Origin of the sequence: Tepidimonas sp. HKU77 (genome assembly GCF_049728535.1) — a bacterium.
Lineage (GTDB): Bacteria > Pseudomonadota > Gammaproteobacteria > Burkholderiales > Burkholderiaceae_C > Tepidimonas.
On record NZ_CP187300.1, the window covers coordinates 1,899,253 to 1,953,621 of the forward strand.

Consider the following 54,369-nt stretch of genomic DNA (forward strand, 5'->3'; position numbering starts at 1 on the left):
AGCACAGGGCCGGGACTGCTGCAAGCGGTTCTGGCGAGAGAGAACCTGCGGCGAGCATGGAAGAGAGTCAAAGCCAACAAAGGCGCAGCCGGCGTGGATGGGCTGGACATTGACCAGACCGCCCGCCATCTGGTGACGGCGTGGCCATTGATTCGGGAACAACTGCTGCAGGGGAGGTACCGGCCCAGTCCGGTACGACGGGTAACGATCCCGAAGCCGGACGGTGGCGAGCGCGAGCTCGGCATTCCGACGGTCACGGATCGGCTGATCCAGCAAGCACTGCTGCAAGTGCTGCAACCGCTACTTGACCCGACATTCAGCGAGTACAGCTACGGCTTCCGGCCGGGCCGACGAGCCCACGACGCGATACTGGCGGCGCAGGGCTACATCCAGTCCGGACGGAAGATCGTGGTTGATGTCGATCTGGAGAAATTCTTTGATCGAGTCAATCACGACATCCTCATCGACCGCCTACGCAAACGCATCGACGATGCTGGAATCATTCGGCTGATACGGGCGTACCTGAACAGCGGCATCATGAGCGATGGCGTAGTGTTTGAGCGGTATCAAGGCACGCCGCAAGGTGGGCCGCTGTCGCCGCTGCTGGCGAATGTGATGCTGGACGAAGTGGATAAGGTACTGGAGAAGCACGGCCACTGCTTTGCGCGCTATGCCGACGACTGCAACGTCTATGTCCGTAGTCGGAAAGCTGGCGAACGGGTCATGGCGCTGCTGCGCAAGTGTTACGGCAAGCTGAGGCTCAAGATCAATGAAGCCAAGAGTGCGGTGGCCAGCGTCAAGGGAAGGAAGTTCTTGGGCTACAGCTTCTGGTTTGGCAAGGAGGGCGTCAAGCGCAGGGTGGCCGACAAGCCGATGGCGACGTTCAAGCAGCGGGTGAGGCAACTGACCCGGCGCTCAGGCGGACGCAGCATGGCGGAGGTCATTGAGCGACTGAAACCTTATCTGTTGGGATGGAAAGCCTACTTTGGGCTGGCGCAAACACCGGGCGTCTGGCGATCGCTGGACGAATGGCTGCGCCACCGACTACGGGCGATCCACCTCAAGCACTGGAAGCGGGGTAGCACGATCTACCGGGAACTGCTCAACCTAGGCGCGTCCGAACACGTGGCAAAGCGGGTGGCAGGCAATTCCCGCTGCTGGTGGCGGAATAGCGCGGGCGAGCTCAACCGGGTGCTGACCATTGCCTACTTCGACAAACTTGGCGTTCCCCGTCTCTCATGACCTCAACTTCTCGAACCGCCCGGTGCGGACCCGCATGCCGGGTGGTGTGGGAGGGGCCCGGTCAGGTATCCTGACCGCCCCTATCTCGATTGGGGTGCTCGCGCTCGAGGGTGGCGGCGTGTCGTCAGTCGGCCGTAGCGCGGCGGCGCACCTCTGCCAGATACGCGTGTCCGTCGGGCGCTCGCCCTTTCTGTTGGCTCTCCCACAGCATGCGGCCCAGGCACTCCATCACCTCGTGGTGAGCGGCATGCAGCGAGCCGCGGCGCGCGGCCAGCAGTTCGACCGCCTGCCGGATGCCCGGCGGCTGGTCGATCGAGCATTGCTCGCTGATGCTCAGGTGCATCGACAGGTGCAAAAACGGGTTGTCGCGCGCGGGGTCGGCCTCGGCCATCGAGCGCAGGGCGCCTTCCAGGTCACCCAACTCGGCGTGGTACTCGGGGTGGCGCAGCATCCACTCGTAGGCGAGCGTCTCGATCGGCTCGAGCGGCTGGCCCGCGCGGCCTTTGGCAAAGGCACCGCAAAAAAAACGGCGCACGTCGGCTTGCGATGGCGTGAACATCCCGCGATTGTCGCTCGTCATCGGCTACCATGTGGCGTCATTCCATGGACGGCATGGAGAGGACCCGCATGCCCGTGCTTGCCATTGCCAACCCCAAAGGCGGCGTCGGAAAGACGACGCTGGCCACCCACATTGCCGGGTATTGGGCCCGTTGTGGCCACGGGGTGATGCTGGGCGACGTGGACCGCCAGCAAAGTTGCGCGCGCTGGCTCGCGCTGCGGCCGGCGGCGGCGCGCCACATTGCCGGGTGGGATGCGAGTGCGGGGGGGACGCTCAAGCCCCCGCGCGGCACGACGCACGTGGTGCTCGACACGCCTGCGGGCCTGCACGGACAACGCCTGCGCGAGGTGCTGCGCCGCGCCGACACCCTGTTGGTGCCGCTGCAGCCCGGGGTGTTCGACATGTTTGCCACGCACGATTTTTTGCAAGTGGTGCGCGAGCGTGCCCGCGATGGTTTGCGGGTGGCGGTGGTGGGCATGCGCGTGGACGAGCGCACGCGCTCGGCGCAGCAGCTGCGGGCCTATCTGGACGGGTTGGGGGTGCCGGTGGCGGGTTTCGTGCGCGAGGCGCAGGTGTATCGCCACTTGTCGGCGCAGGGCCTGACGCTGTTCGACGTGCGCCCGCCGCAGGTCGAGCGCGAGCTGGCGCAGTGGCAGCCGCTGCTGGACTGGGTGGACGCGCGTTAGGTGGTGTCGGTGCACGCGCGTGTCGCGCGTTCGTCACGGGGGCGTCGCGCGAAGCGGCTACAGTGGCGGGCATGAAAGTCTTCGAATCCCTCGACGCGCTGCAAGCGGCCGTCGGCACCGAAGTGGCGGTCACCGACTGGCTGCCCATGACCCAGGAACGCGTCAACCGATTTGCCGACGCAACGGACGATCACCAGTGGATCCACGTCGATGCCGAGCGAGCCGCAAACGGGCCATTCGGCGGCACCATCGCGCACGGCTTTTTGACGCTGTCGTTGCTGCCCCGATGGATGGCGGAGGCGGTGGACGTGCGTGGGGTGCGCCTGGTGATCAACTACGGCGTCAACCGCGTGCGCTTTCCGGCCCCGGTGCGGGTGGGGGCGCGTGTGCGCGCGCGCCTGCAGTTGCAGTCGTTCGAGCCGTTGACGTCTGGCGGGGCGCACCTGTGCTGGTTGGCCACGGTCGAGATCGAGGGGCAGCCCAAGCCCGCCTGCGTGGCCGAGCTGCTGTTGCGCTACGTCGTTTGAGCGCTGGCGGCACCGCCCGTGGGTGCAGGCGGGGCCGCGCCGGCAAACCCCAGCTGCCGCCAGGCCTCGTACGCGACCACGGCCACCGCGTTGGACAGATTCAGGCTGCGCTGCCCCGGCCGCATGGGCAGGCGCAGGCGCCGTTCGGGCGCAAAAGTCTCCAGCACCGCCGGTGGCAGCCCGCACGACTCGGCCCCGAACACCAACCAGTCACCCGCCGCGAATGCCACCTCGTGGGGCGTGCGCGTGCCGCGTGTGGTGAGGGCGAAGCAGCGCTGCGGGTCGGGACGTTCGGCGGCGACGAACGCGCCCCACGAGGCGTGACGGCGCACGTTGGCATACTCGTGATAGTCCAGCCCCGCGCGCCGCAGCAGCCGGTCGTCCATCGAAAAGCCGAGTGGCTCGATGAGGTGCAGCGCGCAGCCGGTATTTGCGCACAGGCGGATCACGTTGCCGGTGTTGGGCGGGATCTCGGGCGCGACCAAAACGATGCGAAACATGGGGCGCGCATTATTCCACGCGGGGTGGGGTGCGGGCGACGACGAGGGCGCTGACGCGGGTGGCGCCCGCGTCGAGCAGCGCGAGCGTGGCCGCGCGCAGCGTGGCGCCGGTGGTCATGACGTCATCGACCACCAACACACGCCCCCCGGCGAGGGCGGCGCGCGCGTGCGGCGCGACCGTGAACAGCCGGGAGACCTGCGCGAGCCGCTCCTGTCGGCCCAGGTGGTGCAGGATCGGGGCATCGGCCGCGCGCTCCAGCGCCGTCGGCAGCGCGCGCGGGGTGGCGGTCAGCCGGGCCAGCGCGCGCATCAACGCCCAGGCCTGGTTATAGCCCCGCTCGGCCAGCCGCTGTGGCGTCAGTGCCACGGGCAGCCAGAGGTCGGCGTCGGCCAGCAGCGTGGGCAGCGCCGGGTCGTCGAGCCACAACTGGGCCAAAGGGCGCGCCAAACCCGGGCGCGTGCCGGACTTGAGTGTCAGGATCCACGCATCCCACGGGTAGCCGTAGTCCACGCGCGCGAGCACCCGCGTCCACGGCGGGGGCGAGCGCTCGCAGTCCGCGCAGCGCGTCAGCCCTGGCGCCAGTGGCAACGCGCAGCCCGGGCAGCGGGGCAGCACGGGGGCCAGATCGTGCTGGCAGTCGGGGCACAACGGCCCGTCGGGCCAGCGGCCACAGACTTCACACACGGCCGGGCACAGCGCGTCCCAGGCGCGCCTCCAGCGGTGGTGGATCGAGTGCGGCATGACCAGCCTCCCCGTGCGGACTTCGCGTCGTCGTGCGCCCGCCACTATACTGCGGCGCCCATGGCTGCTGTTCCATCCCCCTCTGACGACGCCGAGCGCGTGCCGGGACTCGATCCGGTGGCGCTGGCGCGCTGGCACGCGCGCACGCCCGCGAACAGTCCGTGGCTGCACGAGACGGTGGGCGCGCGCATGGCGCAGCGGCTGGCGTGGATCAAGGCGCAGCCGCGCGTGTGGATCCACTGGTCGCCCCTGCTGGGTGGCGAGCAAGCGCACCAGGCGGTGGTGCAGCACTACCCGCAGGCCCCGGTGTGGCTGGCCGGTGAGGGGGCTGCGGCGGCCTGGCAGCGCTGGCAGCCTGCGCCCCCGCGTTGGTGGCAACGCTGGGGTCGGCGTGCCGACCGCGACGCAGCGGCGTCCCCCTGGGGCGCGCTGGCCGGCGTGCTGGCGCCGGGCGATTTTCCGAGCGCGCCGGTGGACATGGTGTGGGCGAATATGGCCCTGCACACCCAGGTCGCGCCGCGGGCGCGGCTGCGCCAGTGGCGCGACTGGCTGGCGGTGGATGGGTTTTTGATGGTCTCGGGGTTGGGGCCCGATACCTTGCGGGAATTGCGCGCCCTGCACGCCACCCACGGCTGGCCCGACCCGGCGCCCGCCTTCGTGGACATGCACGATTGGGGCGACCTGCTCGTCGAGACCGGCTTTGCCGAGCCGGTGATGGACATGGAGCGACTGACGCTGACCTACCCGAGCGCCGAGCGGCTGCTGGTCGATTTGCGCGCGTCGGGGCGCAACTGGCGTGTCGATCGCTTTCCCGGCCTGCGCGGCCGCGGCTGGTATGCGCGCTGGCTGCAGGCGGTGGAGCAAGGTTTGCCGCGCACCCCCGACGGTCAACTGAGCCTGACGATCGAGGTGGTCTATGGCCACGCGTGGCGACCGGCGCCGCGTGCCTTGGTCCGGGGGACGACGGCAGTCCCCCTCGAGCAGCTGCGGGCGATGCTGCAGCGCAGTGCTGGGGCTGGGCGTGACCCCGCCGGTGGCAGGGGCTGAAACCCCACTACAATTGACATAGATCAAATCGATCGGCGCAACGCGCCGGCCGATGACTCTGGTAATTGGCCTGCGGGCCTCGAGGGCGATGGTGGCACCTGAGATGGCGGATGCGTCGCGCACAGGCGTGCTGCGGCTGGCCCGGGTGGATGCCGATGGCATCCGCTGGCAGCTGGCGCGCAATTGCGCGCTCACGCCGGCGCAGTGTGGCTGGGCGTTCGCACTGGCCGCTGCAGCGGCGATGGGGGTGTCGGGTTTCTTTTGGTTGCTGGGGGCCCGGCTCGTGCTGCCATTTGCGCTGCTCGAGACGCTGGCGCTGGGAGCGGGATTCCTGTGGTACGCGCGCCATGCGACGGACCGCGAAACCCTGGTGCTCGACGCCGAGCGGCTGTTGGTCGAGATCGAGGAGGCCGGTGCCGTGCAGCGACGTGAGTTGGCGCGGCAGTGGCTGAAGGTGGAGGAAGCGCACGGTAGCGGGCTGATCGGCCTGCGCTCGGGTGGGCGACAGGTCTGGGTGGGGCGCCATGCGCGCCCGGAGCAGCGGCGGCAGTTGGCGCGCGAGCTGCGCTGGGCGCTGCGAGCCGTGACGGCCATGGGGGCACCGGGGGCGTCACCGAAACCATGAGCCGCACTCGGGTTCGGGATTGTCCGGAGTCCGCATGAGGAACAAGTTTGGTGTAATTCGTGTTGACATAAATCAACGCTTATATTCGAGGCAAACGACGTGAGCATGATGAAGCAATCCAGTCAAGTGCGGCGCGGCCATGGGGCCCGCGTCTGGACGGGCGCCAAAGACGCGGCGGGCGCGGCCCTGCTGGGTTTGTCCGTATGGGTCTCGAATGCCGCCCACGCTGCGGTCAATGACCTGCCCGGTGGCCCAGCGGTCAACCAGCTCAACTTCCATCCCCCCGTCACCCGCATCGCCGAAGAACAGCACTGGCTGCACTGGTTCATGCTGGCGATCTGTGCCACCATCTTTGTGGTGGTGTTCGGCATCATGTTCTACTCGATCGCCAAGCACCGCAAGGCGGCGGGCCACCAGGCGCAAGAGCTGCCCGAACCGTTGTGGGTCGAGCTGGGCTGGACCATCGTGCCCCTGCTCATCGTCATCGGCATGGCCTTACCGGCCACGAAGGTGCTGGTCGCGCAGAAAGACACCACCAACAGTGACTTGACGATCAAAGCCGTGGGCATGCAATGGAAGTGGGGCTACGAGTACCTCAAGGGCGAGGGCGAGGGCATTCAATTCCTGTCCACACTGGACCCTCAGCACCGCCTGTGGGCCGACTCGGGTAACCCGCCGCCGACCGACGACTACCTGCTCAAGGTAGACAACCCGCTGGTCGTGCCGGTGGGCAAGAAGGTGCGCATCATCACTACCGCCAACGATGTGATCCACGCGTGGATGGTGCCGGCGTTTGGCGTCAAGCAAGACGCGATCCCGGGCTTCGTGCGCGACACCTGGTTCCGCGCCGAAAAGACCGGCGACTTCTACGGCCAGTGCGCCGAGCTGTGTGGCAAAGAGCACGCCTTCATGCCCATTCACGTCAAGGTCGTGACGCAAGAAGAGTATGCCAAGTGGGTGGCCGAGAAAAAGCAGGCTATGGCGGCTCTCGCCGACGACCCCAACAAGGAATGGACGCTCGCCGAGTTGGTCAAGCGCGGCGAGTCGGTCTACGCCGCCAACTGTGCGGCCTGTCACCAGGCCAATGGCAAGGGTGCCGGACCCATCAAACCGCTCGACGGCTCGACCATCGTCACCGACGCGGACCACGGCAAGATGATCCGGGTCATGCTCAACGGCGCGGGCAACGGCGCCATGCCGGCCTGGAAGCAGTTGTCGGACGTCGAGCTGGCAGCGGTCATGACCTATGCCAAAAACAGCTGGTCGAACAACACCGGTCAAGTCGTGCAGCCCAAGGAAGTGGTGGCGGCGCGTCAGTGATTACTTTTAAAGCGACGAGGAAAGAGCCATGAGTGCAGTTCTGGATCATCACGGCGCGCACGCGCACGACCATGACCATGCCCATCACGCACCCTCGGGGTGGCGGCGCTGGGTATTCGCGACCAACCACAAAGACATCGGGACGATGTACCTGCTGTTCAGCTTCGCGATGTTGATGATCGGTGGGCTACTCGCGCTGGGTATTCGCGCTGAGCTGTTTCAGCCGGGGCTGCAGGTGGTCAACCCCGAGCTGTTCAACCAGCTCACGACCATGCACGGCATCATCATGGTGTTCGGGGCCATCATGCCGGCCTTCGTCGGCTTCGCGAACTGGATGATCCCGCTGCAGATCGGCGCCTCCGACATGGCGTTTGCGCGCATGAACAACTTCAGCTTTTGGCTGATGGTGCCGGCGGCAATCATTCTGGTCGGCTCGTTCTTCATGCCTGGTGGCGCGCCCGCCGCCGGCTGGACGCTGTACGCCCCGCTGACACTGCAGATGGGCCCGTCGATGGATGCGGCCATCTTCGCGATGCACATCCTGGGCGCGTCGTCCATCATGGGCTCGATCAACATCATCGTGACCATCCTGAACATGCGCGCGCCCGGCATGACGCTGATGAAGATGCCGATGTTCGCCTGGACCTGGTTGATCACGGCCTATCTGCTGATCGCCGTGATGCCGGTGCTTGCGGGCGCCATCACGATGACGCTGACTGACCGGCATTTGGGCACGAGCTTTTTCAACCCGGCGGGCGGTGGTGATCCGGTGATGTACCAGCACATCTTCTGGTTCTTCGGCCACCCCGAGGTCTACATCATGATCCTGCCGGCGTTTGGCATCATCAGCCAGGTCGTGCCCGCTTTTGCACGCAAGAAGCTGTTCGGCTATACCTCGATGGTGTACGCCACGGCGTCGATCGCCATCCTGTCGTTCATCGTGTGGGCGCACCACATGTTCACCACCGGCATGCCGGTCACGGGTCAGTTGTTCTTCATGTACGCGACCATGCTGATCGCGGTGCCCACCGGCGTGAAGATCTTCAACTGGATCGCGACCATGTGGAAGGGTTCGATGACCTTCGAGACCCCGATGCTGTGGGCCGTGGGCTTCATCTTCGTCTTCACTATGGGCGGCTTTACCGGTCTGATGCTGTCCATGGCGCCGCTGGACATCAACTTCCAGGACACCTACTACGTGGTGGCGCACTTCCACTACGTGCTGGTGGCAGGTTCGCTGTTTGCGATGTTTGCGGGCTACTACTACTGGGCGCCGAAGTGGACCGGGGTCATGTATGACGAGACGCGCGGCAAGATCCACTTCTGGTGGTCGATGATCTCGTTCAACGTGACCTTCTTCCCGATGCACTTCCTGGGTCTGGCCGGCATGCCCCGTCGGTATGCCGACTATCCGATGCAGTTCGCCGACTTCAACGCGATCGCGTCGGTCGGGGCGTTCGCTTTCGGTCTGGCACAGGTGTATTTCTTCCTGTTCGTCGTGTTGCCCATGATGCGTGGCCAGGGCCAGAAGGCTCCGCAAAAGCCGTGGGAAGGCGCGGAAGGGCTGGAGTGGGAAGTGCCGTCTCCGGCGCCGCACCACACGTTCGAAACCCCGCCCAAGCTGGACGCGACCGCGACCCGCATCGTCGGGTGAGTACCCAACCCTGGAGTGAGGTATGAGCACCCCTGAGCAGCGCCGTCAAAACGTCCGACTGGGCTGGATTCTGGCGTCGGTGGCCTTGGCGTTCGCGCTGGGCTTCGTGGCCAAGATCGTGCTGCTCGGGGGCTGAATGCCGCTGGCCTGACGTGACTCGTCGTCAACCACCATGAACCGTCACCTGGAAAACCTCCGCATGACCGGCAAGCTGGTCGTCATTGCCGTGGGCATGTTTGCCTTCGGCTATGCGCTGGTGCCGATCTACCGCGCCATTTGCGAGGTGACCGGCATCAATATCCTGGCGCTCGGGGAGAAGCAGGTGCCTGGCAAGTCGCGCGTCGATCCGGTCAATACCCAGGTCGATACCTCGCGCACCATCACGGTCGAGTTTGACACCAACGTGCGTGGGCCTTGGCACTTCAAGCCGGCGGTCCGGTCGATGGAGGTTCATCCCGGGCAGCTGGCCACGGTGATGTACGAGTTTCAAAACGTGCAAAACCGCACCATGGCGGCGCAAGCGATCCCCAGCTACGCCCCACGGCAGGCGGCCAACCACTTCAACAAGTTGGAGTGTTTTTGCTTCAACCAGTACACGCTGGCCCCGGGTGAGCGGCGAGAGTGGCCGGTGGCGTTCGTCATCGACCCCAAACTGCCCAAAGACGTCAAGACGATCACGCTTTCGTACACCTTCTTCGAAGTCGGCACACCCACCCCGGCGGCGCCCACGGCGGCACTGCCGACGGCAACGGGAGGTGCGTCGTGAAGGGCACCCCTGCGCATCGGCGACCGATCGATTGGTGGGGCACCGTCAAGGCGGTGCTGTGGAGCTTCATCGGTTTGCGCCGTCGGTCCGACTTCGAGCAGGACGTCCAGCGGCTCAACCCCATCGCGGTCATGGTGACGGCGGTGGTGCTGACGCTGGTCTTCATCATCGCGCTGATGTCGATCGTGCGCTGGGTGGTTTCGCCGTGACGCCAGACGTCGATTGTCAACGACCAACGATTCGATACCAAGAGGAGTGAGCATGTCCGCAACCACACACGGCAACACGCCGTACTACTACGTGCCGGGTTTGTCGCGGCACCCCGCCATGGCGGCCTTCGGGCTGTTTTTCGTCATCCTTGGCGCCGGTCAGTGGATCAACGGCGTCGAGTGGGGCAAATGGTCGTTGGCTTTCGGGCTGGCGTGGTGGCTGGTGGTGCTGTACCAGTGGTTCCGCGACGCCGTGGCCGAGAGCGAAGGCGGCTTGTACAGCCGTAAGATCGACATTTCGTACCGCTGGAGCATGAGCTGGTTCATCTTCAGCGAGGTGATGTTTTTCGGCGCCTTTTTCACCGCGCTGTGGTGGGCGCGTGCGCACTCGGTGCCGGCGCTGGGCAATCTGGAAAACAGCCTGATCTGGCCCGACTTCCAGGCGATTTGGCCGTCGGTGCAGGCGGGTGCCACCGCGTCGCCCGCGGGTATCGTCGAGCCGTTCCAGACCGTGGGGCCGTTTTGGCTACCCACTATCAACACGGCGCTGCTGCTCACCTCGGGCTTGACGCTGACGATCGCGCACCACGCGCTGCAAGACGGCAACCGCACCAAGACCATCGCCTTCATGTGGATTACCGTGCTGCTGGGTGCGATCTTTTTGCTGGTGCAGGGCTACGAGTACTATCACGCCTACACCGATCTGAACCTCAAGCTCAGCTCGGGCATTTTCGGTTCGACGTTCTTCATGCTCACGGGTTTCCACGGTTTTCACGTGTTCGTGGGCATGCTGATGCTGCTGGTGATCACGCTGCGGCTGCAAAAGGGCCATTTCACCAAGGATCGCCATTTCGGTTTCGAAGGCGCGGCGTGGTATTGGCACTTCGTCGACGTGGTGTGGCTGTTCCTGTACGTTTTGGTGTACTGGATGTGACCCACGGGCGCAGCAGCCATGAAGAAAGCGCCTGCGGGCGCTTTCTTCGTTTGTGTGGGGGTGCGGTGGCGCGGATGGCCCGGGAATCCGGGTGAACCGTCACGGGGTGGTGGGCAAGCCGGTGGGTTGGATCCAGCCCATCCAATGGCTAAACAAAATCAACAGAAACAGCACGATGGACAAGCCGATGCGCACCGTCAACGCCCGTGCCATGCGGCGCGAGCGTTGCGCATCCCCGCTGCTGGAGTCGCCCTTCATCATGGCCGCCAACGCGGCACCCAGCGCACCCACGATGCCCACGAAAGCGACGGCGACCAAATATTTCATGGCTGGAATTATCGAATGAAACGCGTACGGACAGGGCGTTCGCTGGGGGTGACCCTGGCAGCGGTGGTGGGCTTTGCGCTGACGGTGTCGCTGGGCGTGTGGCAGCTCGGCCGTGCCGACCAAAAGCGCACCCTGCTGGCGCAGCAGTTGGCGCAAGTCGGCCAGCCCGCCGCCGATTGGGGCGACGTGCACCGGGCGTTCGAGGCGGGGGAGCTGCCTGCCTGGCACGGGCGAGCGGTGCAGCTGCGCGGGCGTTGGGTGCCCGAGGCGACGGTGTATCTGGACAATCGGCCGATGCAAGGCCGCGCGGGCTTCATCGTCGTGACGCCGTTGATGCCCGAGGGCGGGGGGCCGGGGCTGCTGGTGCAGCGTGGCTGGGTGCCTCGCCGTGCGGACGATCGCACCGCCGTGCCACCGTTGCGCACACCCGATGGCGTGGTGACGGTCGAGGGGCGGCTCGCCCCGCCTCCCTCGCGGCTATTTCAACTGGGCCCCGATGCGGCTGGCCCGATCCGGCAGAATATCGACATCGACGCGTGGGGCGAGCAGTGGCGCTTGGTGCTGGTGCCCGCATCGGTGCAGCAGAGCGCGCCGCCCGAGTCGGCAGCGGATGGCACGCCGTTGCTGCGTGAGTGGACGGTGGTGGCGGTCGATCCCGCCAAGCACGTCGGGTACGCGGTTCAGTGGTTTGGGCTTGCCGCCCTGATTGGCGTTTTGTATGTCTGGTTCCAATTCGTCTCCCCCCGGCGCCGCGCGCGTTGACGCAGCACCCGCTGGTGCGCTCGACCAGCCCCTGACGCTGACCGTGCACAGCTTGCCGTCACCCGGGGCCGGTCTGGCCCGCGACGTGGCAGCGACGCGCCGTGGGCGCTGGAAGATGTTTTTGCTGTTTCTGGTCAGCGCGTCGCCCGTCATCGCGTCGTACTTCACGTACTATGTGATTCGCCCCGAAGGACGGCGTAACTATGGCGAACTGATCGAGCCGCAGCGGCCACTGCCCCCTATCGTGGCGGTGGACGCGCAGGGGCGCGAGGTGCCACTGACGGCGTTGATGCACCAGTGGCTGTTCATCAGCGTGGCCGACAGCGCGTGTGACGCGCAGTGCGAGCGGCACCTGTACCTGCAGCGGCAGTTGCGCGAAGGTTTGGGCAAGGACAAGGAGCGCATGGATTGGGTGTGGCTGCGCACCGGCGACCGCGCGTACCCCGAGCGGCTGCGGGCCGCCCTGCAGACGGCGACCGTGCTATGGGTCGACGAGGCGCAGCTGGCCACGTGGCTGCAGCCCGCGCCGGGGGCGCGGCTGGCCGATCACTTGTACGTGGTCGATCCGCTGGGCAACTGGATGATGCGCTTTCCGCCCAACGCGGATCCGTCGAAGATGCGGCGCGACCTGGAGCGCCTGATGCGGGCGTCGAGCTCGTGGGACCGGCCGGGGCGGCCCTGAGGTGAGTATGGAAACGTGGACCGACTGGACGCCGGTATTTCGGCTCATGATTCTGGGGCTGTTGATCGCCGCCGGGCCACTGGCGTGGGTGTGGCTGCGCGCGCGCGGGGCCAGCACGCGGCAACGACTGCGGCTGCTGAGCGCCCTGACGCTGTTTTTGACGTTCGACTTGGTGCTGTTTGGGGCATTCACCCGGCTCACCGACTCCGGCCTTGGGTGTCCAGACTGGCCGGGCTGCTACGGGGCAGTGTCGCCGATCGGCGCGCACGCGGATATTGCCGCCGCGCAGGCCGCGATGCCGACGGGGCCGGTGACGTTTTCCAAGGCGTGGATCGAGATGATCCACCGCTATCTTGCCACCTCGGTAGGGGTACTCATTCTGGTCATGGCCGTGGCCAGCCTGATCGAGCGTCGGCGCGACCCGACCGTGCCCGCGCTGTGGCCGTGGGTGTCGCTGGTGTGGGTGTGTATACAGGGCGCATTCGGGGCGCTGACGGTGACGATGAAGCTGTTCCCGGCCATCGTGACGTTGCACCTGATGGGCGGGTTGGCGCTGCTGGCCCTGCTGCGGCTGCAAACGGTGCGCTTCGGCCAGGCCGACGCGCTGACCCAGCAGGCAGGCGCGCTCGGCCCCGGCCTGCGGCTGGCGTTGTGGGGGCTGCTCGCGCTGGTGGCGCTACAGGTGGCGCTGGGGGGGTGGGTCAGCACCAATTACGCGGTGCTGGCGTGCCGCGATTTTCCGACCTGCCAGGGCAGTTGGTGGCCCGAAATGGATTTTGCGCGCGGCTTCGAGCTCTGGCGCCCACTGGGTGAATTGCGCAGCGGCGACGCGCTGCCGTTTGCCGCGCTGACCGCCATCCACTACGTACACCGGTTGTTCGCTTATGGGGTGTTGGCAGTGCTATTGGGGGTAGGCTGGGCGCTGCATCGCGCGGGCCTGACCCGGCATGCCGCGTGGTTGTGGGGGTTGGGCGCATGGCAGCTGTTGACGGGCTTGAGCAACGTGGTGCTGGAGTGGCCGCTAGTGGCGGCCGTGGCCCACACGGGCGGTGCGGCGCTGTTGGTCACGCTGCTGGCGGGGTGGCTGGCCGCGGCGTATCCGGCTCGTGCCAAACCAGCCACGGCGCCGATGACAGCCTCGGTGTGGCAGGAGGGGCGGGCATGAGCACGCCGCACACCGCCACCGGGGCGCCACTGCCGTCGACCTGGCGACAGTACTACGTGTTGATGAAGCCGCGCGTCATCCAACTGATCGTCTTTTGCGCGCTGATCGGTATGGTGCTGGCGGTGCCGGGTTGGCCCAGCGCGCAGCAGTGGGGCACGATGGCCGTGGCCTGTGTGGGGATCTGGATGGTCTCGGGCGCGGCGGCGGCGTTCAATTGCCTGATCGAGCAACACATCGACGCGCGCATGCGCCGCACCGCGTGGCGGCCCACGGCCCGGGGCGAGCTGAGCCAGCGCCAAGCGCTGGTGTTTTCGGCGCTGTTGTGCGCGGCGGGCTCGGTGCTGCTGTACGTCGCGGTCAATCCGCTGACGATGTGGCTCACGCTCGCCACCTTCGTCGGCTATGCCGTCGTCTACACCGTCATCCTCAAGCCGTTGACGCCGCAAAATATCGTCATCGGTGGTGCATCGGGCGCCATGCCCCCCGTGTTGGGGTGGGCGGCGATGACCAACACCGTCACGGCCGAGGCGCTGGTGCTGTTCCTCATCATTTTTCTGTGGACGCCGCCGCACTTTTGGGCGCTGGCGCTGTACCGGGTCGATGACTACCGCCGCTCTGGCCTGCCCATGCTGCCCGTCACGCACGGGTCCGAATTCACGCGCCTGCACATCCTGCTCTACACCCTGATCCTGTTTGCCGCCTGCTTGCTGCCGTATCTGCTGCGCATGAATGGGTGGCTGTATTTGGTGGCCGCCGTCGTGCTCAATGCCGGGTTCGTTTTCCATGCCTGGCGCCTGTGGCGCGACTACTCGGACGCGCTGGCGCGCCAGACGTTCCGCTTTTCCCTTATCCACCTGTCGCTGCTGTTTGCGGCCATGCTGGTGGACCATTACCTGATCATGATCCCATGACACGACCGACACGCGCGGATCCCCGCCCCCCATCAGAATCGCACATCGTGCCCCGGCGTGGTGCGCTTGCGCGCCTGCTTGGCGGCGCTGGGGGGGCGTTGCTGGCACTGGGGGTGGCGTGGCTCGGGGGCTGCGGCGAGCGTCCCCCAGCCTTTCACGGTATCGACCTCACCGGGGCTGACTACGCCCAGGGCTTCGATTTGCCCGATCAAAATGGCCAGCGCCGCACGCTGGCCGATTTTCGCGGCAAGGTCGTGGTGGTATTTTTTGGCTACACCCAGTGCCCGGATGTGTGCCCGACGTCGCTGGCGGAGCTGGCCGAGGCCAAACGGCTGCTCGGTGCCGATGGGGCGCGCCTGCAGGGCATTTTCATCAGCGTCGACCCCGAACGCGACACGCCCGAGTTGATGCGCGCGTACATGGCCAGTTTTGACCCCACGTTTTTGGCGCTGCGGGCCGAGCCGCAGGAGCTGTCCGCGCTGGCCAAGGCGTTCAAGGTGTACTACAAAAAAGTCGAGGGCTCGACGCCGACCAGCTACACCATGGACCACTCGGCCGGCAGCTACGTCTACGATACCCAGGGCCGCCTGCGCCTGTACCACCGCTATGGCAGCGGTGCGCAGGCGCTGGCCGATGACGTCAAACGGTTGCTGGCCGAGGGCTGACCGCACCGCGAGGCGCTGCCACGGCCAGCCCCTCAGGCAGACGCCTTGTCGGCTTCGGAAGTGAAGGCGTCGGCGTAGAACGCGTCCTCGGGCAGGCCGGCCGCCGCATAGTCGCGCCGAGCCGATTCCACCACGATGGGCGCGCCGCACGCATAGACCTCGAAGCCCGAGAGGTCTGGGTGATCGGCCAACACCGCCTGGTGCACGAAGCCGGTGCGACCCGACCAGCCGTCCTCGGGCAGGGCGTCGGATACCACGGGGACGTAGGTCAGGTTCGGCAGCGCGGCTGCTGCCTCGCGGATCCAGGCGTCTTGGTACAAGTCGTGCGGGCGACGTCCCCCCCAGTACAGCCACGTGGGCCGCACGATGCCTTTGTGCTGCATGTGCTGCACGATGGCCTTGATGGGCGCGAAGCCCGTGCCCGACGCGAGCAGGATGATCGGTTTGTCCGATGCCTCGCGCAGATAAAAGCTGCCAAACGGCCCCTCGATGCGCAGAATGTCCTTTTCTTTGAGTGCGCCGAATACATGGTCGGTAAACTTGCCGCCCGGCATGTGCCGGATGTGCAGCTCGAGGAAGGGCGTGCCCGCTTGGCTGGTGTGCGGGGCGTTGGCCATCGAGTAGGCGCGGCGCGCGCCGTCGCGCAGCAAAAATTCGACGTACTGCCCGGCGTGGTACTGAAAGGTGTCGTTGGCGGGCAGCTGCAGGCGCACGATCATCACGTCGGGGGCGGCGCGCTCGAGTTGTTGCACGCGCACTGGCAACTTTTTGACGGGGAAGGCGCCGGCTTCGGTGACTTGGCGCGACTCGATCACCACGTCGCTGTGCGCGATGGCGCAGCAGGTCAGGATCAGGCCGGCGGCTTCTTCTTCGGCGCTGAGCGCCTTGGACTGGTGCGGGCCGTGCGTGACGGTGCCGGCGAGCTTGCGGCATTTGCATGAGCCGCAGGCGCCGTCCTTGCAGCCGTAGGGCAGGCCGATACCCTGGCGAATGGCGGCAGCCAGCAGGGTTTCGCTTTCCGTCGCCGCAAAGGTGCGGCCACTGGGTTCGACGGTGATGGTAAAGGTCATACTGGAAAGGTGGCCGTAGCGGCCCAACGAGACTGAGAGATAACATCGATTGTCGCAAATGCCATGGCGCCCCAGGGGCGCATGGGGAAAGGATGCGCATGTTCCATGGATTCGGGGGAGCGCTGCCGGCGCGGTTTCGGCGCCAGCGCGTATTGATCGTGGGCTGCGGCGACGTGGGGCTGCGCAGCGCGCGCCTGCTGTCCGGGCGGGTGCGGTTGCTGGCATTGACGTCGTCGCCCGAGCGCGTGCCGCTGTTGCGCGCTGCCGGTATCACACCGCTGCGCGGGGATCTCGACGATCCGCTAACGCTGCAGCGGCTGGCGGGCTTGGCGCACCGGGTGCTGCATTTGGCGCCCCCGCCGAGCGAGGGACTGGCTGACTGGCGGCGCGACCCCCGCTCGCGTGCGCTCGCGCAGGCGCTGGCGTTGCGCCAACCGCCGGCCGTGCTCGTGTACGGATCGACCAGCGGTGTCTATGGCGACTGTGGTGGGCAGTGGGTGAGCGAAACCCGCATGCCCGCACCCGCCACCCCGCGGGCGTGGCGGCGGTTGGACGCAGAGCGCCAGTGGCGGTTTTGGGGGCGCATGACGGGCGCACGCGTGACGCTGTTGCGCATCCCGGGCATTTACGCGCCGAACCGGCCCGACGGTCCGCTGCCGCGCCTGCAGCGAGGCACCCCGGTGCTGCGGCCCGAGGACGACGTCTACACCAACCACATCCATGCCGACGACTTGGCGCGTGCTTGCGTGCGCGCGCTGTGGCGGGGTGGGCCCCAGCGTGTGATCAACGTCTGCGACAACACGCAGCTCAAAATGGGCGACTATTTCGACTTGTTGGCCGATGGGTTTGGGCTGCCGCGCCCACCGCGTGTGGCACGCGACGGCGCCGAGCAGCGGCTGCCGCTGATGCTGTTGTCGTTCATGAGCGAATCCCGCCGGTTGCGCAACGAGCGTATGGGGCGCGAGCTGGGGCTGCGGCTGCGCTACCCCACGGTGCAGGAGGGTTGGGGTTTCGTCGGTGCCTGACACGCCATAGAAAAGGCCGATCGGTTCACGATCGGCCTGAGGTGTTTGGTGCCGGAAGCCGGACTCGAACCGGCACGGTGTCGCCACCGGCAGATTTTGAATCTGCTGCGTCTACCTATTTCGCCACTCCGGCGCACAAGGCCAAAATTATGGCACAGTTCAAACCCTCAGTTGACGCCGCCTGGGCGTCAGCTCCATCCGATACGAAGCGTTCCATGGCCCCACCGTTGACGACCGATCGTTCTACCCCTTCACCGGCGCCCCGTCGCCGTGCGCTGCGGCGCTACCCCACCATCGAGGATGCAGTGGGCAACACCCCGCTGGTGGCGTTGCAGCGCATCGGTGAGCCCGACAACCGCGCCCGTGGCAACGTCGTGCTGGGTAAGCTCGAGGGCAACAACCCGGCCGGCTCGGTCAAGGATCGCCCCGCGCTGTCGATGATCCGGCGCGCCGAGGAGCGCGGCGAGATCCGCCCTGGTGACACCCTGATCGAAGCGACCAGCGGCAACACGGGCATCGCGTTGGCCATGGCGGCGGCCATCCGCGGCTACCGCATGGTGCTCATCATGCCGGAAGACTTGTCGATCGAGCGCGCGCAGACGATGAAGGCGTTTGGCGCCGAGCTCATCCTCACGCCCAAGAGCGGGGGCATGGAATATGCGCGCGATCTAGCCGACAAGCTGGAGAAGGAGGGCAAGGGCAAAGTCCTCGACCAGTTCGCCAACCCCGACAACCCGCGCATCCACTACGAAACGACGGGCCCCGAGATCTGGAGGCAGACGGGCGGGCGCATCACGCATTTCGTCAGCGCCATGGGCACCACAGGCACGATTACGGGCGTGTCGCGCTATCTGAAGGAGCAAAACCCCGCCATTCGCATCATCGGGGCGCAACCGGCTGAGGGCTCGCGCATCCCGGGCATTCGCAAGTGGCCGCCGGAATATCTGCCCAAGATCTATGACCCGTCCGGCGTCGATGAGCTGGTGTACGTCAGCCAGGCCGATGCGGAGGAGATGTGCCGACGCCTGGCGCGCGAGGAAGGGATCTTCGCCGGCGTCTCGGCCGCTGGGGCGTGTTGGGTGGCGCAACAAATCGCCCAGCGCGAGGCCAACGCCACCATCGTCTTCGTGGTGTGCGACCGCGGCGATCGCTACCTCTCGACCGGGGTATTCCCGGCATGAACGGGTTATCCCTGATGGGGTTTTTCCTGTCGAGGCGGCAAGGCGCGGGGTGCCACCGTAAAATGGCTGGCTCTAAACGGAGTTGCGATTGATGAATATCGACCGTGAAGTGGACGCGCGCGGGCTGAACTGTCCGCTGCCGATTCTCAAGGCCAAGAAAGCGCTGGCGGAGATGGCCAGCGGTCAAGTGCTCAAGGTAATTGCCACCGATGCCGGGTCGGTGCGCGACTTTCAGGCCTTTGCCAAGCAAACGGGCAACGAGCTGCTGCACCAGGAAACGATCGGGTCCGATTACGTGTCGATCCTCAAGCGTCGCTGAGTGTTCGGTGCCTGATGGCTGTGCCGGGGTATTCCACCCCGAAGCCGCTGGTACCTCCGGTCAAACGGCCCATGGACGGGCCGTTGCTTTTTTCCACTGCGCGCAACGCGCCACCGGCTGAGGCGTTCTTTTAGTCGCCCAGACGCGCGCGCTGCGCCTGCACTTTGGTCAGCGTCGCGCTGAAGTCGGCCAGGCGCTGGCGCTCCTGCTCGATGACGGCAGCCGGTGCGAGCGCGACGAACGATTCGTTGGCCAATTTGCCCTGCGCCTTGGCGATTTCGCCTTGCAGGCGAGCGATTTCTTTGTCCAGCCGGGCGCGCTCGGCCGCCACGTCGATGGCCATGAACAGGCACAGGCGGGCCTCGCCCACGACTGCCACGGGGGCGGCCTGTGCCGCCTCGGCCCACGCTGCTTCATCGGCAAAGAGGCGCACTTCGCTCAGTTTGGCCAGCGCCTGCAGCACGGCTTGCCAGCGCTGCACGAAGGCGCTCTCGCCCACGACATACAGCGGCAGCCGCTGCGCGGGTGAGACGCCCATCTCGCCGCGCAGGCGGCGGCACGCCTCCACCATCGCTTGCAGGCGGGCGACCTCGGCCTCGGCGTGCTCGTCGATGCGCTGCGGCTGCGCCTCGGGGTAGGGGGCGATGCTCACCGAGGGGCCAGCGCGTCCGGCGACGGGCGCCACCTTTTGCCACAGCTCCTCGGTGATGAAGGGGATGATGGGGTGCGCGAGCCGCAGCACGGTCTCCAGTGTGCGGATGAGCGTGCGACGGGTGGCACGCTGTTGCGCCGCGTCGCCCGTTTGCAGCTGCACCTTGGCGATTTCCAGGTACCAGTCGCAAAACTCGTCCCAGACATAGCTGTAGATGGCATTGGCCACCAGGTCGAGCCGGTAGTCGGCAAATCCCTGCGCGACGGCGGCCTCCACTCGTTGCAGGCGCGAGACGATCCAGCGATCGGCCGCGGAGAAGCTCAAATAGCCGTGGAACGGCCCGCCCGGCGCGCACTGGTCGGGCGTGTGCTCGGCCAGGCCGCAGTCGTGGCCCTCGCAGTGCATGAGCACGAAGCGCGTCGCGTTCCAGAGCTTGTTGCAGAAGTTGCGGTAGCCCTCGCAGCGCTTGCTGTCGAAGTTGATGCTGCGCCCAAGCGACGCCAACGCGGCGAAGGTAAAGCGCAGTGCATCGGCGCCGTACGCGGGAATGCCCTGCGGGAACTCTTTCTCGGTGGCGCGGCGAATGGCCGGTGCCGTCTCTGGCTTGCGCAGGCCGGTGGTGCGCTTCTCGAGCAGCGTCGGCAGGTCGATGCCATCGATCAGGTCCACGGGGTCGAGCACGTTGCCTTCGCTCTTGCTCATTTTGCGGCCCTGGGCGTCGCGCACCAGACCATGGATGTAGACGTGGCGAAACGGCACGCGCCCCGTGAAGTGGGTGGTCATCATGATCATGCGCGCCACCCAAAAGAAGATGATGTCGTAGCCCGTGACCAGCACCGTGCTGGGCAGGTAGAGGTCGTAGTCCTTGAGCGGTTGGGGATCGTCGAGGCTGTCGGGCCAGCCCAGCGTGGAAAACGGCACCAGCGCGCTGGAGTACCAGGTGTCGAGCACGTCGGGGTCGCGGCGCAGGCCCGCCTGGCGCAGTGGCTCGCGCTGCGCGGGGCTCAGGTGTGCCAGGTAGGCGTCGAACTGAGCCTGGGCGTTGGCCTCGCTGCGCGCCACATAGACGTTGCCTTCGGCGTCGTACCAGGCCGGAATCTGGTGGCCCCACCAAAGTTGGCGGCTGATACACCAATCCTGGATGTTGGCCATCCACTGGTTGAAGGTGTTGACCCAGTTCTCAGGCACGAAGCGCACCTGCCCGCTGGCGACGGCGTCGATGGCCTTTTGCGCGATGCTCTTGCCGCTGGGATCCTGCGGGCTGATCCGCGTCATGGCGACGAACCACTGGTCGGTCAGCATCGGCTCGACGATCTGGCCAGTACGCGCGCAGCGCGGCACCATCAGGCGGTGGGGGCGGGTGGCCACCAGCAGCCCGGCGGCTTGCAGGTCGGCGAGCACGCGCCGCCGCGCCTCGAAGCGATCCAGCCCCCGGTACGCGGCCGGGGCGTTGTCGTTGACCGTGGCGTCCAGGTGGAAGATGGGGATGAGCGGCAACGCGTGGCGCTGGCCCACCGCGTAGTCGTTGGGGTCGTGCGCGGGCGTGACTTTGACCACGCCAGTGCCGAAGCTGGGATCGACATAGGCGTCGGCGATGATGGGAATCTCGCGCCCGCACAGCGGCAGCTTCACGTACTGCCCCACCAGGTGGGCGTAGCGCTCGTCGTCGGGATGCACCATGACGGCGACGTCGCCCAGCAGGGTTTCGGGGCGTGTGGTGGCCACGACGAGCTGGCCTTCGCCGCTGGCCAGCGGGTAGGCGATGTGCCACAGGTGGCCGTCTTCCTCCTCGCTTTCGACCTCCAGGTCCGACACCGCGCTCATGAGCACCGGGTCCCAGTTGACCAGGCGCTTGCCGCGGTAAATCAGCCCCTGTTCGTACAGGCGCACGAAGGTCTCGGTGACCACGCGCGACAGCCGCTCGTCCATCGTGAAGTATTCACGGCTCCAGTCCACGCTGTCGCCCAGCCGGCGCATCTGCTGAGTGATGGTGTTGCCGCTCTTTTCTTTCCACTCCCACACGCGCGCGACGAAATTTTTGCGCGCCTCCTCCGGCGTGGCCCCGAGGTCGTGCCGGGTGAGCCCTTGCGCCTGCAGCTGCCGCTCGACCACGATCTGGGTGGCGATGCCGGCGTGGTCGGTGCCGGGAATCCACACCGTGTTCGCGCCGCGCATGCGGTGGTAGCGCGTCAGGCTGTCCATGATGGTCTGGTTGAACGCATGCCCCATGTGCAGCGTGCCGGTGACGTTGGGTGGCGGCAGCTGGATGGCAAACGCTGGCGCATCGGGCTGCGGTTGCCCGGTGCCGCGCCAGCCGGCACGGCCGTAGCCGCGCGCTTCCCACTCGGGGCCCCAGCGGCGCTCCACGGCGGCGGGGTCGAACGATTTGGACAGGCTCTGCAGGCCGGGTTGGGCAACGGAATCGGACATGGCGATCGACAAGGCAGATGGGAGGGCGCGCCCCACGGCGGGGCAAAAACCCTGATTGTAGAAGGCGGGGTCGATGTGACGCACGGATGACGGCGTGATTGATCCCCTCAATGAACGGCATAGACGCGAGCCGCTGGACGTCAGCGAGCCCTGAGGGTACGCTTGCTCCGTGCCGCTGACTGTGGTGGTCGGTGGCGCATTCGAGATACCACCTTACCAGGAGAGACAACCATGCCGCAACTCAAAGGTTCCAAGACCGAGCAGTGCTTGAAAGACGCCTTCGCGGGCGAATCGATGGCCAACCGCCGTTACCTGTACTTCGCCAACAAGGCCGACGTCGAGGGTCAAAACGACATCGCCGCACTGTTCCGCTCCACCGCCGAAGGCGAGACGGGCCATGCCCATGGCCATCTGGAGTTTTTGGAGCAATCGGGCGACCCGGCCACCGGTATGCCGATCGGCACCACGCGCCAGAACCTCGAGTCCGCCGTGGCCGGCGAGACGCACGAGTACACCGACATGTACCCCGGCATGGCCAAGATCGCGCGCGAGGAAGGCTTCGACGAGATCGCGGACTGGTTCGAGACGCTGGCGAAGGCCGAGCGCTCGCATGCCAACCGCTATGCCAGGGCGCTGGCCGAACTGGTCGACTGATCCGCCACCCCGGTAACCCGCGGGGCCGTCGCTGTGCGCCATCCGCCGCGGGTGGCAGGCGCCAATCCCCCGCGGGCCGGTTTTTGCACAACGAGCCGCCGGACCCACGGCGGCCCCCTTCAGGAGACACCCGCCATGGCGCGCGAAGGCAACCTCGAGCCCCCGACCCGACACCCGCTGGACTGGAAAAATCCCGAGTTCTACGACGAGGACAAGTGCTTCGCCGAACTGGAGCGCATCTTCGACATTTGCCACGGCTGTCGTCGCTGCGTGAGCCTGTGCGCGGCCTTTCCGACCCTGTTCGACCTGATCGACGAGGGCAAGACGGGCGAGCTCGACGGCGTGGACAAGGCCGACTACTGGAAAGTGGTCGACCAGTGTTACATGTGCGACCTGTGCTACATGACCAAGTGTCCGTATACGCCGCCGCACGAGTGGAACCTGGACTTTCCGCACACCATGCTGCGCGCCAAGGCGATCAAGTTTCGCCAGGGCAAGGTCAAGGCGGCCGAGAAGTTTCTGGCCTCCACCGACGTGCACGGCAGCCTGGCCGGCATCCCGATCGTGGTGCAGACGGTCAACGCCGTCAACCGCACCAAGCCCGCGCGGGCGTTGATGGAGAACGCCCTGGGCGTGCACCGCGACGCGTGGATGCCCGAGCTGGCCGCCAAGACCTTCCGCCGCGCCGCGCCCGAGTCACCGACCTCCCAGGCGATCGACGGCGAGCGCACGCCGGGCAAGGTGGCGATATTTTCGACCTGCTACGTCAACTACAACGAACCCGGCATCGGCCTGGACCTGCTACGGGTGCTGGCGCACAACGGCATTGCGTACACGCTGGTCGAGAAAGAGCGCTGCTGTGGCATGCCCAAGCTGGAGCTGGGCGATCTGCAGTCCGTGGCGGCGGCCAAGGAGGCCAACATTCCGGTGCTGGCGCGCTATGCGCGTGAGGGCTACGCGATCCTGAGCGCGGTGCCGAGCTGCACGCTGATGTTCAAACAAGAGATCCCGCTCATGTTTCCGGACGATCCCGACGTGCAGGCGGTCAAGGAAGCCATGTGGGATCCCTTCGAGTACCTGACCGCGCGCCGGCGCGACGGGCTGCTCAAAACCGACTTCCCGCGGCCACTGGGTAAGGTCAGTTATCAGATCCCCTGTCACGGCCGGGTGCAAAACATCGGCCGACGCACCGAGGAGCTGCTCAAGTCCATTCCGGGCACGCAGGTGCAGACGATCGAGCGCTGCTCGGGCCATGCCGGCACCTATGGCGTCAAGAAAGCGACGCACCCGGTCGCGATGAAAATCGGCAAGCCCGTTTTCAAGGCCATGGCGCAATGGAAGGACGGCAGTGCGCCGGATTACATCAGCTCCGATTGCCCGCTGGGCGGGCACCACATCGCGCAGGGATTCGAGGTCAACCAGTTGGGCACCCCCCAGCTGGCGCATCCGCTGACGCTGCTGGCCACCGCGTATGGGTTGAAGTGAGTCCGAGGCCCGAGACGATCCGACTGGAGCGAGACCATGATCACCACCATGCAACTGACCGGCAAGATCACGCGCGAGACGCTCATGCCACTGGAAGCGTATGCCAAGTGGCGCAAGGTGCACAAGCCCGAGGTGATCGCGCACCGCAAGCTGCGCACGGTGCGTCTGGGCGAGCACTTGAGTGTGCAGTTCGAGAGCGAGCTGTCGATGCGCTACCAGATCCAGGAGATGCTGCGCATCGAAAAAATCTTCGAGGAAGAGGGCATTCAGGACGAGATCGACGCTTATGCCCCACTGGTGCCCGACGGCACCAATTGGAAGGCGACCCTCATGATCGAGTACCCCGACGTCCACGAGCGGCGTCGGGAGCTGGCGCGCCTGATCGGCATCGAGGACCGCATGTTCGTCGAGATCGAGGGGCACGGTCGCGTCTATGCCATCGCCGACGAGGACCTGGACCGCGAAACCGAGGACAAGACCTCGGCGGTGCACTTTTTGCGCTTCGAGCTCACGCCCGCGATGCGCGCCGCGGTCAAGGCGGGGGCGGCGGTCAAGCTGGGGTGCGACCACACTCACTACCCGGCGCACGTGCAAATCCCGCCCGAGACGCTGGCGAGCCTGGCTGGCGACCTGAACGATTGAGGGGGCACGCCGTTGGCGCGGGGTGCCGCGTTGGCGGTAGGATACGGGCATGATTTTTTTGCTCTCTCCCGCCAAGGCGCTGGATTACGAATCGCCCCTGACCACGCAGCGCGCGACCGAGCCGTTGTTCATCCCCGAGGCGGCGCAGCTCATCGAGGTGCTGCGCACCCTCTCGCCGCAGCAGGTGGCGGAGCTGATGGATTTGAGCGATACGCTCGCGGCGCTCAACGTGGCGCGCTACCAGGCGTGGCTGCCGGTCTTCACACCCGAGAACAGCCGCCCAGCGGTGCTCGCCTTCAACGGCGATGTGTACGAGGGGCTCGACGCGCGCTCGTTGAGCGAAGACGACCTGGACTGGCTGCAAGCGCATGTGTGCATCTTGAGCGGCCTGTACGGCGTGTTGCGGCCGCTGGATCGCATGCAGCCCTATCGGCTGGAGATGGGCACCCGGCTGGCCACGCCGCGCGGACGCAATCTTTATCAATTTTGGGGTGACCGCATCGCGCAGTACCTCAACGAGCGCGTGGCACAGGACGATGGTATCGTCGTCAACCTGGCCAGCGAGGAGTACTTCAAGGCGGTCGACCTGGCCGTACTGCAGGCGCGCGTGGTGACCTGTGTTTTCGAGGAGCGCCGCGGTACGGGCTACAAAATCATCAGCTTTGCCGCCAAGCGTGCGCGTGGGCTCATGACACGTTGGGCCGCGTTGCACCGCGCGAGCCGTGTCGAGGATTTGCAGGACTTCGACAGCGAGGGCTACCGCTACGCGCCCGAGGTCTCCACCCCCGAGCGGTTGGTGTTCCGGCGCGAGGCGCGTCCCGCCTGAGCGGCGCGGGAGATTCAGCCATGGCGCAGCACGTGACCCCAGAGCTGAAGGCATGGATCGTGCAACAGGCACGCGCCGGCTGCACGCCGGAGTCGGTGTTGCAGGCCATGCGCGCCGCCGGTTGGGAGGAGGCCGTGGCGCTCGACGCCATGGAGGACGCGCTGGAGGGGTTCGTGCGCACGCTGCCGCAGCCGGTGCCGCCCGCGGCACCCGTGCGGCCCCATCTGGTCTTGGATGGATCGCCGCGCGCCATCGACGTGGGCGACCGTATCGTCACCGTCCACGTGAGCCTGCGCCGGCCGCGGCTGGCGGTTTTGGGCAACGTCTTGTCGGATGAAGAATGCGCGGCGCTGATACGTGCCGCCGAGCCACGCCTGAAGCGCTCGCGCACCGTGCAGACCAAGACCGGTGGCGAGGAGCTCAACGCCGACCGCACCAGCGATGGCATGTTTTTTCGTCGCGGCGAGTCGCCGCTGATCCAGCGCATCGAGGCGCGCCTGAGCCGCCTGGTGCACTGGCCGGTGGAAAACGGCGAGGGGTTGCAAGTGCTGCGCTACCGGCCAGGCGCGGAATACAAACCCCACTACGACTACTTCGACCCCAATGCGCCTGGCACCGCGCGCATCACCGAGCGTGGCGGGCAGCGCGTGGCCACGCTGGTGATTTACCTGAACGAGCCGGTGCGCGGCGGTGGCACCACGTTTCCAGACGTTGGGCTGGAGGTGATGCCACAGCGCGGGCATGCGGTTTTTTTTGCCTACGACCAGCCCGACCCCGCCACGCTGACGCTGCATGGCGGCGCGCCCGTGCTGGAGGGCGAGAAATGGGTGGCCACCAAGTGGCTGCGCGAGTCCGAATTCACTCCCTGAACCGATGATGTCCCTGTCTGCGACGCCCCCTGCCGCGGCGGCTGATTTGCCTGGCTTGGCGCAGGCCCCGTTGGGCCGCGCCAGCACGTATATCGACAACTACGACCCTACCTTGCTGTGCCCACTGCCGCGCGCGCCCAAGCGCGCCGAGATCGGCATCACCGGCACCCTGCCGTTCACCGGCGCGGATCTGTGGACGGCGTTCGAGCTGAGTTGGCTCAACCCGCGTGGCAAGCCGCAGGTCGCCATCGCACACTTCACCATCCCCGCCGAGTCGCCCAACCTGATCGAGAGCAAGTCCTTCAAGCTCTACCTCAACAGCTACCACCAAACGCCGTTTGCGAGTGCCGAGGCGGTGCGCGAGCGCCTGCGCGTCGATCTGGCCGAGGCGCTGTGGCGCGGCAGTGACCAGGCGCCCGGCAGCGTGGGTGTGCGCTTGCTCTTGCCGCACGAGTGGGGCGCGCAAACGGTGCAAACCCTGCCCGGCTTGAGCCTGGATCGGCTCGACGTCGATTGCACCGACTACCAGCCCGCGCCCGAGTGGTTGCGTGCCGACCCTGACCAGCCCCCGGTGCAAGAGGTGTTGACGAGCGACCTGCTCAAGAGCAACTGCCTGGTGACCGGCCAGCCCGATTGGGGCAGCATCCAGATTGCCTACAGCGGCGCGCCCATCGACCAGGAGGGGTTACTGCGCTACCTGGTCAGTTTTCGTCAGCACCAGGAGTTCCACGAGCAGTGCGTCGAGCGCATCTACATGGACATATGGACGCGCTGCCGCCCCATTCGCCTGAGTGTGCTCGCGCGCTACACGCGCCGCGGTGGGCTCGACATCAACCCCTGGCGCACGAGCCACCCGCAGCCGCTGCCGACGCACGCGCGCACGGCGCGGCAGTGATCCGCAGCGAGCGCGGGTTGCTGAAAAAACGGGCAGTCTGATGCAGGCCTTGACGCGGCGGGCTTTCCCGGTTTGTTCGGCGGTTTGTCCACAGCCTCGCCCACAGGCGGCGGGGACAAGCGGTCGGCTCATCCGGTCAGCAGCCGTTGCACCAGCTCCACCGTGCTGCGCGCCTGCACCTTGCGCATCAGGCGCGCGCGGTGCACTTCGACCGTGCGCGGGCTGATGCCCAGCACCTTGGCCGCCTGTTTGGCCGTCAGTCCTTTCATGACGAGTGCGGCGATCTCGCGCTCGCGAGGGGTGAGCGCGACCGTGACCGGTCGGCGCGCCGAGAGGTCTTCGAAACTCCAGATGCCGGCGGCGTGTGGATCGGCACGATCCAGCGCACGGCCGCTGACGTGGCACCAGAACGTCTGCCCGGCAAAGCGCCCGCCGACGCGGCGCATGATGCGCTCGTCGCTGTACTGCCCGTGGGCGTTGAGGATGGGGGCGATGCGCTCGCCGATGCGCTCGAACTCGTCGGCGCTGGGATACAGGAGGCGAAAGCTCTGGCCCACGAGCTGTTCGCGGCTGGCGCCAAAGATGTCGCACATGGCCTGGTTGCAGTCGACCATGATGCGGTGGCGCGACAGGGCCAGCCCAACCGGTGCCAGCTCGAAGGCGAGTCGGTAGTCGTCTAGGGTGGGCAGGGGCGGGGTCACGGCTTGGGGTTGGACCGTAGGCAATCCTACGTACACGATGACGTAGTATCGTACGGTTCTCATCCACTTTATGGACAGGAGCGTGCGAGCATGAACAAGGTTTACCCCAGCGCCGCTGCGGCCCTCGAGGGCGTGGTGGCCGATGGGCAGCTCATCGCGGTCGGCGGCTTTGGCCTGTGCGGCATCCCCGAGGCGCTCATCGACGCGCTGCGCGACAGCGGCGTGAAGAACCTGACGGTCATCTCCAACAACGCGGGCGTCGATGGCTTCGGCCTGGGCAAGCTGCTGGAGACGCGCCAGATCAAGAAGATGATCTCCAGCTACGTGGGCGAGAACAAGGAGTTCGAGCGGCAGTACCTGGCGGGCGAGCTGGAACTCGAGTTCACGCCGCAGGGCACGCTGGCCGAGAAGCTGCGCGCCGGTGGCGCGGGCATTCCGGCGTTTTTCACCAAGACCGGGGTGGGCACCATCGTCGCCGAGGGCAAGGAGCACCGCACCTTCAACGGCGAGACGTACATCATGGAGCAGGCGCTGTTTCCGGACGTATCGCTCGTCAAGGCGGACGTGGCCGATTTGGCGGGCAACCTGCGCTTTCGCCGCACGGCGCGCAACTTCAACCCGGCGGTGGCGACGGCGGGCAAAATCTGCATCGTCGAGGTCGAGCGCATCGTGCCCACTGGCGCCATCGACCCGGACGACGTGCACCTGCCCGGCATTTATGTGCACCGCATCGTGCACAACCCCACGCCCGAGAAGCGCATCGAGAAGCGCACCACCCGCGACCGCAAAGTGTGAGGAGCCCGACCATGCCTTGGACCCAAGACCAGATGGCCGCCCGCGCGGCGCAAGAATTGCAAGACGGCTTCTATGTCAACCTCGGCATCGGCATCCCGACGCTGGTGGCCAACCACGTGCCCGACCACATCGAGGTCTGGCTGCAAAGCGAAAACGGCATGCTGGGCATCGGCCCCTTCCCTTACGAGGATGAGGTGGACCCCGACCTGATCAACGCCGGCAAGCAGACGGTGACGTGCATCCCCGGCTCGTCCATCTTCAGCTCGGACCAGAGCTTTGCCATGATTCGCGGGGGCAAGATCAACCTGTCGATCCTGGGTGCGATGCAGGTCACGCACAAGGGCGACCTGGCCAACTGGATGATCCCCGGCAAGATGGTCAAGGGCATGGGCGGCGCCATGGACCTGGTGGCCGGCGTCAAGCGCGTGATCGTGCTCATGGAGCACGTGGCGCGTAAGAAGGACGGCACCGAGGATTTGAAGATCCTGCCCGAGTGCACGCTGCCGCTGACCGGAAAGGGCGTGGTCGATCGGATCATCACCGATCTGGGTGTGATGGACGTCACGCCCGAGGGGCTGAAGCTGGTGGAACTGGCGCCGGGGGTGACGCGCGAGTTCATCCAGAGCAAAACGGGCGTGCCGCTGCTGTGACCGCCGTGCCGGCCGACGGCTCGCAAGCCCCGCGTGTGCGTGCCCCCGGGGCCGCCAGCGCCCGTCCCCGCGTCGGGCTGGCGCTGGGTAGCGGCGCCGCCCGCGGCTGGGCGCACATCGGCGTGCTGCGCGTGCTGCAAGAGGTGGGCATCGAGCCCGACATCGTCTGCGGCACCTCCATTGGCGCGCTGGTGGGGGCGGCGTACGCGGCGGGCGAGTTGGACCGCCTCGAGCCCTGGGTGCGCTCGCTGGGCTGGCAGCAGGTGGTGGGCCTGATCGACCTCAAGCTGGGCGGCGGACTGATCGAGGGCGGCAAGCTGGTCGCGTTTTTTCGCGAGCGCTTCGTCGATGGCGGCATCGAAGCCTTGCCCAAACCGTTTGGCTGCGTGGCAACCGACCTGGCCACGGGGCGCGAGGTGTGGTTGCAGCAAGGGCCGGTGATCGACGCGGTGCGCGCCTCGATTGCCATCCCAGGGGTATTCACGCCAGCGCGCGCCCAGGGGCGGCTGTTGGTGGACGGTGGTCTGGTCAACCCAGTGCCGGTCTCGCTGGCGCGCGCCATGGGGGCCGAGATCATCATCGCCGTGGACCTGAACTGGGACCTGATGCGCCGCCGCCAGCGGGTGGTGGGGCGCGGCCGCAGCCGCGCGCGCGGGCTGCTCGATGGGGTGTGGGGGCGACTGCGCGGACGTTCGGCGGATGATGCCCGCGATGACGAAACAGGCCCCGAGGCGCCTTCGTTGTTGGACGTGATGGTCACCAGCATGAATATCGTGCAGTGGCGCATCACCCAAAGTCGCCTGGCGGGCGAGCCGGCCGACGTCGTCATCCGCCCCATGCTGGCCGACATCGCGGCGATGGATTTTCACCGCGCGGCGCCGGCCATCGGCGCTGGGCGCAAAGCGGCCGAGCAGGCGCTGGGCGCCCTCCGCGAGGCGATCGGTCTTGGTCTCGTGGGGAGCGGCGTCGCCGATCCGTCGCTCTAGCGGTGTGGCGGGCTGGTGCCAGCGTGGTGACGGCGTTGCCCGTGGGCGGAGGGGATCAAAACGGACACGCGCTGCACCATGCCATCCACTGGCCGTGGGCTGGGTGGGGTAGGGCGAGTTCGCTGGCATGCAGCAGCAAGCGCGGCGTGGCGCGCGCGTGCGCAGGTGGGGCGTACAGGGGGTCGCCCAGAATGGGGTGGCCGAGCGCCGCCAGGTGCAGGCGAAGCTGGTGCGAGCGGCCGGTGATCGGCTCGAGCGTAACGCGCGCGGCCCAGGCGGGGCCGTGGCGTTCCGTGCCGCAGAGGCACCAGCGCGTGTGGCTGGGTTTGCCGGTGCTGAAACAAACCTTGCTGCGCGGGCGCCGCGGCCAGTCCACGATCAGGGGCAGGCGGATGTCGCTCCAACCGTCGGGAGCGGTCGGTGGCAGGGGGATGCCGGCCACGACGGCCACGTAGCGTTTGTGCACGCGGCGCGCGGCAAAGGCCATCGACAGCGTGCGTTGCGCGGCTGCCGTGCGCGCCAGCACTATCAGGCCCGAAGTGTCCATGTCGAGCCGATGCACGACGCCCAGCGGCCCCAGGTGGCGCTGCAGCCGGTGCAGCACGCAATCGGCCTTCTCCGGGCCGCGGCCGGGCACCGCCAGCAATCCGGCGGGTTTGTCCACGACCACGAGGTCGTCGTCGATGTGCACGAGCGGGACGCCGTCGAGGATCAAGCGGCCGCTCCCTCGACGACGCAGCGCAGGCGGCGCTGACCCTGCCACTCGTCGGCGATGATCCGGTACGCCAACAGCGCCTGGCGCGGCAGGGGGTCGGTGCGGCCGAACCAGATGCCGTCGATCATGTCACTACCGATGCGCAGTCGCAGCGACAAGTGCCGCTCGCCCACGAGGCGCTGACCGAGTACCTCGACCTCTTCGCTGAAGAGCGGCGGGGCAAATCCCTGGCCCCACACTTGGGCGTCGAGCAGGTCGGCGGTGTCCACCTGTCGCCACTCCGCGGGCAAGGGGCCGTCGGTGTCGAGCTGGCGCTGCAGTGTCGCGGCGTCAAGCCAGTCGCGGGCCACGGCCTGGAGTGCGGCTTCGAATGCGGGCAGGCCGTCCGCCGGGAGGGTGCAGCCAGCCGCCATCGCGTGGCCCCCAAAGCGCAGCAGCAGTCCGGGTTGGCGCTTGGCGATCCAGTCCAGCGCGTCGCGCAGGTGAAAGCCCGGGATCGAGCGACCGGACCCTTTCAGACAGGGCTGGCCGTCGTCGCTCTGCGCCGCAGCGAAAACGAATACCGGTCGGTGCAGCCGGTCCTTCAGCCGCGCGGCGACGATGCCAACCACCCCCTCGTGAAACGAGGGGTCGAAGACGGTGAGCGCGGGCGGCGCGGTGTCGGGGTCGAGGTCGGCGCCGTGGCGCTCGGCCATGCTCAGCAGCGCCTGCTCGCGCATGGCGGATTCGACCTGGCGTCGCTCGCGGTTGATGCCATCCAGCGTGCGCGCCAGCTCGTGCGCGCGCTGCGGGTCGTCGGTGATCAGGCATTCGATGCCCAGCCCCATGTCGCTCAGACGCCCGGCGGCGTTGAGGCGCGGCGCCAGCGCAAAACCCAGGTCGAAGGTGGTGGCGCGTGCGGCGCTGCGCCCGGCCGCGGCCAGTAATGCGCCCATGCCGGGTGGTAGGGCGCCCGCGCGAATGCGGCGCAACCCTTGTGCCACCAGGCGCCGGTTGTGCGCGTCCAGCCGTACCACGTCGGCCACCGTGCCCAGCGCCACCAGGGGTAGCAGACCGTCGAGGCGCGGCTGGTCACGCGGACCGAAAACCCCGCGCCGGCGCAGTTCGGCGCGCAGCGCCAACAGCACATAAAACATCACACCCACGCCCGCCAGCGCCTTGCTGGGGAAGGGGCAGCCCGGCTGGTTGGGGTTGACGATGACGGCATCCGTCGGCAAGCGCACCTCACCGTCCACCACCAGCGGCAGGTGATGGTCGGTGATGAGAACTTGCATCCCCAGTGCCCGGGCGTGCGCCACGCCATCCAGGCTGGCGATGCCGTTGTCCACGGTCAGCAAGATGTCGGCGCCCATCGCGCGCACGCGCTCGGCCAGCGTGGGGGTCAGTCCGTAGCCATCGCGGACGCGGTCCGGCACCAAATAGCGTACCCGGTCCCAGCCCAGCGGCGCGCCCAGCAGGCGCAGGCCGCGCCATGCGGTGGCGCAGGCGGTGGCGCCGTCGCAGTCGTAGTCGGCCACGATGCCGATGGTGAGCCCCTGCTGCAGCGCATCGGCGAGCAGCTCGCCCGCGGCGCGCGCACCCAATAGCGCATCGGGCGCGGGCAGCAGCGCCAGGTCGTCGTCCACCTCCTCGGGCTGTTGCACGCCGCGCGCCGCAAACAGCCGCGCGAGCAATGGATGGGTGCCCGCTTGTTCCAGTGCCCAGGCTGCCCGTGGCGGAATGTCGCGCGCCCGGATATTCACAGTCCGCTCCACCAGTCGAGCACGGCCGCAGCCGGCGTCGCTGGCCGACCGCGCAGCCGCTGCCACCAGTCGCGCCAGCCCCGCCGCGGGCGCGGCGCGGGGTCGGCGCCCGGGTCCAGCCGCCAGGTGCGCCAGCCGCGCTCGCCGCACAGCGTCAGCCAGCGCGGCTGCCCATCGGCGTCGGCCGCGGCCATCCAATTCGCCAGCTCGGGCTCCAACGCCTGCCAGCCGGCGGCCCAGCCCAGCGCATCGCCGCGCGTGGCGGGTTCGACCAGCGCGTCAATCAGCTGCACGCTCGCCTCGGCGGGGCGCGGTCCGTCGCCACGCCAGCGCCCAGCACCACTGATCCACAGGCCGTTGATCGGCAGCGCACCGCGCGCCACCCGCGCCGCATTCACCGGGTGGTCGTGAAAGAGCATTTGCGCCTCGTTGAGCAGACGCAGCAGCGTCCGTGCGCTGGGTTGCGAGCCCGCGTCGCGCCACCAGACATCGGCGCGGCGGTGCGCCACGCGGTCCAGGCTGGCACCCGTCCAGCCGTCGAACAGGTCGCCTTCGGCAAGCCAGCGCCCGGGGCTGCCGTCATCGTCGAGCGCGATGCCGTCCTCCGCTGCGTAGGGGGAAAACGCCGCTTTCAGGGCCACGGCTTCGTCTGGACGCAGATCGAGGGCCTGCGGCGGGATGAGGGTGATATGGTCGAGCCCCGCCTGCCACGCACACGGCCACAGCCAGGCGCAGGCGACGCCCGCGCGCCCGGCGTGCCAGGCGGCCCAAGGCAGGCGTCCATCCTCGATGGACCAGCCGAGCGCGCGCGCCAGCGCGTGTTCGTGCGGGGGCGTCAGGCTCCAGGGGTCGCCGTCGTAAGAGGCGTGCGGGACGGCGCGCGCCAGCCAGCGCTGCAGCGCTGGCAGCGGCGGGATGTGCGTGTCGGTACCGTCGGGGGGGGCGGCGTAGGCGATGATCCAGTGACGAACCTCGGGCATGGCCCGATTGTGGCGCAAGCGCTGCGGCACAATCGGGGCTGATCTTGGAACATCCCATGCCGCTACCGTACGAATGGGTGATCGGCTGGCGCTACACGCGCGCCGGCCGCGGAGCCCGCCGCAATGGTTTCATCTCTTTCATCAGCGCCGTCTCCATGCTGGGCATCGCGCTGGGGGTGGCTGCACTCATCATCGTGTTGTCGGTGATGAACGGCTTTCAGAAAGAGGTGCGCGACCGCATGTTGGGGGTGCTGTCCCATGTGGAGGTGCTGTCCGCCTCGGGCGACGCGCTGGCGGACCCCGACGCGGTACTGGCGCAGGTGCGTGCGCACCCGCGCGTGCAGGCGGCCGCACCGTTCGTCGCCGCGCAGGGGCTGCTCGCGCGCGGCCAGGACATGAGGGGCGTCGTGATCCGCGGCATCGACCCGGCGCTCGAGCCATCGGTGACGGCGCTGGGGGCGGATCTGGCCACCCACGCATTCGGGGCGCTGCAGCCGGGGCGCTTCGGCATCGTGCTGGGGGCGGCGCTGGCGCGCTCGCTGGGGGTGGTGCCCGGCGACGCGGTAACGCTAGTGGTGCCCTCGGGCGAATTGACGCCTGCTGGCGTCGTGCCGCGCTTGCGGCAGATGACGGTGGTGGGGTTGTTCGATTCAGGCCACTATGAGTACGACGCCACGCTGGCGCTGGTGCACTTGGCCGACGCGCAGCGGCTGTTTCGCGTCGAGGGCCCCACGGGCGTGCGCGTGCGGCTGGACGATATGCAGGTGGCGCGCGAGGTGGCCATCGAACTGGAGGCGCGTTTGGCGGCGGAGCTCGGCGCAGGTATCGTCGTGCGCGACTGGACGCGTGCCAACCGCACCTGGTTTGCCGCCGTGCAGGTCGAAAAGCGCATGATGGCCATCATCTTGACGCTCATCATCGCCGTGGCAGCGTTCAATCTGGTCTCGACGCTGGTCATGACCGTGACCGACAAGCGCGCCGATATCGCCATTTTGCGCACGCTGGGGGCGAGTCCGGCGAGCGTGATGGCGATCTTCGTCGTGCAGGGCGCAGCGGTTGGCATCGTGGGCACGGCGATCGGCCTGGCGCTGGGGCTGGGCGTGGCCTTCCATATCGACACGCTAGTCCCGGCACTGGAGCGGCTGCTGGGGGTGCACTTCCTGCCACAGGATATCTACCTCATCAGCCGCATGCCGAGCGACCCACAGGCGGCCGACATCGTGCCGGTGGCGATCGTGTCGTTGCTGCTGGCGTTCGTTGCCACGCTCTACCCGAGCTGGCGTGCCAGCCGCATCAACCCCGCGGAGGCGCTGCGCTATGAGTGAATCCCGCCCCATCGTGTTGCAGGCCCGCGGCGTGTGCAAGCGCTTTCGCGAGGGGCGGCTCGACGTGACCGTGTTGCGCGGGGTCGATTTGACGGTGCACGCCGGCGAGACGGTGGCCATCGTCGGGGCCTCGGGTTCCGGCAAAAGCACGTTGCTGCATTTGCTGGGAGGGTTGGATGCGCCCACCAGTGGCGAGGTGCACCTGCTGGGCGAGGCGTTGCACCGCCTGTCGCCAGCACGGCAGGGGCAGGTGCGTAATCGCCACCTCGGGTTCGTTTATCAATTTCACCACCTGTTGCCCGAGTTCAGCGCCCAGGACAACGTGGCCATGCCGCTGTGGATACGGCGCATGGCGCGCAGCGCCGCGGCCGTCCAGGCGGCGCAGTGGCTTGAGCGCGTGGGCCTGGCCGAGCGGCTGGCGCACCGGCCGGCCGAGCTCTCGGGTGGCGAGCGCCAGCGCGTGGCAATCGCGCGTGCGCTGGTCACGCAGCCGGCGTGCGTGCTGGCCGACGAACCCACGGGCAATCTGGACCGCGAGACGGCAAGCGCGGTGTTCGATCAAATGTTGTCACTGGCGCGATCGCAGGGCACGGCGTTCGTGCTGGTGACGCACGACGCGGAGCTGGCGGCGCGCTGTGATCGTCGCTTGCGGCTCACCGCCGGGCGGTTGACCGACGGCGTCTGATGGGCGCCGCGGGGCGCACACGGTGTCGAACCGTTGGCGTCCCGATGCAGACCGGCTCATCGGCATCGAACATTCGGGTTTACACTAATCGCCATATTCGCAATCAATCATATACTTCAGCCGTGGATTCCTCGGTGTCGCCCTCTCCGTCAGATGCGCTGCTGCCGATGTACGAGTCGGTCGCACGTTATTTCAGTCTGTTGGGGGAGCCGACGCGGTTGCGAATCCTGCACGCGGTCTGCGACGAGGAGCGCTGCGTCAACGACATCATGCAGATCACGGGTCTGGAGCAGCCCAATGTATCGCGCCATCTGGCGCGACTGCACCAGGCGGGTCTGTTGGAGCGTCGTCGGGATGGCAGTCGGGTGTTTTACCGGGCTGCCCGCTCGCCGCAGTGGGACTTGTGTCGGCTGATCGCGCAGCAAGTGTGCCGTGCGCAGGTGCGCCCCGGTTCGGGGCAGGGGTGCACCGCTGGTGGGCTGGAGTCGGTATTCCCCGTCGAATCAAAGGAAGAAGCCAGTGTCTGACAACCTCCGTGAAGTCATCGGCCGGGTACAGCCCGCGCCGGAGAATCATCTGAGTCCGGAGCTGCTCGAGAAGGCCCGCAAGGCCCGACGCAGCTTCATGGGCAAGGCGTTGGCGATGGGGGCGGGTGCAGCCTCGGCCGTGGTGGGGGGCAAAGCGCTTGCCGCTCCCGAGGGCGAGGACGCCATCCTCAAGCTGCCCGAACACACCACGGGTCTGGGTCAGCCCGTCGCGGCACGAGGCTATGGTATGCCCAGCAAGTGGGAGAGCAACCTGCAGCGCCGCGAGAGCCCGGGCCTGACCCGCGTGTCGCAAGCGTCGGTTAGCTTCACACCGTTGCAAGGGCTGTTTGGCATCATCACACCCAGCGGCTTGCACTTCGAGCGCCACCACCAAGGCTGGTGGGACATCGACCCCTCAGGTCACCGCTTGATGATTCATGGCGACGATGGCCTGATCAAGCGCCCGCGTGTCTTTACGATGGACGAGCTGATGCGCCTGCCCAGCGTGTCGCGTATCCACTTCCTGGAGTGCGGCGCCAACACCGCGATGGAGTGGGCCAACGTCGCCGTGCCGACGGTGCAGTACACGCACGGCATGTGCAGCTGCTCCGAATGGACGGGGGTGCTGCTGTCGACGCTGCTGGACATGTGCGGCATCGACCGCAAGCGCGCCAAGTATGTGCTCGCCGAGGGGGCGGACGGCTCGTCGATGACGCGCACCATCCCCATCGAACTCGCCATGGACGACGTGATCGTCGCTTGGGGGCAAAACGGCGAGATGCTGCGCCCCGAGAACGGCTACCCGCTGCGCTTGATCGTGCCGGGCGTGCAGGCGGTCAGCTCGGTCAAATACCTGCGTCGCATCGAAGTGGGCGACAAGCCCTGGGGCACCAAGGACGAGTCGGTGCACTACATCGACCTGCTGCCCAACGGCCTGCACCGCCAGTACAGCGGTATCCAAGAATGCAAGAGCGTCATCACCACCCCGTCGGGCGGTCAGACGCTGCTGGATCGCGGTTACTACAACATCTCGGGGCTGGCCTGGTCGGGGCGCGGCACCATCAAAGCGGTGGACGTATCGGTCGATGGTGGCCGTACCTGGCGTCCTGCACGGCTCGAAAAACCCATCCTGCCCAAAGCGTTCACGCGCTTCAACTTCGATTGGGTCTGGGATGGCAAGCCGGCTATTTTGCAAAGCCGCGCGATCGACTCCACGGGTTATGTGCAGCCCAAGATCAACCAGTTGCGTGCCGTGCGCGGTACCCGGTCGATCTACCACAACAACGCTATCCAGAGCTGGCTGGTCGCGGAAAACGGCGAAGTCTCCAACGTGCAGGTGTACTGAAGATGAAGCGCATGACATCCCCCCTTCGTGCGGCCATCGCGGCCGCCTTTCTGAGCGCGGGCATGGCCGGTGCCGCGCAAGCCAACCAACCTTGGGCGAACTTGGGGCGCGCCCCGACACCGGCGGAGATCAAAGCCTGGGATATCGACGTGCGCCCCGACTTCAAGGGTCTGCCCAAAGGGTCGGGTTCGGTCCGCCACGGGCAGGAAGTGTGGGACACCAAGTGCGCCTCGTGCCATGGCGAGTTTGGCGAATCCAACGAGGTGTTCACGCCGATCGTGGGTGGCACGACCAAGAAAGACATGGAAACCGGCCGCGTGGCCAATCTGCGCGCCGAGGCCCATTACCCGCAGCGCACCACGCTGATGAAAGTACCCACGATCTCGACGCTGTGGGACTATATCAACCGCGCCATGCCGTGGAACGCGCCCAAATCGCTGTCGGTCGAAGACGTCTACGGCGTCGTGGCCTACATCCTGCACCTGGGTGACATTGTGCCCGAGGACTTCGTGCTGAGCGACCAGAATATCGCCGAAGTCCAGAAGATCATGCCCAACCGCAACGGCATGACGCTGGAGCACGGGATGTGGTTGCCGAACTATGCCTTCACTGGCAAACCCGACGTGCGCAATACTCGATGCATGAAAGATTGTCCGATCGACGGCAACATCAAGTCGATGTTGCCGGAGAACATGCGCGATGCCCACGGTAACCTGTTCGAGCAACAGCGAGTGATTGGTCCGACGCGCGGCTGGGACACCACCAAGCCACCGCGCAAGTAGCCCCTCACGCAAAGACAGTGAACCTACCCTGTAACCTTCGATCCAAACCCACTGGCCCGTGCAGCGGGCTATTCACCACCCAGGAGACTGAGAGATGAAGATCCAGACGTTGCTGACGATCGCCGCAGGCGCCGTTGCGGTGTTGGCCGTCCCCGCGCACGCGATGGACGCCGCCGCTGCCAAGGCGCTGGCCCAAAAGAGCGCGTGCATGGGCTGCCATGCCGTGGACAAGAAAATGGTCGGCCCGGCGTACAAGGCCATTGCCGAGAAGTACAAGGGCATGAAGCCCGAAGAACTGGCGGCGTCGATCAAGAAGGGCGGCGCGGGCAAGTGGGGCCCGGTGCCGATGCCGGCTCAAGCCGGTTTGAGCGACAATGACGCGAAATTGCTCGCCGAGTGGATTTTGGCGGGTGCCCCCGACAAGTGACGTGATGCGGTTGCATTCGCGTCGTGGACCTTCGTTTGACAAGGAGTTGAACATGAAACAGAACCGACGTGCCGTGCTCAAGACCGGCACAGCGCTGGCGACGCTGGTGTCGCTGGGGATCGTGACGGCCGAGCAGGCGCTGGCGGCCAACCGCGACGCGTTTGCGGCCAAGAGCCTGGCCGATGCGCTCAAGGCCGTGGGTGGGCAGCCGGCCACGAGCGACCAGGTGCAAATCATTTCGCCCGACATCGCCGAAAACGGTGCCGTGGTGCCGGTGGGGGCGGTCAGCAAGATCCCCAACACGAGCGAGATCTACCTGCTGGTGGAGAAGAACCCGACGCCGCTGGCGGCGGCGTTCATGATTCCGGCGGGCACGGAAGCCGACGTGCAGACCCGTCTGAAGATGGGGCAAAGCACCAACGTGCTGGCGGTGGTCAAGGCCGACGGCAAGCTGTACTCGGCGGTCAAGGAAACCAAGGTGACGCTCGGCGGCTGCGGCGGCTGAACTGACACCACGCAAGGAAAGACAAGGAGAACAGACATGGCAGATCCGATGCGCATCCGGGCCAACGAGGCCGGTGGGGTGACGACGGTGCGGGTGCTCATGAGCCACCCGATGGAGCCAGGGACGCGGCGTGATGCGTCGGGCAACTTGGTGCCGGCGCACTACATCACGGACGTGGTGGCCACGCACAATGGCAAAGAAGTGCTCAAGGCGATGTGGAGCGGGGCGGTGTCGCAAAACCCGTTTCTGAGCTTCAAGTTCAAGGGTGCGGCCAAGGGCGACAAGGTCGTCGTCAAGTGGACCGACAACAAGGGCGAGTCGCGCACCGACGAGGCGGCCATCGCCTGAGCGTGCAGCGCCCCAGCGCCCAGGGCTGCGCTGACGCAGTCCACCGAGGGCCAGCGGACCCCACGGCCCGCTGGCCTTTTTTGTCATCCCCGATACCTCCGCTTCCACAGGAACCGTCACCATGAGTTTTAGCCGCCGCGAGTTTTTGCAGGTGCTGGCCGTCGCCAGTGCGTCTGGCATGACCATCGCCCACGAGGACGTGTTGGCCGCCAAACCGGGCGCTGCCAATCGGCTCTACGATGTGCCCAAGTTCGGCAATGTGAGTTTTTTGCACTTCACCGACTGCCACGCGCAGTTGACCCCCATCTATTTTCGTGAGCCCAGCGTCAATCTGGGTCTCGGCGAGGCCCAGGGTCGCCCGCCCCACCTGGTGGGCGAGCACCTGCTCAAGCATTTCGGCATCCGTCCGGGCACGCGCGAGGCGCATGCCTTCACGTACCTGGATTTCACGCGCGCGGCCAAGACGTATGGCAAGGTAGGGGGGTTTGCACACCTGGCCACGCTGGTCAAAATGCTCAAGGCGAGCCGACCGCACGCGCTGCTGTGCGACGGGGGCGATACCTGGCAGGGTTCGGCGACGTCGCTGTGGACCAATGCGCAAGACATGGTCGACGCCTGCAAGTTGCTCGGCGTCAACATCATGACGCCGCACTGGGAGTTCACGTTCGGTGCCCAGCGCGTCAAGGAAATCGTCGAGAAGGACTTCAAGGGTCACATCGACTTCGTCGCCCACAACGTCAAGACGGCGGACTTCGAGGAGCTGGTCTTCGAGCCCTACGTTATCAAGGAGCAAAACGGCATCCCCGTGGCGGTGATCGGGCAGGCGTTCCCGTACACGCCGATCGCCAACCCGCGCTGGATGGTGCCGGACTGGACGTTCGGCATCCGCGACGATCACCTGCAAAAGATGGTCGACGAGGTGCGCGCCAAAGGGGCGAAGGTGGTGGTCGTGCTGTCGCACAATGGCATGGACGTCGACATCAAGATGGCCTCGCGGGTGCGCGGGGTGGACGCCATCCTGGGCGGGCACACCCACGACGGGATGCCCGCGCCCGTGATCGTCAAAAATGCCGGCGGTCAGACGCTGGTGACCAATGCCGGCTCGAACGGGAAGTTTCTGGGCGTGCTCGACTTCGATGTGCGCGACGGCCAGGTGCGCGGCTACCAGTATCGATTGCTGCCCGTGTTTTCCAACCTGCTGCCGGCGGACGCGGAGATGGCCCGCTTCATCGAACAGGTGCGCGCACCGTACAAGGCCAAGCTGGAGGAAAAACTCGCGGTCACCGAGGGCTTGCTGTACCGCCGCGGTAACTTCAACGGCACCTGGGACCAGTTGATCCTGGATGCGCTCATGGAGGTCAAGGGCGCCGATGCCGCCTTCTCGCCAGGCGTGCGCTGGGGTACCAGCTTGCTGCCGGGCGATGCCATCACCTATGAGCGCATGATGGATCAGATGGCGATGACCTATCCGGCCACCACGCTCAACGAATTTACTGGCGCCCAGATCAAGGAGATCATGGAGGACGTGGCCGACAACCTGTTCAACCCCGATCCGTACTACCAGCAGGGCGGCGACATGGTGCGCGTGGGCGGCATCCAGTACACGATCGACCCCACGGCGCGCATGGGCCAGCGCATCCAGAACTTGACGCTGCGCGGCAAGCCGCTGGAGGCCGACAAGAAGTACAAGGTCGCGGGTTGGGCGTCGGTGCAGGAAGGCGTGACCGGCACCCCCATCTGGGACGTGGTTTCAGCGTATCTGCGCGACAAGAAGGTGATCAAGCCGGTCAAGGTCAACCAACCGAAGATCATCAACGTGGGCGGCAATCCCGGCATCGCAGCGTAAGCCGTTCGCGATTTCTGCCGTCGCCCCAAGCCCGCCTCGGCGGGCTTTTTTGCGGGCCGGGTGTGTGCAGACGGTGTGCGGGCCGGGATGGTCGCCCGAATCGGTCAGGGCGTGGGGTAGGTGCCGGGGATGAGGATCGAGCGGTCCACCGTCTCGATGTTCGTGTGGCCCGTGAAGGCCATGGTCAGGTCGAGTTCTTTGTGGATGATCTCCAATGCCTTGGTCACGCCCGCCTCGCCCATCGCACCCAGGCCGTACAGAAAGGCACGGCCGATGTAAGTGCCCCGTGCGCCGAGGGCGCGCGCTTTGAGCACATCTTGCCCGCTGCGGATACCGCTGTCGAGGTGGATCTCGATCTGCGAACCGACGGCCTCGACGATGCGCGGCAGCGCGCGGATGCTGGACTCGGCGCCGTCGAGCTGGCGGCCCCCGTGGTTGCTGACGATGATCGCGTCCGCCCCCGAGTTGGCGGCAAGCTTGGCATCCTCGACGTCCATGATGCCCTTGAGGATGAGCTTGCCGCCCCAGCGCTTTTTGATCCACTCGACGTCGGCCCAGTTGAGCGTGGGGTCGAACTGCTGCGCCGTCCACGCCGACAAGCTGCCCATGTCGGCCACGCCTTTGACGTGCCCCACGATGTTGCCGAACTGCCGCCGTGGCGTGCGCAACATGCCCCAGCACCAACGCGGCTTGGTCATCATGTTCAGGATGTTGGGCAGGGTCAGTTTGGGCGGTGCCGACAGACCGTTTTTCAGGTCTTTGTGGCGTTGCCCCAAGATCTGCAGGTCCAGCGTCAGCACCAGCGCACCACAACGGGCGGCCTTGGCGCGGTCGATCAGGCGCGCGATGAAGTCGCGGTCACGCATCACGTAGAGCTGAAACCAAAAGCCCTCGCCGGCGTGCTGGGCGACGTCTTCGATCGAGCAGATGCTCATGGTGGAGAGCGTGAACGGCACGCCAAACGCCTTGGCCGCCCGAGCGGCGAGGATTTCGCCGTCGGCGTGTTGCATGCCGGTCAGCCCTGTGGGCGCCAGCGCCACGGGCATGGCCACGGGCTGCCCGACCATGGTGGTGCGCGTGCTGCGCGGCTCCATCGGCACGGCCACGCGCTGGCGCAGGCGGATGGGCTGGAAGTCCGATTCGTTGGCGCGGTAGGTGCTCTCGGTCCACGAGCCGCTGTCGGCGTAGTCGTAGAACATGCGCGGCACGCGCCGCTGCGCCAGGCGGCGCAGGTCGTCGATGCAGGTGATGACGGGCATGGGGTCTCCTCGTTTTTCGCGCATCGTAGCGCCGATGCCCCCAGCCCGTCACGTGAAATGCGGCTGGCGCGCTTTGAAGAAAAACGCGCGCAGGGGTTTTAGCTGCAGTGCACGCTGCCGCAGCCCGTCATGGTGGCGGGGCGCACGCGGCTGGGGTCGGCCAGGGTTTCGCTGCGCGAGTCGAAGCCGACCGTGCGCATATGCTGCGCGAGCCCCGCGTCCATGGTCTGCGCGTGCATGGGAAACCACTCGGCCAGCGCCGCGGCCATGCGCTCGATGATTTCGTGGTCGCCCTGCAGGTAATGCTCCTCCACCGCGCGCATGGTGTCGAGGATTTGCCGGTGGTGGCTGGCGTGGCAGTTGTCGGGCGCAAAGCCAACCGCGACCATCCAGCGCTCCTCGCGCGCGAAGTGTTCCCGCGTGTGGGCGACCAACGCCCGGTAGGGTGCGAGCTGCTGGTCGTGTGGCAGCGCGCGCAGCGCGGCGAGCTGGGTCACGAATTCCTCGTGGGTCTCGTCCATGCGCGCGTCACCCGTGGCGAGCGCGTCGCTCCAGTACAGGGGCGGGATGTCGGGAAAGGGCTCGGTGCTCATGACGCGCAAGGGTAGTGGGGACGCGGGCCGTGCGGCTTGACGCAGGTCAAGGCGCACCGGCCCGAAGCGCGCGGAGGCTCACGCGTCGAACGGCCAGCGCATGTCGCGCAGATCACGCCGGGTCTCGATGAGCACCAGCGGCCCTTCGCTGACCGCGGGTGCCGGCCGCGGCTCGCGCGGGGTGTGTGTGCGCGGGGGCTCGGCCGCGATCGCGGCTTGGGCAGCGGCGACCTTGTTCGCGTCCGACTGCACCCACTCCAGACCCGCTGCACGGGCCAGCGCCGCCAGCTCGTCTACGGGGAGGGTGAATGGTTGCGCAGTGTCGGCACCGCTGGCGGCGATCGGCGCCGCGGCGGGTGCGGGTGCCGTAGCCTCGGCGGGAACGTCCGCTGCCAGCGGGGTTTCGGCTGTGGGAACCGGGGCCGGAGCCGGCTGGACGCGGGCCTCGGCCTCGCCCGCCGGCGCCGTCTGCGGCCGGGCAAAGTACGAGCGCCGCGGGGTGTCCACTGTCACGTCCCCGTCCCCGGCGGTGGGCTGCGGCGTGCTCGCGCTGGTGTCGAGCACCGCGTCCGAATCCGACGTGGCTGGCGTGGACGCCCGGCGGGCACGGTCGCGCCCGTAGCGGTCGCGGCTGCGGCGCTCGCGCGGGGCCGACTCGTTGCCGTCGGTAGCGACCGCTGCATCTCCCGGCGCGGGTGTGCCGGCCTCAGGTGCTGCATCGGGGTTTGCGCCCTCGGTTTCCGGCCGGGGGGCAGCCGTGGTCATGCTGTCGGGCACGACGGCTGCGTCGGGCGTGGTGGCTGTCTCGGCGGCTGCGGTATCGCCGCGCGAGCGGCGGCCACGCCGACGCCGATCGCCGCGCCCACCCCGTTCGCGCGCGTCGGTCGTGGCCTCGCCAGCCTCAGCCGCCGCCACTGCCGGGGCGGTGGCCGCCACGTCGTCGGACTCGACGGGTGCGGCGTTGGATGCCGACCGTGTCTGTTGCGCACCGTCCGCTTGCGGTGGGCGAGCCGGGCGCTCGCTGCGTGGACGGCGCTCGCCCGCCCGCTCTCCGCGCTCGCGGCGTCCTTCGGTGGCGCCTTCCTCGGCACGCGATACCCGGGCATCACCGGTACCAGCGGAGGGGCCTTCGGCCGATCGCTCGGCGCGCGAGCGGGCGTCGTTGCGGGGGCGGTCACGGCCGCCGCGGCCCTGGCACTGGCGTGGTTCGTCGCCGCCAGGCTGTGCGGGCGACGCGGTCGCCGGCGTAGCAGCCGGCGCGGCCGGTGCCGGTGTGGCCGCTGCTGGCACGGCTTGCCAGCCAAAGAGCCGCTTGAGCCAGGCGATGAAGCCCGTTTCGGCGGCCACCGGCGCCGCGGTCGCCGCACGCGCGGCAGGGGCGGGAGTGGGGGCAGAGGGCTGCGCCGCCACCACGCCGGGGTGGGGCGAGGGCGCGGCTGCCTCGGGCCGGGGCGCGGCCACCGGCGCCGGGCCGTCGGGCAGCACACCCTTGATCAGCGGCTCTTGCCGGTTGGTGCGTTCCTGACTGCGGCGGGTGACCAGCGCGATGTCTTCGGCGATGTCGGCCAGCTTGTAGCTGGCGTCCAGGTTGTCCAGCCGCGGGTCGTCGTGCTTGAGGCGTTCGAGCTTGTAGTTGGGCGTGTCGAGCGACTTGTTGGGCACCAGCAGCACGCTGATGCGCTGCTTGAGCTCGATTTTGGTGATCTCGACGCGCTTTTCGTTGAGCAAGAAACTGGCGACCTCGACCGGCACTTGCACCAGCACGGCGGCGGTGTTGTCTTTGAGTGACTCTTCCTGGATGACGCGCAGGATTTGCAGCGCCGACGATTCGGTGTCGCGGATGTGGCCCGAGCCGCCGCAGCGCGGGCAGGGGATGGAGGCACCCTCGGACAGCGTCGGGCGCAGGCGCTGACGGCTCATCTCGAGCAGCCCAAACTTGCTGATGGGCGCGAACTGCACGCGCGCGCGGTCTTGCCGCAGCGCTTCGCGCAGGCGGTTTTCGACCTCGCGCCGGTTCTTGCTGTCCTCCATGTCGATGAAGTCGATCACGATCAGGCCGCCCAAGTCGCGCAAGCGGGCCTGGCGCGCGACTTCATCGGCCGCTTCGAGGTTGGTGCGCAGCGCGGTCTCCTCGATGTCACCCCCCTTGATCGCGCGCGCCGAGTTGACGTCGATGGCCACCAACGCCTCGGTCTGGTCGATCACGATGGCACCGCCCGAGGGCAGGGTGACGGTGCGGCTGTAGGCGGTCTCGATCTGGTGCTCGATTTGGAAGCGCGAAAACAGCGGCGCGTTGTCGCGGTAGCGCTTGACCCGGTTGACATACTCGGGCATGACGTGGGACATGAAACCCTTGGCCTGCTCGAAGATATCGTCGGTGTCGATCAGGATCTCGCCGATGTCGCTGTTGAAATAGTCGCGGATGGCGCGAATGACCAGGGTCGATTCCTGGTAGATCAACTCGGGCTTGGTCAGCGACTTGGCGGCGCCTTCGATCGCGCTCCAGAGCTTGAGCAGGTAATTGAGGTCCCACTGCAGCTCCGCGGCTTCGCGCCCGATGCCGGCGGTGCGCGCGATGATGCTCATGCCGCTGGGGTATTCCAGCTTGTCGAGCGTGGCCTTCAATTCGGCGCGATCGTCACCCTCAATGCGCCGGCTCACGCCGCCACCGCGGGGATTGTTGGGCATCAGCACCACATAGCGGCCGGCTAGGCTGATAAAAGTGGTCAGCGCTGCCCCCTTGTTGCCTCGCTCCTCTTTTTCCACCTGCACCAGCAGGTCCTGGCCTTCTTTGATGACGTCCTGGATGCGGGCCTGCGACGGTGGCACGTTACCCTGGAAATACTGGCGCGAGATTTCCTTGAACGGCAAAAAGCCGTGGCGTTCCTCACCGTAGTCGACGAAGCAGGCTTCCAGCGACGGCTCGACGCGCGTGACGACGGCCTTGTAGATATTGCCCTTGCGCTGCTCACGCCCTTCGATTTCGATTTCGTAATCGAGCAGTTTCTGCCCATCCACGATCGCCAGGCGGCGCTCTTCGGCCTGCGTGGCGTTGATCAACATGCGTTTCATCGTGCGTTCCTCGAACACAGTCTCGTACGAGCGCCCCCGGTGGGGCGCGGATGCCGCAAACCGCAGACCGATCGAGCGAACGAGGGAGGAATGGCCGGAGAGCTGCGGGAAGGCGTGTCACCCTGCGTGGCGCAGCGCCAGGCAGGGTGTGGACACGCTCCCGGGCATGGGCGCGTGGATCACGGTGAACAGGGATGACGGGCCGTCGTACGACACGGGTGGGCGGGCGTCTCGGTGGTCACTGGGTCCTCGTGCAGACCGACGCCGCGAGATCAGACAGGTGGCGGGCTGCACGTTTGGGGTATTCCGGTTCGGGTTCGCTGACTGGACGTCGGTTCATCCCGGCGGTGCGCGTCTTTCCGCTGGCGGGCCTTTGGGCCCCGGGCCAACGGGGGTCGAATGCGGCACCCCGCCTGGGGTTCGGCAACGGTTGCCTGCCTGCGCCCTCTCTGGGCGTGCCGTACACTTCGTGGCACCCCGAACATCTTTCGGCGCACGAACAAGCAAGGGCATTATAGACCGCCCACCGTGCCCGCGTGCCGCCCGGCCCTTTGGCTCGTTTTCATGTCCGTCCCTGCCGTCCGTCACCTCACCGTCGATGCCGAGTCCGCCGATCAGCGGCTCGACAATTTTTTGCTGCGCGAGCTCAAGGGCGTGCCCAAGCCACTGATCTACCGCATCATCCGCAGTGGTGAGGTGCGCGTGAACAAGGCGCGTGCGCGTGCCGATACGCGCTTGCACCCGGGTGACGATGTGCGGCTGCCCCCGGTTCGCGTGCCCCAGCGTTCGCCCGAGGCCGCACCCGCCGTGCCGGCGCGCACCTTCCCCGTGCTGTACGAAGACGAGGTGCTGCTGGCGGTGGACAAACCCGCCGGGGTGGCGGTGCATGGGGGCAGCGGGGTGGCGTTCGGTGTGATCGAGCAGTTGCGCCGGGCGCATCCGCAGGCGCCGCTGCTGGAGTTGGTGCATCGCTTGGACCGCGACACCAGTGGGGTGCTGCTGGTGGCCAAGAAGCGCAGTGCGCTCAAGGCCCTGCAGGATCAATTTCGGCAGCGCAGCACGGGCAAAACCTATTTGGCGTTGGTGCGCGGGGTGTGGCCCGCCGGGCGCAAGGTGATCGATGTGCCGCTGCACAAATACCTGTTGCCCGATGGCGAGCGGCGGGTGCGCGTCACCGATGCGCGCGACCCACAGGGACAGCGCTCCATTTCGCTCGTGCGTGTGCTCGGCACCGTGCAACCGCCACCGGACGCGCCGCCCGATGCGCCGCCAATGAGCCTGCTGGCCGTGACGATCAAAACCGGACGCACGCATCAGATTCGGGTGCATCTGGCGCATTGCGGGCATCCCATCGCGGGCGACGACAAGTACGGTGATTTCGAATGGAACCGTTGGCTGTCACGCTCCGGGCTGCGGCGTATGTTTTTGCATGCCTGGCGGCTGTCGATTCGCCATCCCGTGCGGGGTGAAGAATTGAGCTTGCAGGCCCCACTGCCGCCCGAATTGGCGCAATGGGGTGACGTGCAACGGTTTTTGTGATTACAATAGTCATGTGGTTCGCCACATTTCTTTGACATTCAGGAGCAACGTCGTTATGGCAACCTATGCAGAGCTCAAGGCGCAGGCAGAAGCCCTGCTGGCGCAGGCCGAACAATTGCGCAAGCAAGAGCGTGCCGCCGTGATCGCCGAGATCCGCGCCCGCATGGCGGAATATGGCATCACCGTGCAAGATTTGGGGGGTTCCGCTGGCCGCAAGGGCAAGGCAGGCCGGGGCAAAGGCGAAGTCAAGTATCGCGGCCCCAATGGCGAAACCTGGTCGGGTGGACCGGGTCGCAAGCCCGCGTGGGTGCGGGAGATCCTGGCGGCGGGCGGCAACATCGAGAACTATCGCGTCGCCTGAGGGATCTTCCACCCATGGCCGACGAAAGGCGCCGGTCAAGCGCCTTTCGTCTTTTTGAGGGTCGCCCCTGTGGGGCGCTTTGCCTTTCTGGATGGGTCGTGACCGAACCAAACCGTTTCGCAGCTGCTACGCGGCCGCGTCGCTATGACCTGATCGCCTTCGACTGGGATGGCACGCTGTTCGACTCCACCGCGCTCATCGTCGGCTGCATCCAAGCGGCGGTGCGTGATGTTGGCGGCGAGCCGCCGTCGCGCGAGCGCGCGGCGTGGGTTATCGGCATGGGGTTGGCGCAGGCGTTGGCCCACGTGGCGCCCGATGTGCCGCCCGAGCGCCAGCCACTCCTGGTCGAGCGTTACCGCCACCATTGGTTTGCGCAGCAACACGCGGTGACGCTGTTCGAGGGCGTGCTGCCGCTGTTGCACGATCTGCGCGCGCGTGGCCACTGGCTGGCGGTGGCCACGGGCAAAAGCCGGCGCGGGCTCGACGTCGCGTTGCAAACGGTGGCGCTGCACGGGGTCTTTCACGCCTCGCGCACGGCGGATGAGACCGCGAGCAAGCCGCATCCGCAGATGTTGCTGGAGCTGATGGACGAGCTGGACGTGCCGCCCGAGCGCACCCTGATGATCGGTGACACGACTCATGACTTGCTGATGGCGCAGCAAGCCGGTTGCGACGCGGTGGCGGTGACCTATGGCGCCCATCCGCACGACGATCTGCGCGCGCTGCAACCGCGCTTCGTGGCGCACACGGTGGCCGAGTTGCATGGTTGGCTGCGTGACCATGCGTGAGCGCAGCCGACGCCTTTTTCCACCGAGGGGGAGTTGGCGGTGAGTGTCCAGTGGTTTCCCGGTCACATGCACGCGACGCTCAAGGCGCTGCGCGAGCGGCTCAAAGCCATCGACGTCGTCATCGAGTTGCTCGATGCCCGCTTGCCCGGCTCCAGCGCCAATCCGCTGCTGGCAGAGCTGATTGGGGCGCGCCCCACGCTGAAAGTGCTCAACAAAGCCGATTTGGCCGACCCCGTGCGCACCGAGCAGTGGTTGGCGCACTACAACGCACAGCCGCGCACGCGTGCGATCGCGCTGCACGCGCACGTCCCGGGGCCGGCCCGCACGCTGGTGGCCGAATGTCGGCGGCTCGCGCCGCACCGCGGGGGCATGGTCAAGCCGCTGCGGGTGCTCATCGCGGGCATCCCCAACGTGGGCAAGTCCACCCTCATCAATACCTTGGTGGGCAAGCGCGCGGCCAAGGCCGCCGACGAGCCGGGGGTGACCAAGCAAGAGCAGCGTGTGGTGCTGGCCGACGACGTGTACCTGGTCGACACGCCGGGCATGCTGTGGCCCAAGATCGTGGTGCCGGAGAGTGGCGACTGGTTGGCCGCCAGTGGGGCCGTGGGCCGCAACGCTTACGATGAGGAGGAAGTGGCGCTGGCCCTGCTGCGTGTGCTGCAGGCAGATTACCCCGGGCTGCTGGCAGCCCGGTATCGCTTGGGGGGGACGGTGGAGCAGATTGCCACCGAGCCCGCCCATGAGCTGCTGGCGGCGATCGGCCGCAAACGCGGGGCCCTGCTGCCTGGTGGGCGCATTGACCCGCACAAGGCGGGTGAGGCGCTACTGGCCGACTTTCGCGCCGGTGCCATCGGGCGCATCACACTCGAGACACCGCAGGCGTTTGCCACGTGGCGCGCTGCCGCCGAGGCGGCCGAGGCCGAGCGGCAGGCCCAACGTGCCCAGCGCCGACCGCGCCCGCAGGCGGCCGCACCGGCTGCCGGGGACGACGATCGGGCGGGGGATACGCCCCGCTGAAGGCGCTGCTACAGTCCGGGTTCATGCAGCCCGCCTCGCTTTCGTCTCGCCCCCAGCCGACGCGCCCGCCGATGGCCGATTCTGCCCATGGGGATTTGACCCCGCGCCAACGCGAGGTGCTCGACTTCATCCTCGCGTCGCTGCGCACGCGCGGGGTGCCGCCGACCCGGGCCGAGATCGCGCAAGCATTCGGGTTTCGCTCGCCTAACGCGGCCGAGGCGCATTTGCGTGCGCTGGTGCGCAAAGGTGCCATCGCGCTGCTCGACGGCAGCGCGCGCGGGATACGCGTGTTGGCGAGGGATGGCGCGACGGCTGCGGCCAACGAGCCGCCGTTGTTGCAGTTGCCGCTGGTCGGTCGGGTCGCGGCCGGATCGCCGATTTTGGCGCAGGAGCACGTGGAGGCGGTGTATCCGGCCGATCCGCGTTGGTTTGCACGCCGGCCCGACTACTTGCTGCGGGTGCGTGGCTGGTCGATGCGCGACGCTGGCATTCACGACGGCGACCTGCTGGCCGTGCAGGCGGTGCGCGAGGCGCGCCCCGGTCAAACGGTGGTCGCCCGCCTGGGCGACGAAGTGACGGTCAAGCGCCTGCAGCGCGATGGCGCGGGCTGGCGGCTGCAGGCGGCCAACCCGGAGGTGCCGGATCGCATCGTGCGGCCCGGCGAGGCGTTCGTCATCGAGGGGGTCGTGGTCGGTCTGTTGCGCGACCGCGGCTGGGATTGACGCCCTGTAGGCTGCTGCTCGCAGCGGCTCAGTGAAAATCCCGGCTGGCCACGGTCAGGCCGTCGAGCCAGTCGCTGCAGTCGTGCACATGACCGGCGATCAGGTGGCACACCGCGTGCGCGCCATCGCCGTGCCGTTGCCACTGGCCCCGGATGGCCAGCAACCGTCCGTGCCGCAGCGCCGGCCCAAAGCGCGCCTGCACGCTGCGCCAGGCGATGACTTGGACCGTGCCGGTTTCGTCTTCCAGCGTCAGAAACAGCACGCCCTGGGCGGTGGCGGGTTTTTGGCGTGCGATGACCAGTCCGCACACGCCCACCAGCCGCCGATCCGGCTGGTCGCGCAGCTGTTGCGCGGTCAGCCAGCGCGGCGCGGGTAGCCGCTGTCGCAGCAGCCGCAGCGGGTGCGCCCGCAGGCTCAGGCCCAGGCTGGCGTAGTCTTGCCAGACTTCTTCGCCCAGTTCGGCAGCGGGAGGCTGCCATGGGGGGGCGCCGCGGGCGTCGGCCACGTGCGCGGCGCCAGCGGCGTCGGGTTCGGGCGTGCGCTCGGGGGGCGCGGCACGCTCCAGCGCCAGCGGTGGGTGCCAACCCGTGACGGCCCACCACTGCTGGCGGCGGTGCCCGGCCAGCCCGGACAGCGCATCGGCGCGCGCCAGGGCGTGCAGGGCCGCGCGGTCCAGCCGGGCGCGGCGCGCCAGATCCTCGACACTGGCAAAAGGTTGCGCGCGGCGCGCCGCCACGATGCGTTGGCCGCTGGCCTCGCCCAATCCGTCGACCAGCCGCAGACCCAGCCGCACGGCCGGTGCGCCCCTGGGGTCCGCGGGGGCTCGATCGCCCCGGTCGGCATCCGACTGAGCGGGGGCGGCCGTCGCCTCCAGCGTGCAGTCCCAGTCGCTGTGGCAGACGTCCACCGGGCGCACGACCACCCCGTGGCGCTGGGCGTCTTGCACCAGCTGGGCCGGGGCATAAAAGCCCATCGGTTGGGCATTGAGCAGCGCGGCCAAAAAAGCGGCGGGCTCGTGGCACTTGAGCCAGGCACTCGCATAAGCCAGTAGCGCGAAGCTGGCGGCATGGCTCTCCGGGAAGCCATAGCTGCCAAAACCGCGGATCTGGCGCACGATGGCCTGGGCAAAGTCCGCGTCGTAGCCACGCTCGGCCATGCCGGCCAGCAGCCGCTGCTCGAAGCGCTCCAGCTCGCCACGGCGGCGCCACGCGCCCATGGCGCGGCGCAGGGCGTCGGCTTCTTCGGCGCTAAAGCCCGCAGCCAGCATGGCGATTTGCATCACCTGCTCCTGAAAAATGGGCACACCCAGCGTGCGCGCCAAGGCGGGGGCCAGCTCGGGTCGCGGCAATGATACGGGCTCGCCCCGGCGCTGGCGCTCGCGTGCGGCCAGGTAGGGGTGGACCATACCCCCCTGGATGGGCCCGGGGCGCACGATGGCCACCTGTACCACCAGGTCGTAGAAACACGCGGGCTGCAGGCGCGGCAGCATGCTCATCTGGGCGCGGCTTTCGATCTGAAACACGCCCACCGTGTCGGCGCGTTGGATCATGGCGTAGGTGGCGGTGTCCTCGCGCGGCAGGTCGGCCAGCGTGAAGGGTCGCCCGCGCCACTGGCCCACCAAGCGCAGCGCGCCGTGCAGCGCACTGAGCATACCCAGCGCGAGCACGTCCACCTTGAGCAAGCCCAGCGCGTCGATGTCGTCCTTGTCCCATTCGATCACTGTGCGTCCCGGCATGGCGGCGGGCACCACCGGCACGGTGTGGGTGAGCGGGCCGCGCGTGAGCACGAAGCCGCCCGTGTGCTGCGAGCGGTGGCGCGGCGCGCCGACCAGCGCCTGCGCCAGCGCCAGCCAGCGCTGCACGGTGGGGTCGTCGGGGGACAAGCCCGCGGCGGCCAGCGCGGCCGGCTCCAGCTCCTGCGGTTCGCGGTGGCCGCACTGGCGCGCCAGCGCGTCGATGGTGGCCGCATCCTGCCCCAGGGCCTTGCCCACGTCGCGGATGGCGCTGCGGCCGTGCCAGCGGATCAGGCTGGCGGCCAGGGCGGCGCGCTCGCGGCCATACTTGGCGTAGAGGTATTGGATCACTTCCTCGCGCCGCTGGTGCTCGAAGTCGACGTCGATGTCGGGCGGCTCGGCCCGCGCGCGGCTGATGAAGCGCTCGAACAGCAGGGAATGGTTTGCCGGATCGACCTCGGTAATGCCCAGGCAGTAGCACACGGCCGAGTTGGCCGCCGATCCCCGGCCCTGGCACAGGATGTCGCGCGAGCGTGCGAAGCGCACGATGTCGTAGACCGTCAGAAAGTAGGGCTCGTAGCGCAGCTCGGCGATGAGGGCGAGTTCGTGTTCGAGCTGCGCCTGCACGGGGGCTGGTATGCCATGCGGGTAGCGCTGGCGCGCGCCTGCCTCCACCAGTGCGCGCAGGTGTTGCGTGGCCGTCAGCCCCTGGGGCACGATTTCGTCCGGGTATTCGTAGCGCAACTCGTCCAGGCCGAAGGTGCAGCGCTCGACCACCGCGCGCGTCTCGGCAATCAGCTCGGGGGCAAAGCGCCGCGCCCAGCGCGGCGCGGGCCACAGGTGCGCCTCGGCATGGGGGCTGAGCGCCAACCCGCAGTCGGCCACGGGCCGCCGCAGCCGGATAGCGGTCAGGGTGTCGAGCAGCGCCTGCTGATCGGGGTGCGCCATGCGCACCTCGGGTGCGGCCAGCGCGGGCAGCCCGGCTTGGCGCGCGGCCTGCCGCAGCCGTTGCTGCCAAGCCGCGTCGTGCAGCTGGCCCTCGGCCGTGATGCCGAGCCAGCCGCGCTCGGGGCCACGCTCGCGCAGCCAGCCGGTGAGCGCGCGCAGCCCAGCGTCCCACATCGCATCGTCGGCCAGCGGCAGCGCCCAGGCCCAGGGCACGGCCATCAGCAGGCAGCCGGGTAGCGCGGGCACCTCATCGGCGTGGGCGTGCAGCGGCAGCCGCTGCGGGTCGTGGGGGGCGGTGCCAGCGTCGTGGCGGCCCAGGCGCCGCTGGCTGATCCAGGCACTCAGGTGTCCGTAGCCGCTGCGGTCGGCCGCCCACGCGACGAGGGTGAATCCACCCCCGGGGAGTGTCGGCCAGCGCAGCCGCCAGTGGGCGCCAATCAGCAGCCGCAGCCTACAGGCGCGGGCGGCGAGGTGCGCCTGCACCACACCGCCCAACGTGTTCTCGTCGGTCAGCGCCAGCGCCGCATAGCCCAGCGCGTGGGCCCGTTGCACCAGGGCGTCCGGGCTGGCTGCTGCGCGCAAAAAGCTGTAGTGGCTCAGCGCATACA

Annotated in this window: 56 protein-coding genes and 1 tRNA gene (2 of these 57 cut by a window edge); 42 read left to right on the top strand and 15 right to left on the bottom strand. The window is 67.5% G+C overall.

Going from position 1 to position 54,369, the window contains the following annotated elements; all coding sequences use genetic code 11:
• Positions 1-1,242: the 3' portion of a group II intron reverse transcriptase/maturase gene (ltrA, locus tag ACPP3B_RS09165; protein ID WP_424858785.1), read on the top strand. 123 nt of this gene lie to the left of the window's left edge; only the last 1,242 of its 1,365 coding nucleotides appear in the window; the start codon falls outside the window, past its left edge; it ends in the stop codon at positions 1,240-1,242.
• Positions 1,243-1,366: 124 nt separating this feature from the next.
• Here the strand turns inward: ltrA and ACPP3B_RS09170 are convergent, their stop codons facing one another.
• Positions 1,367-1,801, bottom strand: coding sequence for a DUF1841 family protein (locus ACPP3B_RS09170; RefSeq protein WP_299019909.1), 435 nt, complete (start codon positions 1,799-1,801; stop codon positions 1,367-1,369).
• A 68-nt stretch (positions 1,802-1,869) separates the two neighbouring features.
• Here ACPP3B_RS09170 and ACPP3B_RS09175 point away from each other — a divergent pair, with 68 nt between their 5' ends.
• Both ACPP3B_RS09175 and ACPP3B_RS09180 read left to right on the top strand, forming a co-directional pair.
• Entirely contained in the window at positions 1,870-2,487 is a 618-nt protein-coding gene (locus ACPP3B_RS09175; protein ID WP_424858786.1) for a division plane positioning ATPase MipZ, read from the top strand.
• Positions 2,488-2,558: 71 nt separating this feature from the next.
• Positions 2,559-3,014 carry a MaoC family dehydratase gene (locus ACPP3B_RS09180; RefSeq protein ID WP_424858787.1) on the top strand — a complete coding sequence of 152 codons (456 nt, stop codon included), beginning with the start codon at positions 2,559-2,561 and terminating at the stop codon, positions 3,012-3,014.
• Here the strand turns inward: ACPP3B_RS09180 and trmL are convergent.
• Positions 3,002-3,514, bottom strand: a complete 513-nt coding sequence (gene trmL / locus ACPP3B_RS09185; RefSeq protein ID WP_424858788.1) for a tRNA (uridine(34)/cytosine(34)/5-carboxymethylaminomethyluridine(34)-2'-O)-methyltransferase TrmL — start codon at positions 3,512-3,514, stop codon at positions 3,002-3,004. The genes ACPP3B_RS09180 and trmL overlap by 13 nt on opposite strands.
• Before the next feature lie 10 nt (positions 3,515-3,524).
• Positions 3,525-4,256 (bottom strand): ComF family protein, encoded by a 732-nt coding sequence (locus tag ACPP3B_RS09190; RefSeq protein ID WP_424858789.1) that lies wholly within the window; start codon positions 4,254-4,256, stop codon positions 3,525-3,527.
• Positions 4,257-4,316: 60 nt separating this feature from the next.
• Here ACPP3B_RS09190 and ACPP3B_RS09195 point away from each other — a divergent pair, with 60 nt between their 5' ends.
• From ACPP3B_RS09195 to ACPP3B_RS09230, 8 genes are all read left to right on the top strand, one after another.
• Positions 4,317-5,303 carry a biotin synthase gene (locus ACPP3B_RS09195; RefSeq protein ID WP_424858790.1) on the top strand — a complete coding sequence of 329 codons (987 nt, stop codon included), beginning with the start codon at positions 4,317-4,319 and terminating at the stop codon, positions 5,301-5,303.
• Between the two features lie 88 nt (positions 5,304-5,391).
• Entirely contained in the window at positions 5,392-5,928 is a 537-nt protein-coding gene (locus ACPP3B_RS09200) for a DUF2244 domain-containing protein (protein WP_424858791.1), read from the top strand.
• 105 nt (positions 5,929-6,033) lie between these two features.
• A complete protein-coding gene (gene coxB, locus ACPP3B_RS09205) occupies positions 6,034-7,248 on the top strand; it encodes a cytochrome c oxidase subunit II (RefSeq protein ID WP_424858792.1) in 1,215 nt (404 codons plus the stop codon).
• A gap of 28 nt (positions 7,249-7,276) precedes the next feature.
• Positions 7,277-8,902: a cytochrome c oxidase subunit I gene (ctaD, locus tag ACPP3B_RS09210; RefSeq protein WP_299019890.1), complete on the top strand. Its 1,626-nt coding sequence runs from the start codon at positions 7,277-7,279 to the stop codon at positions 8,900-8,902.
• A gap of 22 nt (positions 8,903-8,924) precedes the next feature.
• Positions 8,925-9,038, top strand: coding sequence for a cytochrome oxidase small assembly protein (locus ACPP3B_RS09215; RefSeq protein WP_299019888.1), 114 nt, complete (start codon positions 8,925-8,927; stop codon positions 9,036-9,038).
• Positions 9,039-9,074: 36 nt separating this feature from the next.
• Positions 9,075-9,668: a cytochrome c oxidase assembly protein gene (locus ACPP3B_RS09220; RefSeq protein WP_299019886.1), complete on the top strand. Its 594-nt coding sequence runs from the start codon at positions 9,075-9,077 to the stop codon at positions 9,666-9,668.
• On the top strand, positions 9,665-9,877 hold the full coding sequence (locus ACPP3B_RS09225; RefSeq protein ID WP_299019883.1) for a DUF2970 domain-containing protein: 213 nt from the start codon (positions 9,665-9,667) through the stop codon (positions 9,875-9,877). Before ACPP3B_RS09220 ends, ACPP3B_RS09225 begins: the two co-directional genes overlap by 4 nt.
• 52 nt (positions 9,878-9,929) lie before the next feature.
• Positions 9,930-10,811 (top strand): cytochrome c oxidase subunit 3, encoded by an 882-nt coding sequence (locus tag ACPP3B_RS09230; RefSeq protein WP_299019881.1) that lies wholly within the window; start codon positions 9,930-9,932, stop codon positions 10,809-10,811.
• A 99-nt stretch (positions 10,812-10,910) separates the two neighbouring features.
• Here the strand turns inward: ACPP3B_RS09230 and ACPP3B_RS09235 are convergent, their stop codons facing one another.
• A complete protein-coding gene (locus ACPP3B_RS09235; RefSeq protein ID WP_299019879.1) occupies positions 10,911-11,138 on the bottom strand; it encodes a twin transmembrane helix small protein in 228 nt (75 codons plus the stop codon).
• A gap of 15 nt (positions 11,139-11,153) precedes the next feature.
• Here ACPP3B_RS09235 and ACPP3B_RS09240 point away from each other — a divergent pair, with 15 nt between their 5' ends.
• Genes ACPP3B_RS09240 through ACPP3B_RS09260 form a run of 5 tightly spaced genes read left to right on the top strand, consistent with a single transcriptional unit; the run spans position 11,154 to position 15,323 of the window.
• On the top strand, positions 11,154-11,900 hold the full coding sequence (locus ACPP3B_RS09240) for an SURF1 family protein (protein ID WP_424858793.1): 747 nt from the start codon (positions 11,154-11,156) through the stop codon (positions 11,898-11,900).
• Positions 11,857-12,582 carry an SCO family protein gene (locus ACPP3B_RS09245; RefSeq protein WP_299019870.1) on the top strand — a complete coding sequence of 242 codons (726 nt, stop codon included), beginning with the start codon at positions 11,857-11,859 and terminating at the stop codon, positions 12,580-12,582. The genes ACPP3B_RS09240 and ACPP3B_RS09245 overlap by 44 nt, the downstream gene beginning before the upstream one ends.
• A gap of 7 nt (positions 12,583-12,589) precedes the next feature.
• A complete protein-coding gene (locus tag ACPP3B_RS09250; protein WP_424858794.1) occupies positions 12,590-13,747 on the top strand; it encodes a COX15/CtaA family protein in 1,158 nt (385 codons plus the stop codon).
• Positions 13,744-14,658 (top strand): heme o synthase, encoded by a 915-nt coding sequence (gene cyoE, locus ACPP3B_RS09255; RefSeq protein ID WP_299019865.1) that lies wholly within the window; start codon positions 13,744-13,746, stop codon positions 14,656-14,658. Before ACPP3B_RS09250 ends, cyoE begins: the two co-directional genes overlap by 4 nt.
• Positions 14,659-14,705: 47 nt before the next feature.
• Complete coding sequence (locus tag ACPP3B_RS09260) at positions 14,706-15,323, top strand: SCO family protein (protein ID WP_424858795.1); 618 nt, start codon at positions 14,706-14,708, stop codon at positions 15,321-15,323.
• Positions 15,324-15,355: 32 nt separating this feature from the next.
• Here the strand turns inward: ACPP3B_RS09260 and ACPP3B_RS09265 are convergent, their stop codons facing one another.
• On the bottom strand, positions 15,356-16,393 hold the full coding sequence (locus ACPP3B_RS09265) for a CDP-6-deoxy-delta-3,4-glucoseen reductase (protein ID WP_299019861.1): 1,038 nt from the start codon (positions 16,391-16,393) through the stop codon (positions 15,356-15,358).
• A 98-nt stretch (positions 16,394-16,491) separates the two neighbouring features.
• Here ACPP3B_RS09265 and ACPP3B_RS09270 point away from each other — a divergent pair, with 98 nt between their 5' ends.
• Positions 16,492-17,418 (top strand): SDR family oxidoreductase, encoded by a 927-nt coding sequence (locus tag ACPP3B_RS09270; RefSeq protein WP_299019859.1) that lies wholly within the window; start codon positions 16,492-16,494, stop codon positions 17,416-17,418.
• Positions 17,419-17,464: 46 nt separating this feature from the next.
• Here the strand turns inward: ACPP3B_RS09270 and ACPP3B_RS09275 are convergent.
• Positions 17,465-17,551, bottom strand: a tRNA-Leu gene (locus ACPP3B_RS09275).
• 142 nt (positions 17,552-17,693) lie between these two features.
• Between ACPP3B_RS09275 and cysM the strand changes: the two genes are divergently transcribed.
• The gene (gene cysM, locus ACPP3B_RS09280; protein WP_424860174.1) at positions 17,694-18,599 is read left to right on the top strand and encodes a cysteine synthase CysM; all 906 of its coding nucleotides are present in this window, start codon (positions 17,694-17,696) and stop codon (positions 18,597-18,599) included.
• 91 nt (positions 18,600-18,690) lie between these two features.
• Positions 18,691-18,918 (top strand): sulfurtransferase TusA family protein, encoded by a 228-nt coding sequence (locus ACPP3B_RS09285; protein WP_424858796.1) that lies wholly within the window; start codon positions 18,691-18,693, stop codon positions 18,916-18,918.
• A gap of 130 nt (positions 18,919-19,048) precedes the next feature.
• Here the strand turns inward: ACPP3B_RS09285 and ACPP3B_RS09290 are convergent, their stop codons facing one another.
• Positions 19,049-22,000, bottom strand: coding sequence for a valine--tRNA ligase (locus ACPP3B_RS09290; protein ID WP_424858797.1), 2,952 nt, complete (start codon positions 21,998-22,000; stop codon positions 19,049-19,051).
• 231 nt (positions 22,001-22,231) lie between these two features.
• On the opposite strand from ACPP3B_RS09290, the gene ACPP3B_RS09295 reads away from it, so the two are divergent.
• From ACPP3B_RS09295 to queF, 6 genes are all read left to right on the top strand, one after another.
• Entirely contained in the window at positions 22,232-22,654 is a 423-nt protein-coding gene (locus ACPP3B_RS09295; RefSeq protein ID WP_299019851.1) for a rubrerythrin family protein, read from the top strand.
• A gap of 135 nt (positions 22,655-22,789) precedes the next feature.
• On the top strand, positions 22,790-24,139 hold the full coding sequence (locus tag ACPP3B_RS09300; protein ID WP_424858798.1) for a heterodisulfide reductase-related iron-sulfur binding cluster: 1,350 nt from the start codon (positions 22,790-22,792) through the stop codon (positions 24,137-24,139).
• A 48-nt stretch (positions 24,140-24,187) separates the two neighbouring features.
• Positions 24,188-24,781 (top strand): DUF3501 family protein, encoded by a 594-nt coding sequence (locus ACPP3B_RS09305; RefSeq protein ID WP_299019911.1) that lies wholly within the window; start codon positions 24,188-24,190, stop codon positions 24,779-24,781.
• A 49-nt stretch (positions 24,782-24,830) separates the two neighbouring features.
• Positions 24,831-25,607: a peroxide stress protein YaaA gene (gene yaaA / locus ACPP3B_RS09310; protein WP_299019847.1), complete on the top strand. Its 777-nt coding sequence runs from the start codon at positions 24,831-24,833 to the stop codon at positions 25,605-25,607.
• 20 nt (positions 25,608-25,627) lie between these two features.
• Complete coding sequence (locus ACPP3B_RS09315; protein WP_299019845.1) at positions 25,628-26,476, top strand: 2OG-Fe(II) oxygenase; 849 nt, start codon at positions 25,628-25,630, stop codon at positions 26,474-26,476.
• Between the two features lie 7 nt (positions 26,477-26,483).
• Positions 26,484-27,371: an NADPH-dependent 7-cyano-7-deazaguanine reductase QueF gene (gene queF, locus ACPP3B_RS09320; RefSeq protein WP_424858799.1), complete on the top strand. Its 888-nt coding sequence runs from the start codon at positions 26,484-26,486 to the stop codon at positions 27,369-27,371.
• 128 nt (positions 27,372-27,499) lie between these two features.
• Here queF and ACPP3B_RS09325 read toward each other — a convergent pair whose 3' ends face one another.
• Positions 27,500-28,135 (bottom strand): LuxR C-terminal-related transcriptional regulator, encoded by a 636-nt coding sequence (locus tag ACPP3B_RS09325; protein ID WP_424858800.1) that lies wholly within the window; start codon positions 28,133-28,135, stop codon positions 27,500-27,502.
• 27 nt (positions 28,136-28,162) lie between these two features.
• Between ACPP3B_RS09325 and ACPP3B_RS09330 the strand changes: the two genes are divergently transcribed.
• From ACPP3B_RS09330 to rssA, 3 genes are read left to right on the top strand one after another with little or no spacing between them, the layout of a single operon-like run.
• On the top strand, positions 28,163-28,867 hold the full coding sequence (locus tag ACPP3B_RS09330) for a CoA transferase subunit A (protein WP_299018685.1): 705 nt from the start codon (positions 28,163-28,165) through the stop codon (positions 28,865-28,867).
• Between the two features lie 11 nt (positions 28,868-28,878).
• A complete protein-coding gene (locus ACPP3B_RS09335) occupies positions 28,879-29,517 on the top strand; it encodes a CoA transferase subunit B (RefSeq protein ID WP_299018687.1) in 639 nt (212 codons plus the stop codon).
• A 5-nt stretch (positions 29,518-29,522) separates the two neighbouring features.
• The gene (gene rssA / locus ACPP3B_RS09340) at positions 29,523-30,503 is read left to right on the top strand and encodes a patatin-like phospholipase RssA (protein WP_424860175.1); all 981 of its coding nucleotides are present in this window, start codon (positions 29,523-29,525) and stop codon (positions 30,501-30,503) included.
• A gap of 55 nt (positions 30,504-30,558) precedes the next feature.
• Here rssA and ACPP3B_RS09345 read toward each other — a convergent pair whose 3' ends face one another.
• Genes ACPP3B_RS09345 through ACPP3B_RS09355 form a run of 3 tightly spaced genes read right to left on the bottom strand, consistent with a single transcriptional unit; the run spans position 30,559 to position 33,940 of the window.
• Positions 30,559-31,218 (bottom strand): RluA family pseudouridine synthase, encoded by a 660-nt coding sequence (locus ACPP3B_RS09345; protein ID WP_424858801.1) that lies wholly within the window; start codon positions 31,216-31,218, stop codon positions 30,559-30,561.
• Positions 31,215-32,960 carry a single-stranded-DNA-specific exonuclease RecJ gene (locus ACPP3B_RS09350; protein ID WP_424858802.1) on the bottom strand — a complete coding sequence of 582 codons (1,746 nt, stop codon included), beginning with the start codon at positions 32,958-32,960 and terminating at the stop codon, positions 31,215-31,217. The genes ACPP3B_RS09345 and ACPP3B_RS09350 overlap by 4 nt, the downstream gene beginning before the upstream one ends.
• Entirely contained in the window at positions 32,957-33,940 is a 984-nt protein-coding gene (locus ACPP3B_RS09355; protein WP_424858803.1) for a phosphoglycerate mutase, read from the bottom strand. Before ACPP3B_RS09355 ends, ACPP3B_RS09350 begins: the two co-directional genes overlap by 4 nt.
• Before the next feature lie 56 nt (positions 33,941-33,996).
• Here ACPP3B_RS09355 and ACPP3B_RS09360 point away from each other — a divergent pair, with 56 nt between their 5' ends.
• The 9 genes from ACPP3B_RS09360 (at position 33,997) to soxB (ending at position 41,730) form a co-directional block, all read left to right on the top strand.
• Positions 33,997-35,265, top strand: coding sequence for a lipoprotein-releasing ABC transporter permease subunit (locus tag ACPP3B_RS09360; RefSeq protein ID WP_424858804.1), 1,269 nt, complete (start codon positions 33,997-33,999; stop codon positions 35,263-35,265).
• Positions 35,258-35,950 (top strand): lipoprotein-releasing ABC transporter ATP-binding protein LolD, encoded by a 693-nt coding sequence (gene lolD / locus ACPP3B_RS09365; RefSeq protein WP_299020172.1) that lies wholly within the window; start codon positions 35,258-35,260, stop codon positions 35,948-35,950. The genes ACPP3B_RS09360 and lolD overlap by 8 nt, the downstream gene beginning before the upstream one ends.
• Positions 35,951-36,084: 134 nt before the next feature.
• On the top strand, positions 36,085-36,477 hold the full coding sequence (locus ACPP3B_RS09370; protein ID WP_424858805.1) for an ArsR/SmtB family transcription factor: 393 nt from the start codon (positions 36,085-36,087) through the stop codon (positions 36,475-36,477).
• Complete coding sequence (gene soxC, locus ACPP3B_RS09375; protein WP_299020177.1) at positions 36,470-37,822, top strand: sulfite dehydrogenase; 1,353 nt, start codon at positions 36,470-36,472, stop codon at positions 37,820-37,822. The genes ACPP3B_RS09370 and soxC overlap by 8 nt, the downstream gene beginning before the upstream one ends.
• Before the next feature lie 11 nt (positions 37,823-37,833).
• Positions 37,834-38,604 (top strand): c-type cytochrome, encoded by a 771-nt coding sequence (locus tag ACPP3B_RS09380; protein ID WP_424858806.1) that lies wholly within the window; start codon positions 37,834-37,836, stop codon positions 38,602-38,604.
• Between the two features lie 94 nt (positions 38,605-38,698).
• Complete coding sequence (locus ACPP3B_RS09385; protein ID WP_299020179.1) at positions 38,699-39,031, top strand: c-type cytochrome; 333 nt, start codon at positions 38,699-38,701, stop codon at positions 39,029-39,031.
• A 52-nt stretch (positions 39,032-39,083) separates the two neighbouring features.
• A complete protein-coding gene (gene soxY / locus ACPP3B_RS09390; RefSeq protein WP_424858807.1) occupies positions 39,084-39,536 on the top strand; it encodes a thiosulfate oxidation carrier protein SoxY in 453 nt (150 codons plus the stop codon).
• 36 nt (positions 39,537-39,572) lie between these two features.
• On the top strand, positions 39,573-39,884 hold the full coding sequence (gene soxZ, locus ACPP3B_RS09395; RefSeq protein WP_424858808.1) for a thiosulfate oxidation carrier complex protein SoxZ: 312 nt from the start codon (positions 39,573-39,575) through the stop codon (positions 39,882-39,884).
• Between the two features lie 121 nt (positions 39,885-40,005).
• Entirely contained in the window at positions 40,006-41,730 is a 1,725-nt protein-coding gene (gene soxB, locus ACPP3B_RS09400) for a thiosulfohydrolase SoxB (RefSeq protein WP_424858809.1), read from the top strand.
• Between the two features lie 104 nt (positions 41,731-41,834).
• On the opposite strand, the gene ACPP3B_RS09405 is transcribed toward soxB, so the two are convergent.
• From ACPP3B_RS09405 to ACPP3B_RS09415, 3 genes are all read right to left on the bottom strand, one after another.
• The gene (locus ACPP3B_RS09405; protein WP_424858810.1) at positions 41,835-42,989 is read right to left on the bottom strand and encodes an alpha-hydroxy acid oxidase; all 1,155 of its coding nucleotides are present in this window, start codon (positions 42,987-42,989) and stop codon (positions 41,835-41,837) included.
• Between the two features lie 98 nt (positions 42,990-43,087).
• Positions 43,088-43,582: a hemerythrin domain-containing protein gene (locus ACPP3B_RS09410; RefSeq protein ID WP_424858811.1), complete on the bottom strand. Its 495-nt coding sequence runs from the start codon at positions 43,580-43,582 to the stop codon at positions 43,088-43,090.
• A gap of 78 nt (positions 43,583-43,660) precedes the next feature.
• Complete coding sequence (locus tag ACPP3B_RS09415; RefSeq protein WP_424858812.1) at positions 43,661-46,654, bottom strand: Rne/Rng family ribonuclease; 2,994 nt, start codon at positions 46,652-46,654, stop codon at positions 43,661-43,663.
• A 564-nt stretch (positions 46,655-47,218) separates the two neighbouring features.
• On the opposite strand from ACPP3B_RS09415, the gene ACPP3B_RS09420 reads away from it, so the two are divergent.
• From ACPP3B_RS09420 to lexA, 5 genes are all read left to right on the top strand, one after another.
• On the top strand, positions 47,219-48,193 hold the full coding sequence (locus tag ACPP3B_RS09420) for an RluA family pseudouridine synthase (protein ID WP_424858813.1): 975 nt from the start codon (positions 47,219-47,221) through the stop codon (positions 48,191-48,193).
• Positions 48,194-48,248: 55 nt separating this feature from the next.
• The gene (locus ACPP3B_RS09425; protein WP_299021197.1) at positions 48,249-48,554 is read left to right on the top strand and encodes an H-NS histone family protein; all 306 of its coding nucleotides are present in this window, start codon (positions 48,249-48,251) and stop codon (positions 48,552-48,554) included.
• Positions 48,555-48,652: 98 nt separating this feature from the next.
• Positions 48,653-49,342, top strand: coding sequence for an HAD family hydrolase (locus ACPP3B_RS09430; protein ID WP_424858814.1), 690 nt, complete (start codon positions 48,653-48,655; stop codon positions 49,340-49,342).
• A 39-nt stretch (positions 49,343-49,381) separates the two neighbouring features.
• Positions 49,382-50,359 carry a ribosome biogenesis GTPase YlqF gene (ylqF, locus tag ACPP3B_RS09435; RefSeq protein ID WP_424858815.1) on the top strand — a complete coding sequence of 326 codons (978 nt, stop codon included), beginning with the start codon at positions 49,382-49,384 and terminating at the stop codon, positions 50,357-50,359.
• A 71-nt stretch (positions 50,360-50,430) separates the two neighbouring features.
• Complete coding sequence (gene lexA, locus ACPP3B_RS09440; RefSeq protein WP_424858816.1) at positions 50,431-51,081, top strand: transcriptional repressor LexA; 651 nt, start codon at positions 50,431-50,433, stop codon at positions 51,079-51,081.
• Positions 51,082-51,109: 28 nt separating this feature from the next.
• On the opposite strand, the gene ACPP3B_RS09445 is transcribed toward lexA, so the two are convergent.
• Positions 51,110-54,369, bottom strand: the 3' portion of a protein-coding gene (locus tag ACPP3B_RS09445) for an error-prone DNA polymerase (protein WP_424858817.1). 40 nt of this gene lie beyond the right edge of the window; only the last 3,260 of its 3,300 coding nucleotides appear in the window; its start codon lies beyond the right edge, outside the window; the stop codon is at positions 51,110-51,112.

Bases quoted from the DNA above. Each gene is read 5' to 3' on its own strand.
- ACPP3B_RS09305 (WP_299019911.1), top strand. From the start codon at position 24,188: ATGCAACTGACCGGCAAGATCACGCGCGAGACGCTCATGCCACTGGAA.
- ACPP3B_RS09295 (WP_299019851.1), top strand. From the start codon at position 22,232: ATGCCGCAACTCAAAGGTTCCAAGACCGAGCAGTGCTTGAAAGACGCC.
- ACPP3B_RS09335 (WP_299018687.1), top strand. From the start codon at position 28,879: ATGCCTTGGACCCAAGACCAGATGGCCGCCCGCGCGGCGCAAGAATTG.
- ACPP3B_RS09330 (WP_299018685.1), top strand. From the start codon at position 28,163: ATGAACAAGGTTTACCCCAGCGCCGCTGCGGCCCTCGAGGGCGTGGTG.
- queF (WP_424858799.1), top strand. From the start codon at position 26,484: ATGTCCCTGTCTGCGACGCCCCCTGCCGCGGCGGCTGATTTGCCTGGC.
- soxZ (WP_424858808.1), top strand. From the start codon at position 39,573: ATGGCAGATCCGATGCGCATCCGGGCCAACGAGGCCGGTGGGGTGACG.
- ACPP3B_RS09355 (WP_424858803.1), bottom strand. From the start codon at position 33,940: ATGCCCGAGGTTCGTCACTGGATCATCGCCTACGCCGCCCCCCCCGAC.
- ACPP3B_RS09425 (WP_299021197.1), top strand. From the start codon at position 48,249: ATGGCAACCTATGCAGAGCTCAAGGCGCAGGCAGAAGCCCTGCTGGCG.
- ACPP3B_RS09170 (WP_299019909.1), bottom strand. From the start codon at position 1,801: ATGTTCACGCCATCGCAAGCCGACGTGCGCCGTTTTTTTTGCGGTGCC.
- ACPP3B_RS09195 (WP_424858790.1), top strand. From the start codon at position 4,317: ATGGCTGCTGTTCCATCCCCCTCTGACGACGCCGAGCGCGTGCCGGGA.
- coxB (WP_424858792.1), top strand. From the start codon at position 6,034: ATGATGAAGCAATCCAGTCAAGTGCGGCGCGGCCATGGGGCCCGCGTC.
- ACPP3B_RS09240 (WP_424858793.1), top strand. From the start codon at position 11,154: ATGAAACGCGTACGGACAGGGCGTTCGCTGGGGGTGACCCTGGCAGCG.
- ACPP3B_RS09220 (WP_299019886.1), top strand. From the start codon at position 9,075: ATGAACCGTCACCTGGAAAACCTCCGCATGACCGGCAAGCTGGTCGTC.
- ACPP3B_RS09215 (WP_299019888.1), top strand. From the start codon at position 8,925: ATGAGCACCCCTGAGCAGCGCCGTCAAAACGTCCGACTGGGCTGGATT.
- ACPP3B_RS09325 (WP_424858800.1), bottom strand. From the start codon at position 28,135: ATGAGAACCGTACGATACTACGTCATCGTGTACGTAGGATTGCCTACG.
- lexA (WP_424858816.1), top strand. From the start codon at position 50,431: ATGGCCGATTCTGCCCATGGGGATTTGACCCCGCGCCAACGCGAGGTG.
- ACPP3B_RS09290 (WP_424858797.1), bottom strand. From the start codon at position 22,000: ATGTCCGATTCCGTTGCCCAACCCGGCCTGCAGAGCCTGTCCAAATCG.
- ACPP3B_RS09200 (WP_424858791.1), top strand. From the start codon at position 5,392: ATGGTGGCACCTGAGATGGCGGATGCGTCGCGCACAGGCGTGCTGCGG.
- ACPP3B_RS09230 (WP_299019881.1), top strand. From the start codon at position 9,930: ATGTCCGCAACCACACACGGCAACACGCCGTACTACTACGTGCCGGGT.
- soxY (WP_424858807.1), top strand. From the start codon at position 39,084: ATGAAACAGAACCGACGTGCCGTGCTCAAGACCGGCACAGCGCTGGCG.
- ACPP3B_RS09245 (WP_299019870.1), top strand. From the start codon at position 11,857: ATGTCTGGTTCCAATTCGTCTCCCCCCGGCGCCGCGCGCGTTGACGCA.
- ACPP3B_RS09300 (WP_424858798.1), top strand. From the start codon at position 22,790: ATGGCGCGCGAAGGCAACCTCGAGCCCCCGACCCGACACCCGCTGGAC.
- ACPP3B_RS09415 (WP_424858812.1), bottom strand. From the start codon at position 46,654: ATGAAACGCATGTTGATCAACGCCACGCAGGCCGAAGAGCGCCGCCTG.
- ACPP3B_RS09385 (WP_299020179.1), top strand. From the start codon at position 38,699: ATGAAGATCCAGACGTTGCTGACGATCGCCGCAGGCGCCGTTGCGGTG.
- ACPP3B_RS09175 (WP_424858786.1), top strand. From the start codon at position 1,870: ATGCCCGTGCTTGCCATTGCCAACCCCAAAGGCGGCGTCGGAAAGACG.
- soxB (WP_424858809.1), top strand. From the start codon at position 40,006: ATGAGTTTTAGCCGCCGCGAGTTTTTGCAGGTGCTGGCCGTCGCCAGT.
- cyoE (WP_299019865.1), top strand. From the start codon at position 13,744: ATGAGCACGCCGCACACCGCCACCGGGGCGCCACTGCCGTCGACCTGG.
- trmL (WP_424858788.1), bottom strand. From the start codon at position 3,514: ATGTTTCGCATCGTTTTGGTCGCGCCCGAGATCCCGCCCAACACCGGC.
- ACPP3B_RS09410 (WP_424858811.1), bottom strand. From the start codon at position 43,582: ATGAGCACCGAGCCCTTTCCCGACATCCCGCCCCTGTACTGGAGCGAC.
- ACPP3B_RS09405 (WP_424858810.1), bottom strand. From the start codon at position 42,989: ATGCCCGTCATCACCTGCATCGACGACCTGCGCCGCCTGGCGCAGCGG.
- ACPP3B_RS09190 (WP_424858789.1), bottom strand. From the start codon at position 4,256: ATGCCGCACTCGATCCACCACCGCTGGAGGCGCGCCTGGGACGCGCTG.
- ACPP3B_RS09315 (WP_299019845.1), top strand. From the start codon at position 25,628: ATGGCGCAGCACGTGACCCCAGAGCTGAAGGCATGGATCGTGCAACAG.
- ACPP3B_RS09380 (WP_424858806.1), top strand. From the start codon at position 37,834: ATGACATCCCCCCTTCGTGCGGCCATCGCGGCCGCCTTTCTGAGCGCG.
- ACPP3B_RS09360 (WP_424858804.1), top strand. From the start codon at position 33,997: ATGCCGCTACCGTACGAATGGGTGATCGGCTGGCGCTACACGCGCGCC.
- ACPP3B_RS09265 (WP_299019861.1), bottom strand. From the start codon at position 16,393: ATGACCTTTACCATCACCGTCGAACCCAGTGGCCGCACCTTTGCGGCG.
- ACPP3B_RS09235 (WP_299019879.1), bottom strand. From the start codon at position 11,138: ATGAAATATTTGGTCGCCGTCGCTTTCGTGGGCATCGTGGGTGCGCTG.
- ACPP3B_RS09180 (WP_424858787.1), top strand. From the start codon at position 2,559: ATGAAAGTCTTCGAATCCCTCGACGCGCTGCAAGCGGCCGTCGGCACC.
- ACPP3B_RS09250 (WP_424858794.1), top strand. From the start codon at position 12,590: ATGGAAACGTGGACCGACTGGACGCCGGTATTTCGGCTCATGATTCTG.
- yaaA (WP_299019847.1), top strand. From the start codon at position 24,831: ATGATTTTTTTGCTCTCTCCCGCCAAGGCGCTGGATTACGAATCGCCC.
- ctaD (WP_299019890.1), top strand. From the start codon at position 7,277: ATGAGTGCAGTTCTGGATCATCACGGCGCGCACGCGCACGACCATGAC.
- ACPP3B_RS09270 (WP_299019859.1), top strand. From the start codon at position 16,492: ATGTTCCATGGATTCGGGGGAGCGCTGCCGGCGCGGTTTCGGCGCCAG.
- lolD (WP_299020172.1), top strand. From the start codon at position 35,258: ATGAGTGAATCCCGCCCCATCGTGTTGCAGGCCCGCGGCGTGTGCAAG.
- ACPP3B_RS09420 (WP_424858813.1), top strand. From the start codon at position 47,219: ATGTCCGTCCCTGCCGTCCGTCACCTCACCGTCGATGCCGAGTCCGCC.
- ACPP3B_RS09285 (WP_424858796.1), top strand. From the start codon at position 18,691: ATGAATATCGACCGTGAAGTGGACGCGCGCGGGCTGAACTGTCCGCTG.